Here is a 57671-nt window from a genome sequence, read left to right as displayed (position 1 = left end):
GTGAGTGAATATAAAATAGTAACCCAGTTTTTTTGTAGCGTCTTTATTCTAAGCGTTTTCTCTTCCGTTAAGGACATGCTTTGTTCGCGTAAAGACTCTGTTAAATTCTTGATGTCCATGGCATTAGGACGCTGCACAGGTTTTCTATCGAAAGGGCGAAGCTGTATCGCTTGGATGTCGAGAGACTGGTTTATTCGGCCGGAATCACCCTTGTTTATCGCGACTAACTGCAAGTAGATATCGCTGCGGTCAACCACTTTATACTGCCAACCATCAGGCCACTGTATGTGCAGATCAACAGCTTTTGTAAAGGGGCTTATCAGCAAAAATATCAGTAAAGTCCAACGAAATGACATCTTTGGGTCCACTGCTTAAATATGGAAATATTCTGTAGGGAATTTATTCAAGATCAACGAAAACATGCATCTTTGTCCAAAGTAATATTTTGGGGTTTTTCTATGCCTCTATAGAGATACGGGCATTTTTCGGTCGCGTTCGGATAGGAGGCAGCGTTTAACTTCGATCTCACAGAGTCTCCCATTACACGAATAAATAGCACATCCACTTTAATTTTTAATGGATCGTAGGGCATGCCAGATGTGGATTCTGGGTAGGGGTTATTTGAGAGGTATGCGAGCCAAAGGGGAAACAACAATCTAACTTCTGGAGCAACGAGTTTATATATTTCGTTTTTCAGCTCTGTCAGTTGAGCTTCACTCAACTGACATGTATCAGTTAAAAGAAAAAGGAAATCACTTATACGTTGTATACGGGAAACAATATTGAAATTCTTTTCATAAACTTTTAGTGTTGGAGGCCTACCTGTTACCACCTTTGGTGGCCAGTGGGCCTCATATATTTTTTCGATTATGCCGTTTTCAGGATTATATTCAAGTGGAATATATACTGCGCCCTTGTAGCTTAAGACCTTTCTTAAACTGATAATATCCTGCCGTGAAATGGGCACTCTACCGATCCCGTATCTTCCATCACTGCTGCTAACCGTATAGTTCAATAAAGTGCATTGGCCACTTAGCTTTTCCATTCCTAAAGTCCAGCGGTAGTCTCTTGAATGCCTTACAAGTATATGAGCGCCTTTTACAGGGCTGTCAGTTTTTGAGTAGAGTATATATCCGTATTTTGGTACTAAGTTAAGAGACAGGATCCACGGAAGGAAGATAATCGCAATAATAATGAACTTTACCCATAGCTTGTGACTTAAGCTATCAAATAAAGTCTTCACGGCAGTATTAGTCCTGGTTTTTCCGTAACATTACTAAGGATTTGTCCTCTATTTTGTTCGCCCAAGTTGTCATCGTAATTAGGAATAGGATCAAAGCCATTTGCATCTAACCATTCATCCAAAATAGCTTTCTTCGCCAAAATTCCTTCATCTGTACCTTCATCTATGAAGCTATTGAATTGTTGAAGAATACCAACGCTGCCCGATGCAAGCTCATAATCTGGTGCAACTCCATTCGTCCAGCAGTCATCGCACTGACCACTGTTAACCCCGATATTGGCGTTGCCGTCACCCGCTAAATCTTTCCATGAAACTTCTGAGGTTACACCAAAGTCTCTGCGTATATTCTCGAATACTTCTTTCTCCATTTGGAGAGTTCTTAACTCATTATACCTCCAAAGTTTAGACCAGGTTGGATCGGACCCCGGCTGCGTTGGGTGTGGGTTTGTAATCGTAATTTGGTTGTATGTATGGTCTGGGCTATGTCCATACATCATATGCCCTATTACTCCTTCAGCGTTGAATATCTCCAAAGGGACATTTAATGCATTCCTGTGTGCAAACGTATCTTCAAAAGCATGCAAATATTCACCATACAGCTGAGCTTTCGTGTCCTCAGGCGTCGCATCGCCGGGCATTCGACATACGTTGGAGTATCCCATCGCTGCATCTCGAAGCAAGGCTAGCTGTCCACTTTCGGGATCACTGAATCTTCTGCGCGCGTAGTCGTCTTCGCTCTCATTTATTGTTTTAAGCAATGAATCTCCCCCAGCACCATTATCATAGTCCAAGGTGAAGTGGTAACTCTGCAAAGCATTGTAGGTTTCAGCTGCTTCTTTCATTCCACCGGCAACGTTAGCAAAATTGAACCACTCTGCACCCGCTGGAATAGGATTTGTTAAAGGATTGTCATCAACGTATTGTGTTGCCGTAGTCATAATACTAGCTTGGCTCTCACTTAGCCCAGCAGTGATCGCTAAAAAATACGTCATATAATAATGTACGGCCTTATCGTATAGCCCCAAGGGATCATAGCCTTGTACTGGATTTCCGCCTACATAAATAAATGCGTTGGCGCCGCCGATTAGTCCAATCGGATCACTTTGAATATAACGCTCCAATGCCGGGTTATAATCTCTAAAATAGTTGTAGTGAAGCCCAGATTCCTGATCGTAGTATTGCCCAGGGAACTTAAGGTTGATCGTGACTTTCCTTGCTGCACTGGCGTTTGAATTTTCAATAGACATACCAAACGCATCACTTTCCCATCGCCAGCTGATTTGTTTTTCTTTACTCGTCCCCGCTCTGGGGCTATTTATGTGGTCACTGTGGAGGTAGGTGATTACCGGTTGATTCCCGCTATTTCTAACGTGCGCTACCGGGGTAGAGCCCAGCCACAGGTAGTGGACTTCTTTTCGCTCATTTACTTTCATTTTTTCGGCTTTGTCGCCCTTAGCCTGTGAAATCTCTTGTGCCAATTGGGTGGTTAGCAGGTACTGGAAGCGGGTACGTTTGGTATGCAACTGCTTTTCTATGCGCTGTCCGTTGCCGGCATAGTGATATTCAGCTATCTGTTTGCCATTTTTGAAGTAGGTAACCAAACGGTTCTTCTGGTTGTGGATACGTTCCTCCAGATCGCCTTCTTCAGTGATTTGCACACCGCTTTGGGGTTTTTGGGCTGTGCGGGTTGGCAGGCCCTGTCTCTCTTTGGTCTGATTTGACATCCCGATTAACGAGCTTTCTGCGCTTGTTGAGTATGGCGCTTTCCAGTGGACTAGGCGATTGCCTTTGGCGTATTCATAGATGGCCTTCTGGCTATTGTGGACTTTGGACAGGCGGTTGCCCACACCGTCGTAGGTGTAACTGGTGGTGTAACTGTCGGTGGTTTCTGTTGCACTGTGTTGTTCGCCGATTAGGCGGTGCAGGGCATCGTAGCCGTAATTGGTCAGGTTTCTTTTACCCTGTTCCGTTCTTTCTATTTGAGTAATGTTGTCGGTGGTGTCGTGCTCGTATTGCTGCTGCCAGACTGTTTCGTTGTCATTGGTTAGTTGGATATTGGTAATGCGTCCGTCGAGATCGCTTTCTCTTCGGTAATCGAGGCCATTGCCAGTCTGCCAGGCACTGGGGCCGGCGAAGGCCTGGTATTCGATGTCGTCGAGGATGGGGTGTTTGTTGCCGTTGCGGTCGATGTAATCGACGCTTTCGATACGGTCTTTGTTGTAGTGGTAGCGGGCCTGAGCGCCGTTGTTGTACTGGATGTAGGCCAGTGCACCATGATCGTTGTAGCCGTAGCGGAGTATCTGGGTGTCGCTCGCGGTGTTGTTTTGTTTTTTATTGTCTTTGTTGCTTGCGCTGTTGAAGCTGCGGATTTCCGCGGTGACCTGGCCGAAGCCGCTGTACTGGTAGTCGGTGCGGCTGTGGTGGTCGATCAGTGCGGTGAGTTTGCCAACACCATTGCCGTGGATATCGTCGGTCTGGTCGTACTGATAAAGGCTGTCTTCGGTTTCACCGGGGTAGTCGGCGAGGGTGAGGCGGTTGAGGTGGTCGTAGTGCCAGTGGGTTTGATTCGGGTTTTCACCGCTGTGCTGGCGCACGATGTTGCCGGCGGGGTCGCGCCAGTAGGTGCTTTCGCCGGTGGCGTCACTGCCGCGCCAGATGACTTCGCCGAAGCCGTTGTGGATGTAGCGGGTTTTGCTGCCTTCGGCGTCGGTGACCCGGGCCACGGGGCCCTGCAGGCTGTAGTCGATCTGGGTTTTGCCCTGTAAGGCGTCGATGCTGGTGACGAGGCGATCGAGGCTGTCGTAGTGGCGCTCACTGGGGTTGTCGATGCCCTGCTGAATGATGCTTTTGAGTTGACCGGTGCGGGTGTAGTCGATTTTTGTCTGCTGGCCATTGTTACCGATCAGCTGGTGGATGCGGCCGAGGCTGTCGAGGATGCGGTGGGATTTGCGTACCAGTTGTCCCTGTGCGTTGTAGACCTCCTGGGTGGCCCAGTTGCCGCTGATGTCGCCGGGGGTGATGTAGAGGGTTTCCCCCCAGTTGTAGTGAACCTCGGTGAGTTGGCGAGCGTCGTTGTATTCGTAGCGCTGCCAGCTGCCGTCGGCGAAGGTGATCTGCTTGAGCGTACCGTTGGGGTTGTGTTCGAAGTGGGTGGTGATAGAGGTATCTGCACTCTCTGCCTGTTTGCTGAGGCTGTTCAGGCGGCCCTGGGCATCGTAACTGAGCGTGAGGTGCAGGCCGTTGGCCAGCTGTGCATTGGTGGGGTTGCCCTGTTGGTCGTAGCCCTCGATGACGGTGCGGTGGCCAAGGGGGTTGGTGATGCTGTTGATCTGCCCCTCATTATTGAAGTCGTACTGGTAGATGTCGTCGCTGCCGTCTTCGCCCACGGCTCTGCGGCCGTTGAGGGTAATGGTGGCGGGGACGCCCGGGAGGTTCGGGTTGTCGGTGTAGCTATAGGTCCAGGTGCGCGTGTCGCCGTAGGTGCTGTAGGGGAAGCTCTGCTGGCTGAGGTCAGTGTCGGTGGTGCTGGTGCGCCGGCCCGCCGGGTCGTAGCGATGATCAATTTTACGGTAGCTCTGCCATTGCCCCAGGTGGTAACGGCTGTGGGTTTCTTCGGTGATCAATGGCAGGTCGGTATGCCACTGGCGCTCGATGAGGCTGCTACCTTCCACTGGTAGCCACTGCCCCTGTTGGTGGGTGAGACCGTCTTCTTCCCGCTCGATCAGGCCGCGGGCGTTGCGCTGCATGCGCAGGGCCTTGTTTTCTCCATCGACGGCGAGGGCGAGGGCGAGGGCGAGGGCGAGGGCGAGGAAGCCGTTGTCATCGTACTCGTGCTGCTCCCGCACGTTAGGACAGGTGGGGGTTGCCTGGCCTTCGACAAGCACCAAGCGTCGGTAGCTGGGGCGAGCCTGCTCCAGGTGGTAGGTGGTGTGCAGCCCCATGGCGTTGGTGGTGGTGACGGTGCCGTCTTGGTTATAGGCAATCGGTTTTTTGCCCGTGGCGGCTGAGAGTGGCGCGGCCCAGACGGCCGCAACGCTGGTATCAAGCGGTATTTTTATAGTAGCCCTTTACTCTGCTGTGTATTTAGCACGACCACCGCCCCACATTTCCCACAGGTATACCCTTCAAGTCTTCCCAAACTATTCTTACAGTTGAAGCAGCGTGCAGGTAGTAATGCGATTACCACAAACGCAGGAAATCCGCTGATTGATGAAAGAAAAACCCATAGAACTATGGATCTATTTTTTCGTTTTGCAAGTATGCCAGAACCTATAATCAATATAGCTCTAAGCCAGATTGCCAAACAATGTAGCAACGTGGAAATTTCCTCTTCACCCATCCCACACTCTCTGCCGTTGCTATATATTTACTTACACCCAGAAAAACCACACGCAATCAGTTTGAGCTACCAGGCATTAATTGATGATGCCGCGTATCGCTGACACAGAATCCTGAACAACGTCAGGCCACAACAACACTGATTTTTAGCCATCGCTTCCTAAGCAAGGTCTTTTGAAATACTCTCAGGGCAGTATAACTTCCGGTTTTTCTGATACATTGTCGAGAATTCTCTCACGATTTCCCGCTCCCCGCTCTTTTAAATAAACCGGTATTTATGGGAGTCCCTGCTCACGAAGAAATTTATTCAAAATTGCATCTTCCCGAGGGTCATAGAAATTTTCTTCACTAAGTTTAATTTCCATCGAGGCATATAGATGAAACATCTCATTTCCACTTTTATAGCCTTATGTTTCATACTCATAAAGCGAGACTGTCCATTTTCCCAAATGACTTAACTGGATTATTTTGAATCAAATCTCACGACGCCATATCTAACTACTCACTTCCCGGGGCGCGCAGAAAAAATCAATCTATGGGGCTATAAGGAAGACGCATATTTTGAGTAATTTGTCACGTTCGAAGTAAACTAAATCACGCTCAGAAATTTACGGCAGGGATGAATCACTACCATTCAGCTTGTCAAGCTCAAAAAGCGAACGCACCCTATTTATCTCTTGAAACCATTCATTAAACTCATGCCTTTCATAATCTTCCATTTCTATCGAACTGATATATTTATCGCTCGACATTATCTCAATCGCAGCACTATCTCTCCCAACTGTAGTGACAAACAAGTACGCCCTTGATGTATCCAAATCAGAATAAATAATTATCGCACCATAAAATTCAGCCCTATTCCATGGAGCAAGCGATTTAGCCCTTTCAATTTGTAATATAAGCTGGTTTTCCCAGTATCCGCCAAACAATTTCGACTTATATATTTCAACAAGCACAGATCGCAAGCCAGGCCTTACACTTTCTGAAAACCTCTGAACTTTACTCTCTATTAAAAAATAAAATAGCGCCATACCAACAGCGAAAGAAAGCAATAGAATCCAGAACAATTTTTTCATCATATTATTTAATCGTTAAGACACCATAAAAATTCGTCTCACCCTTGGGATTCCAAAAGTGCGGCCCCTGAATGAACTCTAGGGTTTCAGTCTTCGTACTGTGTATCAATGAATGAACATTATTCCAATGTTCAGCTTTATTCGCAGTATAATTATTTACTGTCACACAGCCGTGGCTAATACCACCACCATGCAATCGAATTCCGCTTCGATCCTCTCCACCATCTATTAAATAGTCATCAACTCTTTCGTCAATATAGAACAACCCAAACCAATCTTCTCTGCCCGCAATCGGATTTGGATTATCCACAATATAGTAGTTGCCTTTCGGTGCCGGCTGTTCCTTCCCTGTCCCAGGTGAAATAATCGCGCCAGTTTCAGGATCGATATGCCCCCCAGTAAACGCAGCCACTATATATTTATCCCCGGTATCATTGTCGTATACTGATAATTGGTTCAAGGAAGTATCTAGCACTGCAGTTACCATTAAACCCAATTTATCTACCAGCCTTACGGGATTTCCTTTTACGTAATTATGTAAATTTATCCCCCCTCTCAGCCCTATCGGATCGCTCTGTATATAACGCCCTAATACCGGGTCGTAATCCCTAAAGTAGTTGTAATGTAGGCCGGATTCCTGGTCATAATATTGACCCGGAAATCTCAAGTTAATTGTGACTTGGTCTTTTAAGCTGACAGTTGGATTTTCCAGCGACATACCGAATGCATTACTTTCCCAGCGCCAATTAATTTCTCCTGCCTTGCCTGTGCCCGCTTTTGGCGTATTTAGGTGGTCGGCGTGGAGGTAGACAATCACCTGCTTTCCGGTATTACTTTTGATAAGGGCTATCGGCGTTGAGCCCAGCCACAGGTAGTGGGTTTCTATTGTTTTCTGCGGCTGAGCTTTGTCTTTTTCTGTTTCCTGCGCCAACTGGGTGGTGAGTAGATATTGATAGCGGGTGCGCTTTGCTTGCAGCTGCTTTTCTATACGCTGGCCATTACCGGTGTAGCGGTATTCAGCTAGCCGTTTGCCGTTCTTGAAGTAGGCTACCAGACGATTTTTCTGGTTGTGGATGCGCCCTTCCAGGTCACCATCTCCCGTGATTTGCAGGCTTCTTTGGGGTTGCTGGGCTGTCTGAATTGGCAGCCCCCGGCTTTCTTTAGTCTGATTCAATCCTTGATTTATTGGATTATTTGGCTTTTCTGACTGCGGGATTTCCCAGCTGATTAGCCGGTTGCCTTTGGCATATTCGTAGGTAGTTTTCTGGCTGTTGTGGACTTTGGACAGGCGATTGCCCACGCCGTCGTAGGTGTAACTGGTGGTGTAGCTATCGATGCTTTCTGTTGCGCTGCGTTGCTCGCCTGTGAGGCGGTGCAGGTCATCGTAGCTGTAGCTGTAGCTGGTTTGCTGGCTTTGACCCTGCTCGATCTTTTCGATACCAGTGATGTTATTGGTGGCGTCGTGTTCGTACTGCTGCTGCCAGACGGTTTCGCCGTTGTTGGTTAGCTGGATATTGGTGATACGTCCGTCAAGGTCGCTTTCTCTGCGATAGTCGAGGCCATTGCCGGTCTGCCAGGCGCTGGGGCCGGCGAAGGCCTGGTATTCGATGTCGTCGAGGATGGGGTGTTTGATGCCTGTATTGTCGATGTAGTTGACACTTTCGATTCGGTCTTTGTTGTAGTGGTAGCGGGCCTGGGCGCCGTTGTTGTATTGGATGTAAGCCAGAGCACCATGGTCGTTGTAGCCGTAGCGGAGTATCTGGGTGTCGCTGGCGGTGGCGTTTTGTTTTTTACTGTTTTTTTTGCTTGCGCTGTTAAAGCTGCGGATTTCTGCGGTGACCTGCCCAAGGTCGCTGTACTGGTAGTCGGTGCGGCTGTGGTGGTCGATCAGCGCGGTGAGTTTGCCAATGCCATTCCCGTGGATGTCATCGGTCTGGTCGTACTGGTAGAGGCTGTCTTCGGTTTCACCGGGGTAGTCGGCTTTGGCGAGTCGGTTGAGGTGGTCGTAGTGCCACTGGGTTTGATTCGGGTTTTCGCCGCTTTGTTGGCGCACAATGTTGCCGGCGGGGTCGCGCCAGTAGGTGCTTTCGCCGTTGGCGTCGCTGCCGCGCCAGATGATTTCCCCGAAGCCGTTGTGGATGTAGCGGGTTTTACTGCCTTCGGCGTCGGTGACCTGGGCGACGGGGCCCTGCAGGCTGTAGTCGATCTGGGTTTTGCCCTGCAGTGCGTCAATGCTGGTGACAAGGCGATCGAGGCTGTCGTAGTGGCGCTGGCTGGGGTTGTCGATGCCTTGCTGGGTGATGGTCTTGAGCTGGCCGGTACGGGTGTAGTCGATTTTTGTTTGTTGGCCGTGGTTGCCGATCAGCTGATGGATGCGGCCGAGGCTGTCGAGGATGCGGTGGGATTTGCGGACCAGTTGACCCTGTGCGTTGTAGACCTCCTGGGTGGCCCAGTTGCCGCTGATGTCACCGGGGGTGATGTAGAGGATTTCTCCCCAGTTGTTGTGTACCGCAATAAGCTGGCGGGCGTCGTTGTAGGTGTAGCGCTGCCAGCTGTCGTCGGCGAAGGAGATCTGCTTGAGCGTGCCGTTGGGGTTGTGTTCGAACTGGGTGCGGATTTCTTTTTCTGCGCTCTGCCGGGTAAGGCTTTGCATCCGGCCATGCACGTCGTAGCGGAGCTTGATGCTCAGGCTATTGGCGAGCCGGGCGGCGGTGGGGTTGCCCTGGGTATCGTAGCTATCGATCTCTGTGGTGTGACCAAGGGGATTGGTGATGCGGGCGATCTGGCCCTGATCGTTGAAGGTGTAGTGGTAGGTATCATCACTGCCGTCTTCAGCCGCGGCTCTGGGGCCGTTGATGGACAGGCTCTCGAGCACGCCGGGCAGGCTCGGGTTTTCGGTGTAGCTATAGGTCCAGGTGCGGGTGTCGCCGTAGCTGCTGTAGGGGAAGCTCTGCTGGCTGAGATCGGTGTGGATGGTGCTGGTGCGCCGACCCGCCGGGTCGTAGCGATGGTCAATTTTACGGTAGCTCTGCCATTGTCCCTGGTGGTAACGGCTGTGGGTTTCTTCGGTGATCAATGGCAGGTCGGTATGCCACTGGCGCTCGATGAGGCTGCTACCTTCCACTGGTAGCCACTGCCCCTGTTGGTGGGTGAGACCGTCTTCTTCCCGCTCGATCAGGCCGCGGGCGTTGCGCTGCATGCGCAGGGCGTTGTTTTCTCCATCCACGGCGAGGGCGAGGAAGCCGTTGTCATCGTACTCGTGCTGTTCCCGCACGTTGGGACAGGTGGGGGTTGCCTGGCCTTCGACACGCACCAAGCGTCGGTAGCCGGGGCGGGCCTGCTCCAGGTGGTAGGTAGTGTGCAGGCCCATGGCGTTGGTGGTGGTGACGGTGCCGTCTTTGTTGTAGGCAATTTTAATCTGGTCGGTTTTGCCACCGTGGCGACTGAGAATTGCGCGGCCGAGCGCGTCGTAATCCCAGGTGGCGAAGCGTTTGTCATCGGCATCGGTGATACCGGTGAGGGCGTGGGGGAACTTTGTGTGTTCGTAGTGATACGTCGCATCACTGGCACTCAGGATTCGGGAGACGGATTGCCAGGCGCTGCGGTCGGTTTTCTGGTAGCCGCTCAGGTTACCGTGGGTGTCATAGTCAAAGTGCAGGGCCAGATTGCCGGGTAGGGTGACCTGCTCGAGAGTGCCGGAAGCGTTGTACTCGAATTTCAGGGCGGGGCCGCGGCTGTCTTCGACACGTTGTAGCCGTGTATCCCGGTAGGTAAGCGTGTGTGTTGTACCGCCTGTGTATTGAATGGACTGGAGGCGACCGTCTGCATCGTAGGTTTCAATCGCACCCTGCACGGTGGTGTAGCGCCAGCCGTTGTCGGTTTGGGTCAGCCGATCGACCACGCCGTCCGCGAACCAGCGCTCGTCCTCATGGTTGAAGCGGTAATAGGCGCCGTCATCCCGAAAGACATGTATCCGTTGCGCATCCGACTCCTGTTGCTCGATACGCAGGTGCCGCTGGTAGCTGTGTTGCCAGCCGTAGCCCAGTGTGCGGGACTGATCCTGCTGGAGGCTGTTGTAATAGCGGGTAAATACCAGCGGGTTATCCAGGTAGTGACGGTAATCGTGTTCGGCCTGGTGCTTGTTGCCATTGCCGAAGTTGATCGGGTTACCGGCAAAAGTATTGATGGGGGCGGCGCTGGGGGCTGCTCCTCCACTCGCCCCACCATCGGGACACATGGGGCCACCGCCAACTGGGTCCGAGGGCAGAGGGTTAAATACCGGGGGCGGGTCTTCCCCTGGATTCGGTGAATTGCCGGGATCGGTGGGGTCACCCGGTTGCGGATCGGACGGATCACCGGGATCGGTTGGCCCCCCGGTACTGGGATTGCCCGTACCACCGCCGTGCGAAGATATGTACTCGTCTTCGTCCGGATAAAACCAGCCCTTGTAATAATTGGATGCGATCTGCTCCGAGAACTCGGCAATATGCTCCCGGACAACCCCGCCATACTCCTGTACCCCGACCGTCCCCACAAGAAGACCGATGGATATTATGGGCAGGTATTCCGCGAGGGCGGCACCGCGAATTTTACGAAAAGAGAAACGGAACCCTTTTGACGACGAAGAGCGATTACGCACAAACACATCCTTGTGTTTCTAACTGGAAGGCTGGCTCAGACCAAAGCCTGTGATAAAGAGCCAGCGAACTTAGAGAACTGGATGCTGTTCAGGTGTGCGCGATGTCACATTTTTTTATTCTGATTGAACAATATCAACGAAAAGTTTCTAGTTGATACGATGGTGTAACTCTTTTTTAATCTATTAGATACTGGTGTACAAGTTAGGTGGGGGATATCCGGTTTTCATTTGGTGTTTAGCCGCCCAGTCTTCGGTGACTTCACGAACCTGGCAATACACTTCGCTCCATTGCACTTATTCGTTGAATTCAGATCAACAAATATTAAACGGAAAGGGTAATTTGTGGAACAAGCGTACTCACTCAGAAAAGTTTTTAAAATCTACCCTCTATTAGTTTTGTTTAACCGAATATCCGAATAGTATGCATGTTGGATACAGAACCGGATAAGGATTTCGAACGTGATGATAACTGCACTCGCTATTGCCTCTATCTTAACCCTTGCGTTTTTTATCGGTCTCGCGATTGCTCGCAGAGCGAAAAAACGGTGGGCGAGAGTCACTATCCGTGTAGGAGCGGTGATTTTTACTATTTTACTGTTTGGGATTATACCGGGGCTTTTTGAAGCAGACTTGATGACAATTGAACTGGCTGGACGTTACTTATTCTATTTGATGATTGGTGCTGCGTTGCTGTATAAATTTTTTCTGGTGCGGTTTATTCCACTTCCGGAAAAAGATACGGAAACCTGAAAACGCGCTCCGTTTTCCCTTCTGACAGAGAAACGTCTAACAGGCACAATTATCGGCTGTCACAGTTTGGTAGACAGCCAGATAGCCACCTCCGTGGCCCTGCGCACTACCCAGAATATGCATCGATGGGCATTCGGGCTGGTTCCATATTTTAAACCTTTGTCCCGGTGTTCCTCTTCGTCAGCCTGAATACTCTGAACCGCGTCAAATACTTCCCGGTCGTGCCGGTCGAGATACGCCAGCTGCCACTCCAGATGGTGCAGCACGGTAGATTCGATGGAGTAGGTACAGACCCAGATCGCATTGCGTCCTAACAGTGCGGTGAAACCGCCGAGCAACAGGCCACCAAGCGCCCACAACCTGAACGCATAGCAATGGCGGATGGATCTTCGCTGGAGAATTTCATCAAACCTGCGGAAGTGCTCACGCTCATGGGCGAGCATCTCATCAAACTCCGAGACGATATCCGGATACAGGCGCCGAGCAATAAAGCGCTGGGCTTTATAAATATGGATTGCGCCGTATTCTCCGGCGTGATCCACACGCAGGATGCGCTCCACTTCACGAATCACAGCTAGTTCGGCGGTGGTTTCCACGATGCAGACATTCCCTTGTCTTTATTTCTGGTGACCAGAATATAGCTTACTGAGGTTCCAGCTCCCTGACGTCAAACTCTCTGGTCTTATAGTAGGCCTCTTCACTAATCCGGTGATAAGGGATCACCTGGGATTCAAATTCCCGGAAGGCTTTGTACACGCGATTGAATTGCGGATCTTTCGCTGCGGTTTCCTGCATGATGCCCTGGTTAATTTCTTTCAGGTGGGCGATGACCTCGTCCGGCAGTTTGCGCAACTCGACGCCGTGCTCATTCACCAGCTCTTTCAGAGCGCGGTTGTTGCGCGCGGTGTACTCATCGAGCATGTCCTGGTTGGCATCGCGGGCGGCGGTGCGGACGATGGCCTGCAGGTCGTCGGGGAGTTTCTCGAAGGCCGTTTTGTTGATGATGATTTCGAGGATAGAACCGGGCTCGTGCCAGCCGGGATAATAGTAGTACTGAGCGATCTGGTGGAAACCGAAGGCGAGGTCGTTGTAGGGGCCCACCCATTCGGTGGCATCGATCACGCCGGTCTGGAGCGCGGTGTAGAGTTCGCCACCGGGGATGGTCACGGCGGTGCCGCCGGCGCGGTTCAGCACTTCGCCACCGAGGCCCGGGATACGCATCTTGAGACCTTTGAGGTCGTCGACGGAATTGATTTCTTTATTGAACCAGCCAGCCATCTGCACGCCGGTGGAGCCACCGGCCATGGGAATCAGGTCAAACGGTGCATAGAGTTCTTCCCACAACTCGAGGCCGCCGCCGTAGTGCAACCAGCCATTCATTTCCTGCGCGTTTAATCCAAATGGTACCGCGGTAAAAAACTGCGCGGCCGGCACTTTGCCTTTCCAGTAATAGGCAGCACCGTGGCCCACCTGTGCGGCACCGCTGGAGACTGCACCGAAGACGCCCATGGCGGGGACCAGTTCGCCGGCGCCGAAGACTTTGATTTTTAACCGACCGTTAGACATCGCTTCCACGTTTTTGGCGAAGCGTTCTGGAGCGCTGCCGAGGCCGGGGAAATTTTTTGGCCAGGTAGTGACGAGTTTCCACTGGAAGGTTTGCTGGCCCGAGTTTTTCAGGTGGGCATCTTCGATGGAATTTACCGTCTGCTGCTGCTCAGAGCGGGAGACAACCAGAGCGCCAAAAGTGAGCACCAGCAGGGCGAGCAGGCCCAGGATAACGGGGGGGTACCAATTTGTTTTTTTCATCTCGTTCGCATTTTTATTGTTTTTCCCGCCCGGGTTCGGGCGGGGTTCGCCTGCAGGCAGACTGCTACAGGCTCTGGACCAAATTGGATTACAGCGGCTGTAATTTGGCCATGGATACTACCAGCCATTTGCTGCCGGCGTCGTCGAAGTTCACCTGTACCCGCGCGCGCGCGCCGTTGCCTTCGAACTGCGTCACGGTGCCTTCGCCGAATTTGGCGTGGTCGACGCGTCCACCCAGCGCCAGAGGTGGCAGATCGTCGTCGAAGTCGGGGGCGGCGTCGGAGTAAGGATTGATGCCGCCGCCATATTTTCCAAAAGATTTGGGTTGAAACAGCGGCTTGGAAACCTCGGTTTTCAGGCGTACCTCGTGAATGTACTCCACCGGGATTTCACTAACAAACCGCGAAGGCTTGTTGTAAGTCTCGCTGCCAAACAGCCGGCGGCATTCAGCGTAGGTGATATACAGCTTTCGCATGGCGCGAGTGATACCCACGTAGCAGAGGCGGCGCTCCTCTTCCATGCGCCCGGGTTCCTGAGCGGACATCTTGTGCGGGAAGAGGTTTTCTTCCACACCGGCCATAAATACCAGGGGGAATTCCAGCCCCTTGGCCGAGTGCAGAGTCATCAGTTGCACCGCATCTTCGAACTCGTCCGCCTGACCTTCGCCGGCATCCAGGGCGGCGCTGTCGAGGAACTCGTTAATCAGCGGAATTTCTTCTTCGTCCACTGCTTCGCCGTCCGGGTCGACGGTGGGGAGTCCGTCGAAGCTGCGACAGGCGCTGACTAGTTCCTGCAGGTTTTCCACCCGGGTCTGGCCCTTCTCGCCTTTTTCCTTGCCGTGGAAGTCGATCAGGCCGCTCTGTTCGATGGCCAGCTCGGCAATATGATCCAGGGTTTTGTCGGTGCTCTCTTCGTCCAGCGCGTCGATCAGGCTGAGGAAGTTGCCCAGGGCATTGCCGGCGCGGGCGGCGAGCACTTTCTGCTGCAGCATTTTGGCGGCGGCGTCCCACAGGGAGCAACCGTGCTCGCGGGCAAACTGCCGCACCAGATCCACGGTGCGCGCGCCGATGCCGCGAGTCGGGGTGTTCACCACGCGCTCGAAGGAAGTATCGTCATGGCGGTTGGTGATCAGGCGCATATAAGACAATGCGTTCTTGATCTCCAGACGTTCGTAGAAGCGCTGGCCACCGTAGATGCGGTAGGGCACCTGTTCCCGCAATAGGCCTTCTTCCAGCACTCGCGACTGGGCGTTGGAGCGATACAGGATGGCGATACTGTCGCGTCGATTGCCGTCGCGCACCCAGTCCTGGATACGCTCGACAATAAAGCGCGCTTCGTCCTGCTCGTTATAAGAGGAATAGAGGGAGATGGGCTCGCCCTTTTCGCCCTCGGTCCACAGCTCTTTGCCGAGTCGACCGGCGTTGTGACCGATCACCGCGTTGGCGGCATTAAGGATGGTGCTGGTGGAGCGGTAGTTCTGCTCGAGACGCACGGTCTGTACGCCTTTCAGGTCCGCTTCAAAGTGCTGGATATTCTCGATCTTGGCGCCGCGCCAGCCGTAAATGGACTGATCGTCGTCGCCCACCGCAGTGATCGCACACTGGTCGCCGGCGAGCAGGCGCAGCCAGGCATATTGGATGGTGTTGGTATCCTGGAACTCGTCCACCAGAATGAAAGGGAAGCGGCGGCGGTAGTGGGCCAGAATGCTGTCGTTATTCAGCAGCAATTCGTGGGCGCGCAGCAGCAGCTCACCGAAGTCCACCACGCCGGCGCGCTGGCAGGCCTCTTCATAGGCACTGTAGATCCGCACCATGGTCTGCAGCCAGGGGTCGCCGGTGAGCTGGATATATTGCGGCCGAATGCCCTCATCTTTCTGAGCGCCGATCCACCACTGGGTTTCCCGCGGGGACCATTTCTTGTCATCCAGCGCCAGCTCGTTCTGCACCCGCTTGATCAGGCGCAGCTGGTCATCAGAATCGAGAATCTGGAAATTCTGCGGCAGTTTGGCCTCGGCCCAGTGAGCCCGCAGCAGGCGGTGGGCGAGACCGTGAAAGGTGCCCACCCACATGCCAAAGGTATTTACCCCCAGCAGTTCCTCGATACGCCCGCGCATCTCGCGCGCGGCTTTATTGGTAAAGGTCACCGCCATAATGGAGTAGGGCGATGCCCCCTCCACCTGCATCAGCCAGGCGATACGGTGCACCAGCACGCGGGTCTTGCCGGAGCCAGCGCCAGCCAGTACCAGTTGGTGGCCCGGCGGCGCGGCCACAGCCTCGCGTTGGGGGTCGTTGAGGGGGTCTAAGAGTTCAGATACGTCCATGGGAGCGGATTGTATCAGAGGACGAGCTTTTCACCTGTTTATATGAACAGGTTTTTCGGATTGGCAATGGTCGATGCCAGGGCCCTGATACCGGGCTCTGGCCAATGGAAGGCTCGCCAGCACCGGGCCATGCCGCTAAACTGCACAACTTGAACCAGAGAAGGTGTTGTCGTGAAGCCAGCGGAAGTCACGCAGAAAATCAGCGAACAGCTGAGTTCCATGCGCAAATCAGAGCGCAAGGTTGCGGAATATATCCTCGCCAACCCGGGCGAAATCATTCATATGCGTATCGTCGATCTCGCCACCGAAGCACAGGTGAGCGAGCCCACGGTGGTGCGCTTCTGCCGCGCGGTGGGCTGTTCCGGCTTCCAGGAGTTCAAACTGAATCTGGCGCAACAGCTGGCTTCCAGCCCCAGCTTCGGCCAGATCGCGGTTACTGAAACCGACACCATCGCCGAATACAAACGCAAGGTGTTCGACTCCACCGTCGATACTCTGCTCAATGTGCGCGACAAGATCGACGGGCGCGCGCTGGAAGCCGCCGTCGCCGCCATCGCCGCCTCAAAACGGGTGGAATTCTTCGGTTTTGGCGCCTCTGGTGCCGTAGCCGCCGACGCTCAGCACAAATTTTTCCGCCTGCAGATGGCCACCGCCGCCCACTCCGACCACCATATGCAGAGCATGTCCGCCATGAGCATGAAGCCCGGCGACGTGGTGGTCGCCATCTCCCAGAGCGGCCGCACTTCGTCCCTGCTGCGCTCCATGGAAATGGCCAAGGCACAGGGCGCCACGGTGATCGGCCTCGGCCCCAGTGGCTCGCCGATGACACGCCAATCCAGTATTCCGCTGGAGGTGGATGTGGAAGAGGACATCGAGCTGTACACCCCGCTCTCCTCCCGTATCGCCCACCTCGTCGTTATCGACGTGCTCGCCATCGGCGTGGCCCAGCGCAAGGGGCCGCAGTTGCAGGAGCATCTGCTGAAGCTGAAAAAAGGCCTCTATAATTTGCGGGAAGAAAAACACTAAATCCCGCAAAATTTCGGAAAAAATCCCGAGCAGGACGCGATATGCACGGAAGCAGCGACCAACCGGCAGAAAACCCCTCCGAACATCAGGATCTCGGCGTCTCCGAAAAACGCCTGATCCTGATTGCAGCCCTGACCCAGGGCCTCGCACTCTACGCACTCAAATTCTTTGACGCCGTCGCGGACTGGTCGCCGGTGTGGCAGTACCTCGGGTACACCGTGGTCATCGCCATTCCCCCGCTGGTCATCCTGTCCGTCGCACCGCGACTGGCGCGGGGATACTGGTGGGTGATTGGCGGTTTTACCCTGTTGCTGGCGCTGCTGGCCAGCTATCGCGGTTATCAATGTACGCCCGCCGATACCATCCACTGCGGCTGGCCCAAGGACTACGCGATTGCCATGGTGATCGCGGCCTTTATTGTCGTCTTCCTGCTGCGCGCCAGTGCCACCACCAGCACCACAAAGAGCGACCGGCTGCAGCGCCCGAGTTATCCCGCGCAGTTCCACTACTCCTGGGATGTTGCGCTCACTGCCGGTCTGACCCTCGTGTTCACGGGCATCTTCTGGATGATCCTGTTTTTGTGGCAGTCCCTGTTCAAGCTGGTGGGCGTGGATTTCTTCCGGGAGCTGTTTGAGAAGGACTGGTTTTTCTACCCGGTCACCTGGCTGGTGGCCGGCTGCGGTGCCATTCTATTCCGCTCCCAGCAGAGCTTCGTTCTCACGCTCAAGCGCCTGCTGCGCACCATGTTGGTGGCGCTGTTGCCGCTGCTGGCGGTGCTCACCGTGATGTTCCTCGCCACCCTGCCGTTTACTGGTCTGCAACCCATCTGGGATACCGGCCACGGCAGCGCCTTGCTGTTGTGGTTGCTGGCACTGCTGCTGTTCTTCACCAATGGGGTGATTCAGGACGAGTTCCCTTTTGCCCGCTACCCCAAGTGGATCAACCGTCTGCTGTTGCTGGCACTGGTTGTAGCGCCGGTTTACGCGGGGTTTGCCCTCTACGGAATCTTCCTGCGGGTGCAGCAGTACGGCTGGACGCCGGAGCGGCTGTGGGGCTTTGTGGTGGCGCTGACGCTGACGCTGCTGGCCGTCTGCTACAGCATTTCCATTTTGCGCCGCGGCGGACACTGGGCGGAGTGGTTACCGCGCATCAATACCGGGCTGGCGCTGTGGGTACTGGCGGTGTGCCTGGTGACGCAATCACCGCTCGCGAATTTCTGGAAGATCAGCGCCGGCAGCCAGCTTGCGCGGCTGCAAGAGGGGCGCATTGAGCTGGCGGATTTTGATTTCCTGCGCCACAAGTTGGGGCGGCCCGGCCTGGAGGCATTGCAACAGGCCAAATCGCTGCCAGTGGTACAGCAAAATGAAGCTGTTGCCGAATATATCGACAAAATTCTGGCCAATACCGAGCGCCATGCGCCCTTCCGCGAGAACCCTCTAAAAGAAAAGCAACGGCAGGGTACCCTGAAGGACCTGGCTGTATTGCCAGAGGGCGCAAGCCTGGGTGAATCATTCACATTCGATAGCCGCTATCACGGCTGCCTGGATACCGAGCATCGCCAGTGTTTCTGGCTGGTACAGGACATGGACGGCGATGGCAGCGATGAATATCTACTCTTCGCCCATTCGGTAGAGCGCGCGGAGCACCGCAATAATCACTATCTACTGGAAATCACCCTCTATGGCGAGGTAGACGGACTGTGGCGTGTTATCCACAGGAACAGCCGGGAGATAAAAGAAGACCCTGAATCTTTAAAGCAGGCCGTCGCCAGCGGCAAATTCAGCCTGCGCCCGCCCCGCTGGCAAGCGCTGTACCTGAACGATGAACCGCTGTTCGACCCGACCCAATAGACAGCTGACCGCTAATTCCGCAACTGTCATGGAAACCACAGGGCGCGACGGCTACCATGCCCGCGCCCGGTGCTGACTATGCTTGTCCCAGTATCCGCTCGCGCCCCAATCCAACGCTGTACCCGAGCTTCTTTTCACCTGAGTTTTTATGCCCCCGAATTTTTACGATGCCAACGGCAATCCGCCCCGCTGGCTAGCCCCATGCCTCGCCGCACTGGTGGCGCTGACCCCCTTTGCCATTGACACCTATCTGCCGGCCATTCCGGCCATGGCGGCAGCGCTGGGCGTGGAAGTGGCGCAGGTGCAGCACTCGGTATCCAGCTACCTGCTGGGCTTTGCGGTGGGGCAGATCTTTGGCGGGCCGCTGTCGGATCGCTGGGGGCGCATTCTCGTCGGCACCATCGGCCTGTGTATTTTTATCGTCAGCACCACCCTGATCCTGTTCACCAACAACGTGGAAGTGCTGGTGGCTCTGCGCTTCTTTCAGGCGGTGGGGGGCGGTTTTGCCACGGTGATCTGTGGGGCGATTGTGCGCGACCTGTACCACGGCCGCGAGGCGGCGCGGATCATGTCGATGATCGCCACCATGATGCTGATCGCACCCATGGTGGCGCCGGTGATCGGCTCCACCTTACTCACATTCGGCGACTGGCACGCGATTTTCATTTTCCTGCTGGTGTACGGCCTGCTGATGATGATTCTGGTGCGCGGCATTCTGCCGGAGACCGTGTCCCGCTTCCGCCGCGCCAAGCGTCAGCGCCTGCCGCGCCGCAGCATGATCGGGGGCTACGCGCAGATTTTCCGCTGCCGGCGGGCGCTGGGCTTTCTGTTTGGCCAGGCGTTTGTCAGCGGCTGCATGTTTATTTACATCACCACCGCGCCATTTGTGTTTATGGAGCACTTCGGGGTCAGTTCGGAGACTTTCCCCATTCTGTTCGGCAGCTGTGTGCTGGGGCTGGTACTGCTGGTGCAGTTGAATATCCGCCTGCTGAAGGTGTTCGAGCCGCGGCAGATTCTGCTGGTGGGGATCAGCCTGCAGGTGATCTCCTGCGTGCTGTTGCTGGCGAGCACTCTTTATTACGGCAATGCGCAGCCATTGCTGGCGTGGATGATTCCGCTGGTGATGGCGATGGGCTCCGTCGGCATCATCGCGCCCAACTCTGCCGCCTGCTATCTGGAGTTTTTCCCCAATATCAGTGGTACCGCCAATGCACTCTACGGTGCATCGCTGTTTATTTTTGGTGGGGTTCTGGGCGGTGCGGTCAATGCGGTGCACACCGGTACCCTGGTGCCGATCGCGGTGGGTATGCTGTGTTGCTCGGCCGCCGCGCTGTGCCTGGTACTGTTTGTGGCCCGGGCGCGGCGGCCGATAAGTGTGGAAGAGCGGGTTAAATAAGCCCCTCCGCTTTCATGGCTTTCTGCACCCCTTCGCGCTCGGACATACGCTCGGCAAAGGCCTTGAGTTTAGGCCAGCTGCCGGTGTCCACGTCCACCTTGCTGCACCAGTTGTACACGGTAAACAGGTAGGCGTCGGCGATACAGAAGTCGCTGCCCATCAGGTAATCGCCGCCCATATGGTCTTCCACATACTGGAAGCGCTTGGCGAGCTTCTCTTTGGCGGCGGCCTTTTCATCGTCGCTTCCGCCCCAGAACAATGGCCCGAAGGTTTTGTGTATTTCGGTGGAAATGAAGTTCAACCACTCCAGCACCCGGTAGTGGTCCAGGGAGCCGTACTCAGGGGCCAGTTTTTTCTCCGGTTTCTGCTCCGCCAGAAACTGCACAATGGCCGGTCCTTCCGTCAGCAATTCGCCCCCTTCCAGCTGGAGCGCCGGCACGTAGCCCTTGGGGTTCACCTCGGTGTAGTCACCGCCGCTTTCGGTTTCCTTGGTTTTCAGATTGACCTTGCACAGCGCCAGGTCGATACCCGCCTCGCAGGCCACGATATGCGGGGACAAAGAACAGGCGCCGGGGGCGTAAAACAGTTTCATGACAAGTCCTTAGTGGGTTGTTGGTTTAAACCATTGATTTGTCAGCCGCGCCCGTGGGGTGCGGCGTAATCCAGCTCCGGGCCCACCGGCACGATACCGGTGGGGTTAATGTTCTTGTGGCTGGCGTAGTAGTGGGTCTTGATGTGGTGGAAATCCACGGTCTCCGCCACGCCGGGCCACTGATACAGCTCGCGCACATAGCCCCACAGGTTGGAATAATCCGCCAGCCGTTGCTTGTTGCACTTGAAGTGGCCGTGATACACCGCATCGAACCGGATCAGTGTAGTGAATAACCGCCAGTCCGCCTCGGTAATACGGTCACCGGTGAGGTAGCGGTTGTCCTCAAGCCGTTGTTCCAGGTGCTCCAACACTTCAAACAATCGGTGGTACGCCGTCTCGTAGGCCTCTTTACTGGTAGCGAAACCCGCACGGTACACGCCGTTATTGACGTTCTGGTAAACGAGGTCGTTGGTGGCATCGATATCCCCGCGCAGATCCTGTGGATAAAAATCCTGCTCGTCGCCGGTGAGATTGTTAAACGCAGAGTTGAACATGCGGATGATTTCCGCCGACTCGTTACTGACGATCCGCTGCTGCTGTTTGTCCCACAAGATGGGCACGGTGACGCGACCGGAGTAATCACTGCGGTTGCGGGTGTAGATCTGGTGCAGAAATTCGCTGCCGTACAGGTCGTCGCCGCTACTGCCCTCGTCTTTATCGAAGGTCCAGCCATTTTCCAGCATATAGGGGCTGACCACCGACACGGTGATGTATTCCGTCAGTCCTTTCAATTTGCGGAAGATCAGTGTGCGGTGCGCCCAGGGGCAGGCGAGCGAGACGTACAGATGGTAGCGGCCTTTCTCCGCCGCAAATCCGCCCTCACCACTGGGGCCGGCACTGCCATCGGCAGTAATCCAGTTGCGCAGCTGCGCCGCCTCCCGCTCAAATGCACCGCCGCTTTTATTGGTGTCGTACCACTGGTCTTTCCACTCGCCGTTTACCAGCAATCCCATTGATGTCTCCTCAATCTCTTTTTAGCGGCTTCTTACGTTCGCCATCGCATGATCGAAACTGAATTTACCCGCACCAGCACAGGCCAGTATCAGGAAACCGCCGGCGATAGTGATGTTTTTCATAAACATGATCTGTTGCATCTGATCGCCCGGCACATTGTGAAACATCCACGCGCTGATCAGGCAGAAGGCGGCGAAGGCGAGCGCTACCCAGCGGGTAAAAAAGCCGAACAGTATCGCCAGGCCACCGCCCAGCTCCAGTAAGATCACCAGTGGCAACAGGAAACCGGGCACGCCGGCGGCCGCCATATATTCCTGGGTACCGGCGTAGGCGCCGATCTTGCTGTAACCAGCGACGATAAACATCACCGACATCAGAATACGCGCCACCAGCTTGGTGAAATCGCAAATCACACCATTGTTCATGATTCAGCCCTCATGTCTGACTTCTGAAAAAGTAAGTGTATGGCGTGACAACGCTGTTCAGTGTAATTCGGTTTTTAGAAAGGAAAATCGCAGATTTTCGGGTCTAAATATCGAATTTTTAGGTGGGAAATCGGCCCCGGCAGGGCCACGTGAAACGGGAAGGAGAGGGAGGTGGGAAAGGAGTACCCTAGCGAAAATCCGTCAGTATCTGATCCATCACCCGGGACACCTTGCCGCCCTCGGCGCCGGCAACCGGATGGCGGCTCTCGCCATTCAGGTGTTTGACCATATTCTCGATATGGAAGTACTGGATGTTTTCCGGATGGGCGATTTCCACCACTTCAGAGCCGTCCTCGCACTCGAGCACCAGTGGCCTGTCGGCAAATACGGAAAAGCGGATGCTGCCGCGGCTGCCGTGAATCACTACATCGTCAGCGTATTCGCTGGCGCCAAAATTCCAGAAGCCCGCACCGGTAGCGCCGCTATCAAACACCCAACAGGCCGATACCGCATCCTCGGCGTCGTACAGGTTCTGCTGGTTGACGGCGATGCCTTTGGCGTCACGGATATCCCCAGCCAGATGGATAAACAGGTCCAGTCCATGGCAGGCGAGATCGACAAAGTGACCGCCGCCGGAGACCGCCGAATCGGTGCGCCAGTTATATTCCGGTGACAGATCCACAGGCGAGGGCGCGCGGGAATAACTCCAGTTGATATGACGCAGAGTGCCGATTTTTCCGCCATCAATCCACGCTTTCACCCGATTGAAGCGGGGCAGGGAACGGCGGTAATAAGCAACAAACAGCTGTGCATCTTTGTCCTCGAAGGCGGTGGCAATTTCCCGGCACTGGTCAAAATCGAGCGCCATGGGCTTTTCCAGGCAGCAGTGCTTGTTAGCGCTCGCACACTTGAGCGCGTACTCGCGATGGCTACCGGGTGGTGTGGCCACATATATCGCATCGATTTCCGGGTCCTGAATCAGTTCGTCGGCGCTTGCGTAGGTTTTGGGTACGCCGTGGCGGGCGGCGTAATCCCGCAACTTCTCCCGATCCCGGCGCATCACCGCGAGCAGGTGCGAACCCGCGACCTTGTTGAACGCGGGGCCACTTTTGACTTCCGTAACATCGCCGCAGCCGATAATGCCCCAATTGATTGCGTCGCCGTGTCGGTTCATCGGGTACTTCCTGAATTTAGAGGTTGAGTGTGAATGCTCTGCGCTTATCGTCACCGCCGTCATTCCAGCGGCGGCAAACTGTCGCGCAATGCCCGCAGCAATTGGCAGGCGGCAGGGCCGGCGCGATCCTGGTCGGCGTACACCAGATACATGGTCACGTCCCGCTCCCAGGGCGCTTCGGTGCGCAGTGGCAGCAGACGGTCGGCAGACAGGGAGTCGCGAATGCGGGTCTGTGGCAGCCAGGCGAAACCCAGGCCGCGCTCGATGAGCTCAATGGACGTATGCACGTTAGTGACCGTGATACGCTGGTCGGAGCCCAGCCAGCCGGCATCCTGGCGATTTTTCAGGGCGGAATCGCGCATCACGATCTGGCGGCTTGCCTTGAGGTCTTCCCGGTTCACCGGGCGGCCCAGGTGATGCAGCGGGTGGTCCGGGTGGGCGACAGGTAGAAACTTTACCCGCGACACCGGCACACCCACAAACCCCTGGGGCACCCGCGCGGTGAGAATAAAATCCACGTCCTGCTGCAACAGCAACTCTTCAGCACCGGACAGCACCGTCTCGCGGATCTCCAGGCGGGTGTGGGGGTACTCCGCTGCGAAACGCTCCACCGCATTGAGCAGTGCCTCGTAATCAAACAGCACATCCACCGCAAGCCGTAGCTGCGCCTCGGTGCCCGCGGCGAGGCTGGCCGCGACGGACTCCAGCGCCTCGGCTTCATCCAGAAGACCGCCAGCGCGGTTCAGCATGACCCGCCCGGCGTCGGTGAGCTCCGCCTTGCGTCCGCGCACTTCCAGCAGGGCCACGCCGAGGCTCTCCTGCAGTTTGTGTACCGCGTGATTGATGGAAGACTGGCTCTTGTGCACCGCCTCCGCGGCCTGGGAAAAGCCGCCGTGTTCCACCACCGCCTGAAACATGCGCCACTGTTCCAGTGTTACCTTGGCCATGGACTGTCCTTTGTCTTTATTGGTTGTCTGTTTTGACTGAGAGAACGGTTTGAAAACCGGATCTGTCGAACTGCTCGAATATTAGTTGCGATTATTTGCCATTTTCTGGCGATTTTATCGGCCTATACTGCCGGAAATGGAGGAACAGAACCATGTCTAAAGTCACATCAAACAATGCATTCGGCGCCGGCGCGCGGGCACCAGCACGGGTCGTGGCGGGCCATCCATCCGCCGATGGCGCGGGGGTGAAGATTCACCGGGTGGCGGGCTTCCAGTCACAGGACTTCAGCCCGTTTCTGATGATCGATGAAATCCGCTCGGAAAACCGGGATGACTATATCGCTGGCTTCCCGCCGCACCCGCATCGCGGTATCGAAACCCTGACCTATATGTTGAGCGGCGAATTCGAACACCAGGATCATCTGGGCAATCGCGGCGCCATTCATCAGGGCGGTGCACAGTGGATGCGCGCCGGCCGCGGCATTATCCATTCGGAAATGCCGTCCCAGGGAAATGCGGGCATGCACGGTTTCCAGCTGTGGATCAACATGGCGGCCGCAGACAAGATGAATAAGCCGGACTGGCGCGATATTCAGCCGGAACAGGTGCGGGAATTGGCATTGGACGATCGCGGCTCTCTGATTCGGCTGATCGCGGGCCAGTGGCAGATCGCCGGTGAGCCCCAGTGCGCGCCTCTATTGGATACAGCGGCGGATGCGTCGGTGGCGGATCTGCGCCTCGCGCCGGGGGCAGAGACGATCCTGCCGCTGCCGGCAGAACACTCGGCGCTGGTGTATATCTACCGCGGTGCACTCGAAACCGATCGGGGCACTATTTCCCGCGGTAATCTGGTGTTGTTTGGCGGCGGCGAATCGCTACAATTGCGCGCGCCCAAGGATGCACCAGAACAGGGCCCGGGGGAAACACCGGGAGCTGGCATGCTGGTACTGCACGGGCAACCGCTCAATGAGCCGGTGGTGCATTACGGCCCCTTCGTCATGAACACCCGCGAGCAAATCGAACAAACCCTGCGCGACTACAATAACGGCACACTCACCGAGTAACGTTTCAGCGTGCACCGCACTTGTACGAGCCTGCCGGCAGGGCAGGCTCCTACGGTTAGAGGTAACCCCGGCACCGGAGAATTCCCGCCACATGGACGTCTATTACATCTTCTGCTTTCTCGCTGCCATCTCCGTGTTCCTCGGATTCCTCAATCAATATGTATTGCGCACCCAGACCACCATCGCCATTACCGCGGGCTCCCTGGCGCTGTCGCTGATCGTCACCGGCCTCGGCAAGCTGGAAATTGTCGAGCTGCGCGATTGGGTCTCCCAACTGCTGCCGCTGATGAACCTGCAAGACCTGCTGCTGAAAGGCATGCTCGGCTTCCTGCTGTTTGCCGGCAGCCTGCATATCGACCTGTTAATGCTGCGCAACCAGAAAGTGGAAATCACCGTGCTGGCGATTTTCGGCACCTTGATCTCCACCTTCGCCGTGGGTTATATGCTGTACGGATTCCTCAGCGTGATCGGTATGCCCGTAGACTTGGTGTACTGCCTGCTGTTCGGCGCGCTAATTTCCCCCACTGACCCCATCGCGGTGCTCGCCATCATCAAGAGCCTGAAAGCGCCGGAGCAGATTTCGATTCAAGTGGAAGGGGAATCGCTGTTCAACGACGGCTTCGGCATGGTGGTGTTTGCGGTGATCTACGCGCTGGCGTTTGAGGGCACCGAGCCCACATTGCCGGCCATCAGCCACCTGTTTATGGTGGAAGCACTCGGCGGTATTGCCCTGGGGCTCGCCATCGGCGGCCTGTTCCACTGGCTGATCTGCTCCACCAACGACCACAGCCTGGAACTGCTGCTGACCCTGGTGATTCCCACCGCGGGTTTTGCCGCCGCCAATATGCTCGGCGTATCCGGCGCCCTGGCGATGGTGGTTGCGGGGATCATCATCGGCAACTTCACGCGGGAGAAAGGGTTCTCGCGGGTGAGCCAACACGAGCTGGACAATTTCTGGACCATCACCGAAGAATTCCTCAACGGCATTCTGTTCCTGCTGGTGGGGCTGTTCCTGATCACCATCGACTTCAAACCCATCGATTACGTCTTGATCCTGGCGGCCATCGTCATCGTACTGCTGGGCCGCACCCTCGCTGTAAGTGTGCCCTTTGTTTTTCTCAAGCGCCGCCGCAAATACCATCCGTATACGGAGCGGATTCTGATATGGGGCGGGCTGCGCGGCGGCCTGGCACTGGCGCTGGCCATGTCGATACCCGGGGGCTATGCCATCAGTGGCATTGCAGACAACAGCAGTCACGACCTGCGACATCTGTGGGTGGTGATGACCTACGGCGTGGTAGTCTTCTCTATCGTGGTGCAGGGCTCCACCATCGGTCCGTTAATCCGGCGCAGCCGCGCCGCCAGCTGCCCGGAAACGTCCGAGCCCAGCCCGCAGACGGATTGAGCGCGCTGAATCACGCGCGCTCCCCTGACCAATAAGCTCGACCAGAGCACAAGAACAGAAGCACAAGACCAGGCCATGCCCCACGACAACTTTCTACTTCAGACGGTCATATTTCTCGCCGCTGCCGTTATTTCCGTCCCCCTGGCCAAGCGCCTGGGATTTGGCTCAGTACTCGGCTATCTGGTGGCGGGGGTACTGATCGGCCCCCACGCCTTCGGCCTGGTAGGAGACACCAGCGACGAACTGCACTTTGCGGAATTCGGCGTGGCGCTGATGCTGTTTCTGATCGGCCTGGAACTGCAGCCTAAAAAGCTCTGGGCTCTCCGGGGCGCCATCTTCGGCACCGGCGGCGCGCAGGTGTTGTTGACCGCCGGCGCCGTATGCGGGCTGGCAATCGCATTGTTCGACTTCAGCTGGCGCACCGCCACTGCGGTAGGCCTGATTCTCGCCCTGTCTTCCACCGCCATCGTGCTGCAGTCCCTGTCGGAAAAAAACCTGCTCAAAACCGAGGGCGGGCGCAATGCGTTCAGTGTATTGCTGTTTCAGGATATTGCGGTGATTCCGATTCTCGCGCTGCTGCCACTGCTGGCCACCGTGGAAGTCGCCACAGACCCGGACGACCTGCAGGGCTGGGCCTACGCACTGGCGGTCCTCGGTTCGATCATGGCTCTGATTCTGGCGGGGCGCTACTTGCTCACCCCGCTGCTGCGCATTGTGGTGGGCACCCGCACCCGCGAGCTGTTTACCGCGTGCTCACTGCTGATCGTGCTGAGTGCCGCGGCACTGATGAGCTGGTTGGAATTGTCGCCGGCACTGGGCACCTTTATAGCCGGTGTGGTTCTGGCAGAAAGCGAATTTCGCCACGAACTGGAAGCGGATATCGAGCCGTTTAAAGGTTTGCTGTTGGGGCTCTTTTTCCTCGCCGTCGGCGCCACACTGGACCTGGCACTGGTAATGCAAAAACCGCTGCTGTTGCTCGGTTTACTGGCGTTACTGGTGCTGGTGAAATTCGGCATTCTGTTTGCGCTGGCGCGGGTGCGCGGCATGGCAAAAGGCGAGGACTGGTTGTTTGCGTTATCGCTGGCGCAGGCGGGAGAGTTCGGCTTTGTGCTGCTGGCCTACGCCAGCCAAAATCACGTGCTGCCCGCAGAAGTATCCAGCGTGTTGATTGCCCTGATCGCGCTGTCCATGGCGTTTACGCCGCTGTTGCTGCTGGCCTACGAACAACTGATTCAACCGCGCTTTTTCAGCGGCCCGCGGCAACCGGATATTACCGACAGCGCGCCCCAGGATGACGGCTCACCGGTGATCATCATCGGCTACGGCCGCTACGGACAGATTTCCGGTCGCCTGTTGAACGCCTGCGGTTTCGAAACCACCCTGCTGGAGCACAACGCCGAACAGCTAGAGTTGGTGCGCCGCTACGGCATCAAGGCCTACTATGGCGATGCCTCCCGGGAAGACCTGCTGCACGCAGCGGGTGCAGACAACGCGAAAATCGTGATCCTGACGCTCAGCGATCAGGCCGCGTCGCTGGAGATCGTCAGCCGCATCCAGAAATACTTCCCGCACCTCACTATCCTGGCCCGTGCGCGCAACCGCATGCATCAGTATGCGTTGATGGAAGCGGGCGTAAAGTATATCTACCGGGAAACCATCGACAGCGCCCTGGAAATCGGTGCCGGCGCGCTGCAGCTACTCGGCCTGTCCTACCATCAGGCCCATCGCGCCGCACGCAAATTCAAACAGCACGACCAGCGCATGCTGGAATCCCTGTTCCCCTACTGGCGCAACGAATCCCAGCACGCGGCAAAAACCAAAATCTACCGGGAGCAGTTGCTGCAGGCCCTGCAGGAAGACCGGAGAGACCCGGACCTACACCTGGACCACCATTGGGACACCGGCGAAAAGGCGAAAGACAGCGGGGAACCGGGGGTAAAACCCGGCCTGTAATCGCCAATCCTCGAGCGGTAGCAGGCGGGAACCCTTCGGCAGAATCACGCTCTGACACAGCGTGCTGGTCTTGGGTAAAGCCCCTCAGCTTTGGTTTTTAGAGTTTGTTCCAAACTGCCTGCGCAGATATCCGAGTAGTTTCTGCAATTGCTCCTGATCCAGTTCACGGGAGAATCCCGGCATCATTTTTTCTTCGCCATCCACCGTGCGGCGCACCCCCTGGAGAATCGCCTGCCGCAGGTTGTGGTCACTTTCCGCCCCCACGGTAGAGTTATGCACCAGTGACGGGTAATAGCCGTCTTTGCTGCCGGTACCATCCACACCGTGGCAAGTGGCGCACATCCCCAGGTACAAACGTGCGCCATCGGATGCTGCGTTGAGATTCATGGGCTCCGCATCCCGCCGGATCAAGTTACCTCGTTTGATGACGACGTCCGTCGCCGGTGTACCCCGCTTTTGTCGGGGAGCCCGGTCGGGGCCTTTTACCGGCGGTATCGTGCGCAGGTAGGTGACCATTGCCGCAACATCGCTGTCTTTCATCTGTGAAAGACTGTTTTCAATGACTTCTGCCATAGGACCACCCGCTTGCGCCAACCGGTTGACGTGACCGGTGGTCAGGTATTGCGTTAACTGCTCTTCGCTCCACAGTCCAATACCGCTATCCGGGTCCGGGGTAATGTTGTAGGCCTGCCAACCGTCCAGTATTGGGCCGCCGCCAAGGAATCCTTTTTCGGTTTGGTCGTAGGCCTTGTCCTGAAAAGCCAGGCCACGGGGAGAGTGGCACTCGCCACAGTGAGCCAGGCCCTGGACCAGATAGGCACCGCGGTTCCAGGCTGCACTCTGTTCAGGATCTGCTTCGAACGGCTCGTCGGGTACGAACAGATAGTTCCAGACTTTGAGCGGCCAGCGCGCACTCAAGGCACGGCGAATTTTATTTTCGGGTGTCGCCTGATGGACTGGTGCTACGCCAAACAGAAAGTAGGCATAGAGCGCCCGGATATCTTCATCGGTGATTTTTGCGTAGGCGTCGTAGGGCATCGCCGGGTAGAGATTCCGGCCATCCTTGCCGATGCCATGGCGCAAGGCACGCTCAAATTCCTCGAGCTGCCAAGTGCCGATTCCCGTGTGGATATCTGGCGTGATGTTGCTGGTGTAAATGGTGCCGAGCTTGTGTATCGGCATCGGCCGCCCTCCGGCAAACACCGAGCCGCCTGGCGCAGTGTGGCAGGCCTTACAGTCACCCAGCACCGCGAGATAGCGCCCCTTTTCAATCAATTCAGGTTTGTTTAGCTCCCGGTTGACCTCTTCCGCAGCAGCGTGGTCCCAGACTTCCTGCGCCCAGGTGTAACCAACGAACAGCAGTAGAAATAAGGCGGGCAGGGTCCACTTCACGATCACGCTTCCTGCAGCAGGGTATCCGCCAGGCGCAGGGCCAGAGCGGCGATTGTGAGGGTAACGTTGACCGTGCCCACGGTGGGCATGACGGAACTACCGGCGATAAACAGGTTGGGGTGGTCGAAGACACGGCAGTTCTTGTCCACCACAGAGTCTTCAGACTTGTCACCCATGATGGTGGTGCCAGTGATGTGGTTATTGGGGGCAAAGTCGTCGGTAAAAGTGACCTCTGTACCACCCATCACCCTGGCGATCTCTGCATAGGTTTCACGGGTGTGCGCCGCACTTTTCACCACATAGTCGTCGATCGAGTAAGTAATTTCTGGTCGGGGAATACCACTGGCATCTTTTTCAGATGTACTCGGTTGGATACGGTTTTGCGGTTGCGGCAGTATCTCGTGGAAACTGTTGAATTCGACGTAGCGCGCAGCACGATCCCGAATACGTGCGGTGAGTTCGGGTATGTTGATGGCTTCGCGCTCGCGGAGCACAGCACGGGTATTTTTTTCCACCGCGGATATATTCGACAGGTGTAATTTTTTGCCGGCGTACCGCGCGCGGAAATCCCCATCGCGATAGCCAATCACCGAGGTCATTTCCTGGGGGCCGCGCCCCGGCCACAGGGGCTCGTCGGCGTAAAATTGTACGCCGGTGCCCGGGTGGTCCATCAGGTTGCGCCCGACCATGTCCGAACTGTTGCCCACGCCGGTAGGGTTGTGGCGGCCGCGAGACATCAACATCAGTTTCGGGGTTTCGATGCCGTTGGCGGCAAGAATGAAGGTGCCGCCAGAGACGCGGTGATTGTTGCCCGCCGGGTCTTTGTATTCTGCCGCGACGATACGATCGCCCTCACTGACCAGACGATTGACCACCGCGCTATGAATCAATTCTGCACCGCTCGATTCCGCTTTCTCCACATGCACAATACCGCTGTACATGGCTCCTATCGGGCAGATGGGCATGCAATTATTGTTGCCGCAACAGGTGGGCCGACCGTCGTACGGCCGGCTGTTGCGCGCCACCGGTTCAGTCACGACCTTCCACGCCGGGTTGTGGCGGTTCATCCGCGCTTTGACCTGCGCTTCGTTATAGGAAAGCGGCAGTGGTTGCATGGGGTAGGGTACAGTGCGCGGTGACCCCAGCTCTTCGTCTTGCGGTCCCCAGACCCCGAGCTCCTGTTCCGCGCGACCATACCAGGGCTCGAGGTCGTCGTATTCAATTGGCCAGTCGCGGCCGATCCCATACAGGCTTTTCAGCTTGAAATCGCTCGGCAGAAAACGCCAGCACGAAGCGGCCCAATGCCAGGTGGTACCACCCACAGCGCGAATATATTGGGAGTTGAATTTATGCGTGCCCTTTAAAATCAGGTAGTCATTGGCAAATTCACCGTACTCGGGATGGGGTGCCCAGGGCGCGGAGCGGTATGCCGCCATAAAATCCATCTTGTCGGCCTGATTGCGGAAACGCTCCACCGTCTGCCAGCGCGGCACCCGCGGCCCAGCCTCCAGGATGATCACCGATTTTCCCGCCCGAGCCAGCGCATTGGCCACCAGCGCCCCGGCCACACCGGAGCCAATCACGACAAATTGGGCTTCCTTGCCTGCCACCGGTTACACCCTCCCAAGGTTCGGTTTTGGCGCGCTGGCCCAGGCGCCAGGCTTGCCATCGCAATAGGATCGCGGCACCAGCACATCGGCGGTCAACCGGTACATCAGCGCGCGCTCATAGGTCACCAGTTGCTTGCCGACCACACCGAGATACCAGGCAGACACAATGAGCAACGCCACTGGCGAGTCCATTTCCCCAGGGCCTGGGTTGTCCGGGAACAGGTCCAGCTGCTGCGGGAAACTTGGATACTCGCTATTGAGAGCCGCCAACAGGCGTATCGCTACCCGTTCGTCTAACCGGGTGTTCAGGGGGAGGGGGCTCAGGAGTTTCTGGGAGACACTGAAGAACTTGCCGAGGCGCTGCTCCGCGTCCTTTACCTGCTCCGGTGTCGCGTGTAGCAGCGCCACCGGGCATACCGCCAGCCCACCTCCCAGCACCAGCTGTGTACGCAGAAACCGGCGCCGACCGCCACTGTAATTTCTCGAGCCCACGGCGCCTCCCGCCTATAAATCCATCAGCTACAGGCAGTATAGGAAACGCTGTTTGGGACGCATGGTGAGGACGCGGATAACCTCTATGGGAAATTTGTTAGGAAACTGTTCGTCGGGCGGGCCCCCGGTGAGTCTGAGTAATTGACGCCTTGCGCCAGCCCGCACCGACCATTGGGGCTCAGTTGTTCGCGGTGGTGGGATCGATCACCTGGCTCACTTCGGTAATGGTGGAAACGGGGATGCCACTCAATTCCGCGTGATCGCGGATAACCGACTCATCATCCGCCAGATAAATGCAAAAGGTTTTATCACCCGCCACATAGCTGTGCTGCCACTGGATGCGCGGGGCCAGTTGCGCCAGCGCACCGTTGGAAGCCCGCGCTGCGCCGCACAATTCGGTTAACGACATGGCACCAATGCCGGGGATTTCGCGTTCGATAATGAATTTTTTCATGTTTCACCTGTTGAACTGGTTGAGGGGTTTTGACCGTTTCAAAGTGCAGCTGCAGGTTTATTGTTGAACTCCGCCGTGCATCCCACAAGCGGTAAAATCTTTACCCCTCTAAAGATTTTCTTTATTGTTTTTCCATGACGCGACTATCTCACCTCAACAGCCTGCAAGCCCTGGAAGCGGCAATTCGCTGCGGCTCCCTGAAAAAGGCCGCGCGGGAACTGAATATCTCCGCGGCGGCGGTCGGCCAGCGCATCCGCACCCTGGAGGAATATATCGGCCGCCCGCTGCTAACTCGCGATAGCAGTGGCCTGGTTGCATCGAGTGAATTACGGGAGGCCGAGGCGCAGCTGGCACAGGGGTTTGCCTGTTTGCAGCAGGCCGCGGAGACCCTGCGCATTCCCCATTCCAACCGGGTGACCGTGGCCGGCAACGCGGATTGGCAGGACCTCTGGCTGCGGCCCCGGATACAATATTTCACACAGCAACACCCGGAAATCGAATTGTTTGTCGCCGGCAACCCGCCAAGTGACCCGAGCGGCCTCAATGAGCCTGACCTCACTGTGGAATTCTGTGAGGGTGAGGCAGATACACTGCTGTTCAGGGAATACCAGCTGCCGCTGATCTCACCGGAAAATAAGGCGCGCATTCAGCACATCGCCGAATCGGAAAAACTGGATGGCTTCCCGCTGCTGCATCTGCTGGAAGCCAGTGGAGACCCCAAGTTGCTGAATTGGCCGGGGTGGGTAAAGCAGTTTGGCGGCCGCAGCAGCGGTGCCGAGCGGGGGGTGCGCTACAGTCGGCTTACTCATGGACTGCAAGGGGTGCATTCCCACGCGGGCGTTCTGCTCGGCGGCGTCAGCTTACTGATCGACGAAATGGAATCCGGCAAGATCGAGCTGCCCTTTGCCGCGGAAAAAGGTCGCTGGAGCCATTACGGCTACCACCTTCAGCTTCGCCCGCAATCCAGCGGCAGAAAACCCGTGCAGGTTTTCGTCCAATGGCTCTGTCACCAGGCCGCATCTACCCGAGAGCAACTCGAAAGGCTTGTGACCCCCAAAACCGTTCCGGCGTGATCAATCTCTACCATTCGAACCACTTGGGCTCGGGCCACTGTTGCGCGCATCGCTACCCCCATCGAGCGCGGACTGCTCCACGAAAATCAACTGGTCGGTAGGGAAGCCCAGTTCGCTGGCACGCTTCAAAAACCGCTCCTTCACTGCCGCACTCACCGTGGGTGTACGCGACAACAGCCACAGGTAGGACCTGTCCGGGCCCGAAATCATTGAGTAGCGGTAATCGTCGTCCAGCTCGAAGATGATGTAGGAGCCGTAAAAAGGCCCGAAGAAAGATACCTTGAGGTGGCCCACATCGGGCGCGCCGACAAAATAGGCCTTACCCTCGGCGTCCTGCCACTCGGCTTTCTCCGCCTCAAAGCCCCGGTTCAATACTTTCACCCCGCCGTCCTCGCGCAGGGTGTATTCCGCCGTCACCCGGCTCAAACCACGCTCAAAGGAATGATCGAGGCGCGCGATTTCATACCATTTGCCGAGGTAACGATCGAGTTGAAAGTTGTCCACCGGATCAACACCTTCGGGTATGCCGGTGCAACCGGCGATCAGCAGCGATGCGCCGGTCACCAGATACATCCGCAGGTATTGCAAAAAATGGTTAAACACGCATCACCTCCACCACTTTCACCATCTCTTGTTTGGTATTCATACGGTCGTTTAACGGATACAGATTTATGTACTGGATAAAAAAACAAATGTTGCAAAAAACCTGAAAAAATTTCTGAAACGCGGCGCTTTTCAAACCCTGCCACATCCGATTGAACTCGATACGCGAGACTCCTGTCTTGGGAGCATAGCCAATGATTTCCGCAGTCAGGAAAACATCGGACAACGTCTCACAGGTTTTTACACAGGATGTTTCGCCGGCCCTTGTCGCCGGTAAGAAACAACAGAGGAGTACGTCATGAAGAAATCCATTTCAATCAGTGCTATCACCAGCCTGTTACTGGGCAGCGCAATCTCCGCACAAGCGGCATCAAACGACGACCGCGGGCTGTATGTCGGTGCTTCTTATGGCTACATGAAGGCGAGAGATGCAGAAGAGTTTAACGATGAAAACGACATCAGCAGACTGCTGGTCGGCGCCCAGCTGAACAAATTTGTCGGTATCGAGGGCGGCTATATCGATTTCGGAAAATATGGTGGTGATTTCGCCAGCGCCAAAACCGATGGCTATACCCTCGGCGTCAACCTGACGCTGCCCGTCACTGAAACTTTCGGTCTCTACGCCCGCGCCGGGCAGATGTGGTGGGACTCAAACTACAACGTATTGGGAGCAGGAGACGATGCCAATGGCAACGAACTCTTCTACGGCGCCGGCGCGAAAATGGCACTGACCCAGAATGTGGATCTGCGCCTGGAGTACAGCCGTTACAAGGTTCAGTTTGAAACCGATGAAATTGGCGCAGCAGCGGAAATCGACGAGCTCGACACCGACCTCGATTATGCCAACGTGACTCTTCAGTACATGTTCTGAATCGTTGCTGATCCAACCACAAAAAAGCCCGGCAGGTTTACGCCTGCCGGGCTTTTTTTGGTCTTGGGAAACCGCGTTAGAAATTCGCTTCCATACGCAGAGTGGCCAGACGCGGTTGGCCGAGGGTGGTGGAGTAACCGCCGTCGTCCGGTTGCACGATGTATTCTTCATCGAACAGGTTGGTCACCGTCAGGTAGGTGGCGAAGTTTTCCCATTCATATCCGCCGCGCAGGTTTACAACCCAACGCGCATCGCTTTTCGGATCGTAGCGGGGGTCATCTTCCGGCAGGTTTCGCACATAGGGATTCACCACCGCCTGGGCCTCACCCTGGTAATTGGCGTTGGCATTGAACACGATACCCTGGTCGCCGCGATAGGTGACGCCGAGGTTGGCGGTGGAGTCCGGGGCGCCGGCGAAGGCGCGGCCGGACAGGTCGAAGGTCTGGCCGGGCTGTACGATTTCGAACTCGGTGAATTCGGTATCACTGATACCAACACCGGCAAAGCCCTGCCACTGCGGAGTGATCTGATAGGCCAGCTCGACCTCGAAACCGCGCACGCTGGATTCGCCGCTATTCACGGTTTCACTGTCAAACTGGTTGGTGCTCAGCTGAGAGGCTACCTGCTGGTCTTGCCAATCCACCTGGTACAGGTTGGCGTTGGCCAACAGGCGGCCGTCGAGCCACAGGGAGCGGAAAGCCAGTTCGTAGTTCCAGGTGTATTCGGCGTCGTACACAAAGGTTTCGCCGCGCGCCACGTTGGTGCCGACCCCACCGGAGCGGTAACCCTTTTGCACGGTAAAGTTGGTGGACATATCCGGGGTCCAGTGCCAGGTGGCACCGACTTTCGGCAGCACTTCTTCAAACTCGCGCTCGACACGGGGTTCGACGCCGGACGCAGCAGCCGCAAAGCCGAGGATGTAATTGTTGAAGGTATCTACATAAAAACCGGTGACTGGATCAAAGTCGGCGGGGTTCGGCATAGCGTCAGTGTTGACGATGGTGAACAGGTCTTCGCCTTCGTTGGCCTGGGTCTCGCGGTCATAGCGCAGACCGGCAGTCAGGTCGAGCTGGTCGGTGACAGAATAGGTCACGTCGGCAAATATCGCCGCGCTCTCAACGTACTGATCCAGAAAGCCGTCACTGTTGACCTGGGCCGGGTTGAAGTTGCCGTACAGAGACAGGAGTCCAGCGGCGGACTCCACCGGTACACCGAACTGCGCGGCAATGATTTCCGGGGTAATCCCCAGTTCGAGGAACGACAGCAGGCGGTTGCCTTCGTAGACGTCGCGCACTTCGAGGTCCGAGTAATAACCACCAATCACACCGGTAACGCGCTCGTAGTCAAAATTGAACAGCACTTCCTGGCTCAGGGTCTGATCGACGCGATCATCGTACTGGGTCGCACCGGCGACCTCGGAGGCATCGCCATCCCATTCATAGCCGTAATTGGAATCGCTGTAGGCGGTACTGGAGGTGATGCTCCAGTGCGGGTTCAGCTCGTAGGTCAGCTTCAGGACCGCCATATCCGTATCGGTGTACTCGAAGGTCGGGTCGTTGAAGGTGGTCTGCTGGTTTTCAAACGGATCTTCCGACGGGTTGATCCATTTTACCCCCTGCTCGGTTTCGCCAGTGGTCAGGGTGAGAAGGGCGCTCAGGTCCGGCAGGGCGGCGGGCTCGTACAGCAACTTCAGGCGCAGGGTCTGATCATTTTCGTAGTTGCTGTTTTCACCGCGGGTGATGTTGGGGATATAGCCGTCGAAGCTGCGGTCTTCCGCGGCGAGTCGGAACGCCAGCTGGTCTTCAATGATCGCGCCACCGAAGGCGACCGCGGATTCCTGTCGGCCCTCTTCACCCACACCGAGGCGGCCGCGGAAGGTCCAGTCGTAGGTCGGGTCGACAGTATTCATCACCACAGCACCGGCCAGCGCGTTGCGCCCCTGCAAGGTGGACTGGGGTCCGCGCAGAACTTCCACCTGCTGTACATCCCAGGTGGAGAAACCGCCTTTCTGAATCATGCGATACGGCAGTACCGCGCCGTCGGAATACACACTGGTAAGGAAGCTGTTGCCACCGCCGGACACGTTGAACGCATCGATACCGCGAATGGTAAAGCCGCGGCCGGGGGTGCTGGTGACGTTAGGGGTACGCTCCAGAACATCGTACAAGCCGTTGATGTTCTGCTCTTTGATATCCGTTGCCGTCACCACCTTTACACTGGTGACCGTATCCTGCAGTGAGCGCTCGGTTTTCTGGCCCACCACCAAAACCTCTTCGAGACCGACGGTTTCCGGCGCGTCGCTCTGGGCGAACGAGGAAGCGGAAAAGACAACACCGGACGCGGCGCTCAACGCCACCGCGCGGCACAGCGGGTGACGAACAAATTTCCTTGCTGACATCATTAACTCCAATCGTATTTTCTTAGAACCAGAAACCAATAAACCGCAACAACAGGGGACATTATTCTTGGAGGACTGACGTTGTGTTTAACTTCGGGCTGGCTGGGTTGTGCGATTTATCGCCATTTCGCCGAAGTTAAAAGTTTTTCTGCCTAGTTGTTGGGGAGAAACCGGCACAATGGTATCATTTGATAAATCGAATGAGAATGATTCGCAAAGTTTATTTGCAGGCAGCACCATGACTGACTCCCTGATCAAACTTCTCGCCGCCACACTGATTTTTAGTGGCTGCCTGATCACCTATCTGGCCTCGGCGCGACAGCGCCTGCTGGGTAACCCGGTTCCGCGCAAACCCGCCTGGGCCCTGTTTGCCAGCAGCCAGGTACTGGCGTGTGTGCTTCTGGCGGGTGTTTACCCCGCGGTTTCCGCAGTATTGCTGGTGCTGACGCTGGTGATGTGTCTTTGGATCGGCCTGGTGCTGGCTTCTGCACATCTGGCCGGGCGACCTGTTCTGGTGGGCTCTGTGGGCCTGGTTCTTTTTTCCCTCATCATGGTGACTGGATAAATGTGGCCTAAATCACTCGCGGGATTTTTTCTCGGACTGCTCGTTTCCACCAGCCTGGTGCTGAACCTGAAATTGCTGCCAATGGCTGTGGATACGCGCCTGCTGACCGGCCTTCTACTGGCCTTTGTGTTGTGGGCCGCCGCCATGACCTACTTCTACTACGAAAGCTCGGTGAAGCGCGCCAGCCTGAACTGTCTCAAGCTGCTGGCGGTTTCCGCCGCGCTGAACGGTGTTGTGCTGTACACCGGCATCTGACCGCCCGCCGTGAGAACCCTTTTAGAGATACACAACCCATGAGTGACAAGAACGCCGGTGTCAAAAATCTGATCGAAGCCCACAGCTGGCTCGGTGTGATCATTTCCGTCGCGCTGTTTATCGTGTTCTGGGCCGGTTCGGTGGTGCTGTTCCACCACGAGATCCAGGCCTGGGCGCAGGTGCCGCACTTCGCCATCGACAAGGACGCACCGGATATTCCCATTGAAAACATCGTTGCGCAGAAGCTGGAAAAGTACGAGCTCAATAACGAAGAGCACCTCACAGTAGTTCTGGCTGACGACCATCATCCCTACCACCAGATTTATATCGACCTGAAACCCGCGGAAGGGTATACCGGGCCGGAAGAATACGCGCAGTTGCTGGTGAATCCGAAAACCGGAGAAACCCTGGCGCAACCGGGTGATTTTTATCTCGCCGATTTTCTGCTGCACCTACACTACGACCTGCGCCTGCCCGGAGGCATGTATCTGGTGGGCGTGGTCACGCTGATTTTCCTGGTGCTGATGTTTACCGGGGTCTACATTCACGCGCGCAAACTGATTGGTAACTTCTTCCTGTATCGCAACGACAGCAAGCGCAACAAAAAACTCGATATGCACAACGTGATCGGGGTAATGAGCCTACCGTTCGGATTGATGTACGCAATTACCGGGGTGATCTTCAATATTTCCCTGGTGTTCCAGATCGCGTTCGCGGTGTTCCAGTATGAGGGCGACCAGAACGCCATGCTGAAAGATGCCGGCTACACCATGGTCACCGAAAAACCATCCGGCAATCCGCTGGACATGCAACCCGCCTACGATTACGCACGCACGCTCGGCGAACGCACCGGCGCGCCGGTAATGATGATGCGCTTTTACAATTACGGCGATGAAAATGCGGTGATGCAGACTTACGCTGCGGACGAAAGCCGCTTTGCCCAGGTGGTGGAACACTACTATCAGGTACGCGATGGCAGCCTGATCGGGCAACTGGACAGCGAAAACAAAAATGCGGTGCGCAGCGGTCTGGATACCGTGGTGGCCCTGCACTTCGGCAATTTTGCCGGTGTCGATCTGCGCATTCTCTACTTGCTGCTTGGTCTCGCCGTCGCCGGCATGATCGTGGTGGGCAACCTGCTGTGGTTGGATAAACGGGCGCTACAGAAAAACGTCAGCCCCCGCAGTCTCCGCCTGGTAGCCAACCTTACCCTCGGCGGCTGCGCAGGTGTGGTGCTGGCAACAGCCGGCGGCTTCCTGCTGGAGCGCATCCTGCCGCTGGGGCTCGCCGCCCGCGGCGACTGGCTCGCATACAGCTTCGGCGCACTGCTGGCGCTGACAGTGATTGCCGCCTTCGTGGTGCCGCACAAGCGCCACTTCCTGCGGCTTACCCTGTGGGCCACCGCCGCACTGTTTGTCGCCACGGTACTTGCCGACTGGATTATGTTCGGCGATCGCATGACAGAAATGTGGCAGAACGGTTTCCATCAGGTGGTCGGCATGCAGACTGCGCTGTTGATCGGTGCCGGTGTCGCGGCATGGATTGCGCGAGTGCTGGGAGAGAACCTGAGTAAAGCCGAGCAAACCGAGAGCGAAGTGCTGCCCCTGGTAAACAGCTGACGCTAGGCCCCACCTCCCTGACAGGTCCGGTTTTTCCGGACCTTTTTATTTCCGCATTCCTTCGTGCATTCCGCACCCTGTGAAGCCACCTCCGCAAACCTGTTCCCTGCAAACTTTCCCTGCCCCCCCCTGCAAAACCATCCCCATTCATCTTAATTTCACCCAAACGTAAAAAGCGGTTCATCACCGTTGGTCATCTTGTTGGCGCGCGAATCTATCCAGTGATTCCGGCTTTTCGGTTCGGGCTGACTCCCGGACAAAGCAGTCGCGCGACAAAAATTGATAAACCACAAGGATGACTCATGCAGGCCAACAACCCACTCCTCGCCAGAAATACTCTGGCAGTCGCGATAGCCGTGCTATCCCTGTCCGCGCCATACGCTGTAGCAGCGACAGAGCCAACCAGCGCGGCAAAAAACACCGAAGACAAACTGGAAGAAGTGACCGTTGTCGGCACCGGCAGCACGTTCAACAGCAGTGAGGTCACCGAGCCCATGCGCCGCCAGCAGTCGAGCATCACCAGCGTCAACGCGGTGATCGACAATCTTCCGGGGGTTTCTATCAACGAGGGCGACACCTACGGTTTTGATGACTGGTCCACCAACATCACCGTGCGCGGCTTCACCACCAGCCTGAACGAACAGCAGGTGGGTACCACCATCGACGGCATTCCCAATGGTGGCTCCGGCTACGGCGGTGGCTCCAAGGCCAACCGGTTTATCGACCCGGGCAATATGGGCGGCGCCGAGGTGACCCAGGGCACTGCGGATATCGCCACACGCTCCCATGAGGCTCTCGGCGGCACTGTGGATTTCAGAACCTCAGACCCCATGGATAGCAGCCGCACCCGCACGGAAGTTTCCCTCGGCGAGTTCGACGCCCAGCGTTTTTACCTGCGCCACGATACCGGTACTTTCGCCGGCAACAGCAAAGCCTGGATTTCCTATTCCAGCCAGGAAGCCACGGACTGGGTTACCGAAACCGCGCAGAACGAACGCGAACATATCGCAGCCAAACTCGTGACGAATTTCGACCGGGCCGAGTTTAAAGGCTACCTCTCTTGGGACGACACACACGAAGACAACTACCAGCGCGTGTACAGCGCTGAGCAATTTGCCCAGTACCCGGAATCCGATTTCCTGAACGGTGAATGGAGCGGTATCCCGAATGTCGACCAACTCTACCGCCGCGGCTGGTCCACCCTGCGGGAAAACCTGCTGGCCTATGGGCAACTTGCCTTTGACGTGACCGAATCCCTGCAACTGAACGCCGGAGTCTACTACCACAGCAATGAGGGCCGCGGCGACTGGCTGCCCCCGTATCTGGTCGACGTTACCGACGACGGTGCCGACGGCCACTCGGAATTCAACGGCGGCACCACGGCCACTGTTGCCAACGGTAGCGGCACCATCTATTACGTGGATGCAAATGGCCAGGCGCTGACGCCGCGCGCAGATTGCGAATCCTCTGTGGTCACCATCTATGGCCAGGCCGGCCCCGAGTACGATCCGGCCTGTTACGAAGCCGGTGCCATTCCCGCCATGTCGTATCGTCACACCCACTACAAAAAAGAGCGCAACGGCTTCACCCTGGACTTTACCCACAACGGTGAATTCGCCGGTCTGCAGAACGAACTGCGCGGCGGGCTCTGGGTCGAAGACGCCACCCGCGATGAACATCGCGATTGGCACAAAATCAGCGACGCCACCACTGGCCACGCATTTGATGCGACGCCCTACTGGGTGCAATACGACCGCAGCTACCCACAGGAAACCACCAAGTGGTATCTGCAGGACGCCGTCACGGTTTCTGACGTCACCCTGAGCCTGGGTGCAAAGCAGTTTATGGTGGATATTGCGCGGGAAGACCTGTTCAACCAGTCCCCGGACACGGAGATCGATTCCGATTCCGATATCCTGCTGTCTGCCGGTCTTGTGTGGCAGACGCCGGTGCAGGGGGCCGAGGTGTTCGCCGGTTATGCAGAAAACTTCCGCGCAATCAGCGACGAGGTACTGGAGCGCCCGGAGTCCGACCTGAACAACATCGCGCCGGAAACGTCAGAAACCATCGAGCTCGGCGTGCGCTATGACGCAGACAACATCGCGGCAACCGCCACATTTTTCAGCAACGAGTTCGACAACCGCATCATCTTTATCGACAACAATACGTCCACCGGACCCAACTATCCCATCGGCACCAACGGCAGCTACTTCAATGCCGGTGGTGTGGAATCGGACGGGATTGAATTGCTAGTGAATTACAACCTGAGCGAGGCGTTCAGCCTGTTCGCCTCTTACACCCAGCTGGATGCGAATTACCTCGGCTCGGGCGACCCGGCCGTGGATCAATCCCTCGGGCTGGCACCGGGCAATCAGGTGGTAGGCGTTGCCGACCGGTTGCTGGCGGCTGGTCTCGACTGGACTTCAGACTCCCTTTACGCGGGCTTCTCGGCAAAAATGACCGGAGACCGTTATGTGGACGTCGCCAATACCTGGGTAGCGGAATCCTATTTGGTGGCCGATGCATATCTGGGTGTAAATCTGTATGACCTGAGCCCGGCACTGAGCAACATCAACCTGAACCTGGTGGTAAACAACCTGTTCGACGAAGATTATCTGGGCACCGTGGTTGCCAACGGCGCCTGGATCGGCGCACCGCGCACCGCGTCCCTGTCGGCCACCGTCGACTTCTAAACACCCACCCGTCGTATCGTCACTGCGGGCAGAGTTTTCTCTGCCCGTTCCCCGCGTCTTAAGAAATCGCGATTTCGATTCGATACCCACTGTAACCTCCAGTGCGGATACAACCGGCGCAACTGGTCAACCAGTTAATCAACCAACCCATATCCTTCAACATATCCTGTAGCCTTCCATCCTTTAACGCACACCTCACCCGAAAATTGGTCGACCAATACGATCAGAATCGCGCGATATTTGGTGCAAGAAATCGAATTTTGCGCCAATATTTCATTTTTCTGGCGGTTCTGTCAGACTGGTTCACATAAATTGGGCATCCAGTTTGTATACCAGATATAGGGTTTCGGTTAAGGTTTTTCCGCCGTGTGTGCCTGTCCCCTGCTGATCCAGATCAGTAGCGCATCCGCTCACAGCAAACCGAAACCAGTGAAGCCGCTACAGTCAATTCGGTACTCAGGTGCCAGCTTTACTGGTCATACAGCGCGAATAATAAGTCAATAATACGCAACGCTCATCGCCGGGTCGGCACAGCTACCCGGCCCGAAAACACATAAAAAAGTACAAAACTTTTACTCAGCGATGATGACCCTTGCGTGAAGTATATGCCCGCTTGTCGTTCGCTTATCGGCGCACCCCGGTGCGCCCTGGCAACGTTGATTTGAGAGAAATTACTTCATGTCCAGTAAACAGAAATTTTTGCTATCGACCATAGCAACACCATTGCTCGGCCTGACGCTTGCGTCCGGTTCCGCTGCGCTTGAACCGCTATCTGTCACCGCCAGTGACAACGATGGCAACCTCCCCGCCAACACCCTCGACAAAGACCTGAATACCCGCTGGTCTGCCCAGGGTGCCGGCCAATGGATCACCTACGACCTGGGCGCGGTCACCGCGCTTTCCGCGATCGATATTGCCTTTTACAACGGCGACTCCCGCCAGACGTATTTCAGCGTTTACCTCTCTGACGACAACGCCAACTGGGCCCTGATTGTCGATGGTGCCAGCTCCGGGCAGACCAGCGAGCTGGAAAGCTACGGCCTTGGCGACTACAACGCTCGCTATGTGAAAATCGTAGGCGGCGGCAACACCAGCAACGACTGGAATAGCCTCACGGAAGTGGAGTTTGTGGAAAGCGCCGGAAACAGCAGCGGCGGCGGCAGTGGTAGCAGCGGTGGTAGTAGCAGTAGTAGTAGCGGAGGTGGTGAGCCAAGCATAGGGATGCTCTCCATCGACGGTGTTGCCGCCAGCGACCACGACGGCAACGTGCCAGAAAATACCCTGGATGGGCATCTCTCTACGCGCTGGTCTGCCGATGGCGAAGGTGCCTGGATTCAGTACGACCTGGGCGACACCGCCACCCTGACCGAAGTCCAACTCGCTTTCTATAAAGGCGACCAGCGCGCGGCCACGTTCGACATCGAGGTCTCCACCGACCAGAACAACTGGCAGACTGTGTGGAGCGGCACCCAGCCGACCGCGACCGACGAACTACAGCCCATCGACGTAACCGACACTGACGGCCAGTTTGTTCGTGTGGTGGGCTACGGCAACAGCGCCAACAGCTGGAACAGCATTACCGAAGTGGCATTGGTGGGTATTGTTGGCGACGGTTCTGGTAGTAGCTCCGGCAGCAGTTCAGGTGGTAGTTCAAGTAGCAGCTCCAGTAGTTCTTCCAGCAGTTCTTCCGGCGGCTCCTCCAGCAGCTCTTCCAGCAGTTCCGGTGGTAGCGGCGGCCTGCCGGTGAGCGAGCTGAATTCCGTTCCGGAGATCAACTGCACCCAGTTTGTCTCCAGCCCATCAGAACTGGAATCGGCAACTGGCTGGAGCATGACCGCGGGCACCACCGTATGCCTGACCGACGGCACCTATAACGATGTGGAGCTGAACATGGGCGGTATCGGCAGCGAAAGCGCCCCGATTACCGTTGCTGCACAGAACCCCGGCAAGGTCCTATTTGGCGGTGAAGCCCAGGTGCGCATGGGTGGTGAGTATCTGGTGCTGCAGGGCATCACCTTCAAAAATGGTAATTCGTCCAGCAGTGACCTGATCCAGACCCGTGGAACGGGCAGCGCTCCCTGTCACTATTGCCGCATGACGGAACTGGCCATCATCGACTGGGATCACGCCTTCGACGGCAGCAACAAGTGGCTGAATATTTACGGCACCAACAACCGCATCGACCACAGCTGGTTCAGCGGCAAAATCAATCGCGGCCCACTGCTATTGATCAACCGCGAAGAAACCGATGCCGATCCCGACCGGGCGCAGATCGACCACAACTACTTCGGCAACCGCCCACCGCTGGATGGCAAGGAATTCCCCGATGCCAGCGACAACGAACTGGAAGCTGTGCGTATTGGTGACAGCGCCACCCACACGATCAGTTCCTACTCCCGCGTGGAGTACAACTATTTCGAAGATATCCAGGGCGAAGCGGAAATCATTTCCAATAAAGCCGGGCACAATGTGATACAGCACAACACCATTCGCCACAGCTACGGCTCCATCACCACCCGCCACGGCACCAGTGCCACCATCGCACACAACTTTATCTTCGGTGACGGCTACCCGCTCTCCGCCGGTATCCGCATCGTCGACGATGGGCATGTGGTGGTGAACAACTACATCGAAGACTGCAATTTCGCCAACACCACCCACCACGGCGGTATCGTGATGATGGGCGCGGATGGCAACGACACCAACGGCTATCAGCAGTTTGAAAACGTGATGATTGCCCACAACACCATCGTGGACTGCGTGAATAGCCTCAACATTGACGGCGGCAAAAAATCGCGCAACCCGGAATCGGTTACTCTGGTGAACAACATCATCGCCAACGCCGTGGGGCCGGTACTGGTTCAGTCCGCAGACGGTATGCCAGTGGATTCAGTAATCGCGGGCAACTACTTCCACGGTGAAGCCTATTCCGACAGCGACCTGAGCAACGTCAACGGCATCTCCTTTGTGGATGCGCAGTTGTCCAGAGACAGCGACGGCGTTTACCGCCCATCGGGCAACAGCCCGGCAGTCGATGGCGGTGTCTACAGCTTCGCCACCCAGGGCAACTTCCCCTCCATCGACGTGGATATGGACGGGCAGCCGCGGGACAGCTTGCCGGACGCGGGAGCAGATGAAGCCAGTAGTACGGCAATCACCATTCGCCCCCTGACCGGTAGCGATGTGGGGCCCATGAACTATCGCCCATAAATATCTGATGAAATGAACGCGGAAAGCGGGCTTTTTCACAAGAAGCCCGTTTTCTCTACTTAACCCACTAAAAAACGACACAGTTCGTTAGCCTTGTTAAACCGCCCATCGTTAATTGCAGGAATGATGTTATGAGAAAAATTCTACACTCTAAAAAACCACTCGCTTTTATTGCCCGGAGCACCGCTATTGCCGGTGCCTGCATGTTGTTATCTGCGTGCCAGAGTGGGGCGGAAACGCAATCAGAAGAGGTTGCAAGTGCTGATCGTGCACCCGCCATTGTGCCGGGCGCCCTCATGGACCTGAGCCATTGGAAAATTACCCTACCCACGGACAGCAACCGCGATGGGAAAATCGATGAAGTAGAACCACCGCAGGTTTCCCGCTTGTACGATCCGCGCTTTTTCTATGGCAATGAAAATGGTGAGGTGGTGTTTACTGCGCCCAACAAAGCCATCACCACCATTAGCTCGTCCAATACCCGCAGCGAGCTGCGGCAGATGATCGACCCGGAAAACTCCAAAACCCGATCCTCTGGCAACAATTTTGCGCTGGCTTCCCACCCCAAGGCGAAACGCTACGGCGCGATTGGTGGCTGGCTGTCGGCGACCCTGAGGGTCAATCACGTGGCCGTTGAGGCAGAAAATCCGGACAGAGTACCCGCGTATTCCGTAGTCATTGGCCAGATTCACGCAGGTAAAGATGAAAGTATTCTCGACAGTGGTTTTGGTTACGGCAATGAACCACTGAAGATCTACTACAAAAAGTGGCCGCATCACGAACACGGCTCAGTATTCTGGACCTACGAACGCAACCTGGAGAAAAATGATCCGAACCGCACTGATATTGCCTACCCGGTTTGGGGAAATACCTGGGAATCCATGGAAGATCCCGGTGAACAGGGTATTAAGCTGAACGAAGAATTCAGCTACACCGTCGATGTGGACGGCGACATGATGCATCTGACATTTAAATCTCCGAACAAACCCCGCGTCGAGTACTCGGTAAATCTGGCGAGTAACATCAATCCGCTCGGAGAAGTAGACCCGTTGGATAACCCCCGTGGTTACCTCGGTGATTGGTTCTACTTTAAAGCCGGTACCTACAATCAGTGCAGCACCAAAAACCAGGATGGTATGTGGTATGCCGGTTGTGGTGGCACAGGCAACTGGGAGCAGGACAAGGCGCAGGGACATTACGCTCAGGCGAGTTTTTCGTCGATTGTACTGAGATAACTACATTCGGGATGGGTGGCCCAAGCGGGCCACTCTTTACAAGCTGCAGAGTTTCTGATTGCCGATTTTTTTGAAGCTATGATAGGTTTAGAAAAACCTTTTTAGCCGTTTTGCCAAATCCTTGGCATCTTCCGCTTTTTTCATTTTTTCCTTCGCCTGATTGAGAAGCGGTTCGCTATCTTCTTGTCCACGTCCCCGCTGTTTCTCCGAAACATCGGCGTAATCTTTGCCGGAGTTGATGACTTCCGGGTTAATAGCAATTACTTCAACACGACGATTTTTTTCTCTGCCAGTTTCCGTGCTGTTATCTGCGATCGGTTGAGATTCACCCATTCCGGCCGTAATCAGGCGAGGCCGGTCTATCATGTATTGGCTTTGTAGTGCGATGGACACCGCGTCGGCCCTTGCGGCGGAGAGTTTCTGGTTACTGTATTTTTCTCCAACGCTATCAGTATGCCCAATTATCCGGATCTTTAACTCGGGATATTGACTCAGAACATCCGACAGTTGCTTCAACTCCATTTCGGAACCGCTTTTCAATTCATATTTTCCAGAGTCGAAGTAAAATCCGTATAGATCGATTCTCCCTGTTTCAGACAGTGTTTTTGCAATAGGCGATATCAGATCGTCATTCAGTGATTCCTCTTCGATGACGAATTGCCAAACGCCACCTTTGTTTACCACCAATGATAGGTAGGTGTTTCCTTTTTTTGCGGCGATATATTGATTGAACTGATAATTCAGGTAGTAATTTTGCGCATTGTTGATCAAGTCATCGAGGTGCCCATAGTTCACATCGGCACAAACGCGTTCACAATTAAAAAGGATTTCCATACCTTGTTTTTTTATGGCTTTCTGGTAGTTCCTGAATACCTGTAATGGTGTATTGCGTTTCGGAAATTCATAGTGGAGATATGAAACTTTTCCGGCCAACGGCTTGATTTTATCCGCTGTCCATTTTCTATTCTTCGTGTCTTTATAAGGTGTGCTAAGTAGTAAGTTGACCTCTTCGTACTCGGCAAATCCATGTTTATTGATGGTTGATCCGGGAAACCGATTGATCAGAGGGTGATCTTGTGCAGCGGACGCTGCAGAATTGCTATGAAGTACGGCGCCAATAGTGACGAGATAAAACGTAATACTGCGTAATAGTTGCATGACCTAACTCCCTGTTTGCGAGGTCCAATCCACGAATATCCATTTCGTTATTAGCGTAATTCGGCCAATAACCGGTAAGCTTCCAAAAAGGTGATATCAAAAGTTATTGACGGCAAGGTTTTTGGGAAAAAAATTCTAGCGTAGGAAAAACGTCGAATACAACCAAGATAATCATGCTGGCACTATCGTTTCAGTTGTTGGCGATTCCCTAAAGCTTTCCCGAGGTGGACTGAAATAATAGGCTGGAAACTAGCTTAAACAGCTCGCTGCCAACCTAGTTAGATCAGTCACCACACGTGAAACAATAAAGCCGGTGGAATTACCACCGGCTTTATTGTTTCTAATACCCTGGAATCAAATCGCCAGCCTCCTGCGCCACAGTCCGCCCAGGGCCAAGAGACAGAGCAACCAGAGACCAACGCTGCCACCGCTGGACCCGCCGGAGCTACTGTTACCAGGGTTCGTCGGGGTTTCACCGCCGGTATCAATACCGTCGTTATTGTCGCCATCGCCATCGCCATCGCCATCGCCATCGCCATCGCCATCGCCATCGCCATCGCCATCGCCATCAGAAGTATCTTCTTCAAGGGTAAAGACGAAAGTCACTTCTTCCGAAGACTGAATGGGATTGCCGTCATCAGTGACCACGATGCTGAGGCTGTATTCGCCGGGAGCCATAAACTGTGGGTCGAAGGTGAAGCTGGCCTCATCGCCCGGAGTGACCGGCAGCTCGCTGGTGTACCACTGGTAGCTATGACTATCGCCGCCATTTACATCGGTAACTTCAGTGCTCAGTGTGATGTCGCCCGCGCCGAGATCGAACACCGTAGCAACCTCGCCAGCCTGTGCGGCACTCACGCTTACCTCTGGGGCAACGTTGGTTTCCGTAATCATCAATTGATGGCGTTGATGCTCCGCATCGATGGACATCGCAAATAGTGTATCTGTACCTGCGCCAGCGGAGGCCAACTCAAGAATGAAGCGCTCGTCCGGCTCAACCAGATCGTCTGCGGCAATTGGAAGTTCCAGCGCAGCATCGTTCGCCGCCTCTGCGGAGGCAATCGTCAGGGTCAACGCACTCAGATCGACACCGGCATCGCCTTCGGTAACCACGTCTTCGGCAGTGGCGTCACTGTCGGAGGATACCCAGTTGGCCAGTACAGTAACAGGATACTCCGGCGACGGGCCCGACAGGCTGACACTAATCAATGCGACCCGATCTTCGCCGGTAATAGACTCGGCCTGGGTAAAGCGCACCCGGGGGTATACGTTGACCAGTTGTGCCATGGGCTCGGAGCGGTTGCCCGCGTCGTCTACCGCAATCCAGTGCAGGGTCAGGGCACCGCTGGGCAGTGAAACCTGTTGCTCTTCATTTATTGCCAGTACAACGCCGTCCAGCTCCACCTGGAAATCCAGTTCGTTGTCGAAGTTATCGGTTGCCTGGGCTTGACTGACATCGAGGGTAACCAGAGTGGAATCACCGGTGGCGGCAACGCTGATGGTTTGCGGTGCCTGCTCCATTTGCGGTGCGTCTTCATCTTCAGTGCGACCCGGATCGGACGGGTAGGGATCCTCATTGTTTACCACACCGTCGTTGTCGGTATCGTTCAGCGATTCATCCAGTGTCAGCCCCGACCCGGCCTGGCAATCGCTATTACAATCGTCATGCCAGGTATCCGGTAAGCCATCCGTATCAGCATCCACAGATGCAGCACTGTTGGTTACAAACGCATCCTCTTCGTTCACCACACCGTCGTTGTCGGTGTCATTCAGAGAGCTATCCAGTGTCAGGCCTGAGGCAAGCTGGCAGTCGCTATCGCAGCCGTCGAGCCAGGCATCCGGGAGGCCATCGCCATCGGCATCGACTGCCGCAGCAGCATTGTCGACAAACGCATCATTGTCGTTGTCGACACCATCGTTATCCGTATCATTCAGGAGAGTATCCAGTGTGAGACCTGAATCGGTCTGGCACTCACTGTCACACGCGGCAAGCCAAGCGTCTGGGTGGCCATCGCCATCGGCATCCGTAGAGGCGGCACGGTTGGCCGGGAAGGCATCGTCACTGTTGGCGATACCATCATTGTCATTGTCGTCATCAAGGGTCAGGCCCGACGAAGACTGGCAGGCACTGGCACAGTCGCTATTCCACTGATCGGGCAGGCCATCCAAATCGGTATCCATCGCCGCGGCGATGTTATCGGGAAACTGATCCAGAACCAGACCACTTACTATGCGGAAATAGGGAAAACCACCGATTTTCCAGGCATCCGGTGCTCCGTCCCCATCACGATCGGTACTTGCGGCATATTGTGTGGGGAACGCATCGTATTCATCCAAGGTGCCATCGCCATCACCGTCGCGGTGCAAACGTCCCTGCATACGCAATCCGGGTAACTCACTATCGGTACCGAAGTCCCAATATGGATTGCCCAGCGCATCGGTGTTGTCGGACCAGCCGTTAAAGATACTGTACTGTGCACAGGTGGTGTTGTCCGCAGCGGTAGGACATTGAAGGTCCGCCAGTGCTGACCTGGTTCCTCCGTAACTGCTGATCTTTCCCGCTGTATCCAGTGTCCAGTAACTTTCGATGACCTCCCCTGTATCAAGATCGGTTCCGTAACCCAGCAGGCCGCCGGCATCACCACTCAAAACATAGGCAGTGGACATACTGGCGATGACATCGGCACCCACTACATAACCAGCCAGCCCACCTGTGTGATTTGCTCCTGGCGAGCTCACCATTCCCGTAGCATAACTGGCGACAATCGGAGAACCAAAGTTATAGCCCACCAGACCACCAACACCCCCGCTGTTACCTTCAACTACTCCGCTAACAAAAGTTGCGATAATCTCTGTTGCCTGTGCCCAGCCTACAAGGCCGGCCACTGAATTGTTGCCCTCGATTTTCATTAAGGGTCCGGTTAAACCAAGCTCCCTGAGAACAGCATTTTCCGTATAGCCGAACAACCCCTGAAAAGCCTCTTCGGGGCGCGCCGTCATCAGGTTGAGAATAAGATGGCCATTACCATGAAATACGCCACTGAACCCAAAATCCGGACGGATGCCAATCGGCTCCCAGCCCTCTCCTTCATTCCAGTAGGTATCACTACTATTCAGCTCACCATCCCCATTTGTATCAAAATCCAGATCTGTGGTGAGTTCAAAACCAAAACAGCCATCCGCAGGACAGCCGGCGCTGCTTCCATACAGGCTTGACCCATCCAGGTTGTTGCGGATTTCATTAAGGTCGAACCAGTCGTCAATTTCGATCAGACCATCATCATCCAGATCGTAATCCGCACGGCCATCGGCCGCCCAGGAATACTGCGCTGAAACAAGCAAAATAAAAAATAGGAATAAAGCACGCGGCATAACACTCTCCATGTAAGTGACGCTTGGGTATTCGCCCCACGAACAAATTGAGGGGATCAATTAGTTTTCAATTGTGGGAACACAAAACAGGCGGCGACCTTAGCAAATCCTTTGAGTGTGCAAATGTATTACGTCACTAATTGGGGAAAGAAATAAGGAAACTTAAAGAAATTATTTGGATTAGAGGCTTGAATAATATCTGGCTAAAAATTTTTAAATACAAATAAAACGACAGTACCAAATATAAATTGGTACTGCCGTTCCCATTATGTCAGTGTGGGTGAAAGTATTAAGTTGACCTCTTCGTACTCAGAAAATCCATGTTTATTGATGGTTGATCCGGGAAACCGATTGATCGGCGGGTGATCTTGCGCAGCGGACGCTGCAAAATTGCTATGAAGTACGGCTCCAATAGTGACGAGATAAAACGTAATACTGCGTAATAGTTGCATGACCTAACTCCCTGTTTACGAGGGCCAATGCACGAATATCCATTTCGTTATTAGCGTAATTCAGCCAATAACCGGTAAGCTTCCAAAAAGGGGATATCAAAAGTTATTGACGGCAAGGTTTTGGGAGAAAAATTCCAGCGTAGGGAAAACGTCGAACACAACCACGATATTCATACTGGCACTATCGTTTCAGTTGCTAGCGACTCTCTAAAGCTTTTCCAGGGGACTGAAATAATAGGCTGGAGACTAACTTAAACAAGTCACTGCCAACCTATTTAGACAAGTCACCACACATGGAACAAAAATCCAGTGGGATTACCACCGGATTTTTTGTTTTAACAGCTTGGATTCACATCGTAAACTTTCTGCGCCAGAGGCCGCTCAAGGCCAACAGACAGAGCAACCACAGGCCAACACTACCGCCGTTGGATCCGCCGGAGCTGCTGCTCCCGGGATTTGTCGGGGTTTGACTGCCGGTATCACCACCGCCGCTGTTTCCGCCATCGGAAGTATCTTCTCCTTCGAGGACAAAAACAAAGGTCACTTCTTCCGAAGACAACACCGGGGTGCCGTTGTCAGTAACTACAACACTCAAACTGTATTCACCGGGCGCCATCGATTGTGGATCGAAGGTGAAGCTTGCCTGATCGTTCGGGGTTACCGGCAGATCGCTGGTGTACCACTGAATGCTGTGGCTATCAGCACCATTTACGTCGGTTATCTCTGCGCTCAGGGTTATGTTGCCGGCGTCAGCGCTGAAGACTGTACCTTGTTCATCCGCTTGCGTGGCAATGAGTATCACTTCCGGTGCGACATTAGTGTCGGTGATGGTGACACTGTGACGCTGGTTATCTTTATCGATCGGCATGGCAACCAGTTCGTTATCACCGGCGCCAGCAGACGCCAGTTCGAGAGTAAAACGCTCGTCTGACTCAACCAGATCATCCGCAGCAATGGGAAGCTGTAGTGCGGCATCGTTTGCTGCTTCAGCAGAAGTAATGGTCAGCATCAATGCATTCAGATCGACACCGGTGTCGCCGTCGGTAACCACATCTTCTACCGTCGCATCACTATCTGACGCAATCCAGTCGACCAGGACCGTAACTGGATATTCCGGCGAGGGACCCGACAGGTTGACACCCACCGATGCTATTCGGTCTTCACCACTTAAGGATTCGGCCTGGGTAAAGCGCACCTGCGGATAGACCTTAACCAGCTGTGCCATAGGCTCCGATCGGTTACCCACATCGTCTACCGCAATCCACTGCAACGGCAGTGCGCCACTGGGTAGAGATACCTGCTCCTCTTCATTGCGCGCCAGAACAGCGCCATCCAGCTCCACCTGGAAATCGAGCGCATTATCGAAATTATCAACTGCCTGAACTTGCGTAATATTAAGGGTTACCAGAGTGGATGCGCCGGTTGCAGAGATGCTGATGGGCTCGGGCGTCTGCAGCATTTCCGGTGGATCCTCATCAATGAATCGCGTGGAATCTGCCGGGTAAGCATCTTCGCTGTTGGCGATACCATCGTTGTCGATATCGTCATCCAGCGTCAGGCCAGAGGCGGACTGGCAGGCGCTGTCGCAACTGGCAAGCCAATTATCCGGTTGGCCGTCACTGTCGGTATCAGCCGCTGCGGCAGCATTCAACGGGAAGGCATCATCGCTGTTGGTAATGCCATCGTTGTCGTTGTCCTCGTCCAACGTCAGGCCGGTATTAGACTGGCAGGTGCTATCGCAACCCTCGAGCCAAGCATCGGGCTTGCCATCACCGTCGGTATCGACAGAGGCCGCGGCATCCACAGGAAAGGCGTCTTGCACATTGACTATACCGTCATTGTCATTGTCGTCGTCCAGTGCCAGTCCTGAAGCAGACTGACAGGCGCTGTCGCAACCGTCGTTCCACCTATCTGGCAGGCCATCCCCGTCGGTATCAACCGCGGCGGCGGCACTTTCTGGGAACTTATCGAGAACCAGACCGCTGGCCAAGCGACAGTCCGTTTCACAATTCACTCTCCAGAAATCCGGTGCGCCGTCACCATCGCTATCGACACTGGCAGCATAGTGTTCGGGAAAGGCGTCATCCTCTGCTTGAGCGCCGTCACCGTCACTATCGCGATAGACGGTTCCATTTAAAACTAGCCCTGGAAGCTCAGTTTCCGTGCCGAAATCCCAATAGGCATTACCCGCTGCATCTGTTGCATCGGCCCACGCCTCAAATAGAGTGACTTCAGCGCATGTCGTGTTGTCTGCTCCAGTCGGGCACTGCAGTTGCGCGAGGGTAGTACTCGATCCACCGCGTGAGCTGAACGTTGTACCTGACGCGTCTTCCGCCCAATAGCTCGCGCTGACAGAAGTTTCGTACCCATACCCATACCCGATCAACCCGCCTGCGGACAGACGCGCGGAGATGTGTGCGGTAGACAGGCTGTCAGTAACTTGGCTGTCCTCCGCATTGCCAACCAGGCCACCAACATCGTTATCGCCGGTTACAGAACCTGTCGCGTAGCTGTCGGTGATTTCCGTGTAATAGGTAGAACCGACTAAACCACCGATATCATCGTCCTTACCGACCACAGAACCGCTGGCGTATACCGCCGCTAATTTACTGTTGCGTGCACGACCCGAAATACCACCAACGTGAACATTCCCTTCAATCGCCATCAGGGGGCCGGTTAATCCCAGCTCTCTGACGCTCGCTTCGTTTATATATCCGAACAGTCCCTGGTAATTCGAACTGGGTCGGTTGATCATCAGATTGCGGATTATATGGCCATTACCGTGAAACACGCCGGAGAAGAATATTGAACTATTGGTACCAATGGGGTGCCAGCCTTCACCTTCATTCCAATAAGCATCATTGCTATCCAGGAGACCATCGCCGTTGGTATCAAAATCCAGGTCAGCAACAAGCTCGTACCCCAAGCAGCGCTCTTGTAACAGGCCCCTCACCAGGGTTTTAGGGCAACCTGAAGTATCCAGTTCGCCGTCTACAGATAGTTTCTTGCCGGCACCGTCAAGGCTGTAGCGAATGGCATCCAGCTCTGCCCAAGTAGCCACTTCAATCAAACCATTGGAGTTCGCATCCGCATCGACGATACCGTCATTGTTATCGTCATCGTCGATGTGGTTGGCAATACCATCGTTGTCTGTGTCGTTGGGGAAGCTGTCCAGTGTTAAACCGGAATCGGATTGACAGGCACTATCGCAACCGTTATTCCATTGATCGGGTAACCCGTCCCAGTCCGTATCAACAATAGCCGCTGCATTATCGGGGAAGTGATCCAACACCAGGCCACTGGCAGCCCGACACTCAACATCACATCCGATCGTCCAGCGGTCAATGGCGCCGTCGCCATCACTATCACGGCTTGCGGCAAATAGCGTGGGGAATTCGTCGTCAGCATCCAAGGCTCCATCGCCATCACCATCGCGATAGAGGGTTCCATTTAGAACCAACCCTGGAAGCTCTGTTTCCGTGCCGAAATCCCAATAGGCATTACCCGCAGCACCTGTTGCATTGGCCCACCCCTCAAATAGAGTGACTTCGGCGCATGTCGTGTTGTCTGCTCCGGTCGGGCACTGCAGTTGTGCCAGAGTGGTAGTCGACCCACCGCGAGAACTGTTCGTTATTCCTGATACGTCTTCCGCCCAATAGCTCGCGCTGACAGAATTTCCGAACACACCCTCGATCAACCCGCCTCCGGAAATGCTTGCTGAAACGTGTGCAGTGGACAGGCTGTCAGTAACTTGGCTGCGCGACACATAGCCAGCCAAGCCACCAACATAACCATCGCCGGTTACGGAGCCTGTCGTGTAGCTGTTGGTGATCTCTGAGTAAATCATATCGCCGACTAAACCACCGATTTTAATGCCCGTACCGACCACAGAGCCGCTGACGTATACCGCTGTAATTTCACTGCGAATCGCATAACCCGAAATGCCACCGACGAAAGAATCTCCCTCAATAGCCATCAAGGGGCCAGTTAAGCCCAGCTCTTTGATGTTCGCGTCGCTGATATATCTGAACAGTCCCTGGGAATCTGAACTAGGTCGATTGATCATCAGGTTGCGGATTATATGGCCATTGCCAGCAAATACACCGGTGTAGGGGGTTGATACATTCCCAATCGACTCCCAACCCCCACCCTCATTCCAATAAGCATCCTCCGCATCGAGCACCCCATCCCCACTGGTATCAAAATCCAGATCCGTGGTGAGCTCGAATCCAATACACCCAGCTGCAGGGCAGCCTTCGTTACTGCCGTAAAGCGATGTGCCATCCAGGTTGTTGCGAATTTCATCCAGATCGGACCAGTCATCGATCTCGATCAAACCGTCGTCGTCCAGGTCGAAATCTGCACGGCCGTCGGCCGCCCAGGAAAATTGAGCCGTGGTGAACAGAATGAGGAATAAGAACAAAGCGCGCGGCATAGCACTCTCCATGTAGATGACGCCCGGGCTCCTGGCCCGATTATTTAGGGTATTTTGGCGGTACCCAATTTCGAGTAATACAAAATAGGCGGCGACCTTAACAGAATTTTGCGCCACGCAGAAAGTTAGGCACCCACGAAAATAACCAATAACTTATTTTATTGGCGCTAATTTCGTCTGAGTGATTTTAAGCCGTAATTTATAGGGAAAAATTACAGGAGATTACATATTAAGTGGTACAGGTGTACTTACTTTCAAGGTGTTTTTTAATTATAAATTTTCATCGGGCGACAAATTCGGCCCGATGAAAAAATATTTAATATCTAAATTTATTCAACGGTCACTGACTTGGCCAGATTCCGAGGCTGGTCTACATCGGTACCTTTAAGCAATGCTACGTGATAACTCAATAGCTGCAGCGGCACGGTGTAAAGAATCGGCTGCAGGCTTTCCGGCGCATCTGGCACTTCCACTACGGTAAGCCCCTCTTCACTCATGAAACCCGCCTGTGGACTGGCAAATACAAACAGCTCGCCGCCGCGGGCGCGCACTTCCTGCAGGTTCGATTTCAGCTTTTCCAGCAGCTCATCGTTGGGAGCAACCACGATCACTGGCATATCGGCATCCACCAGTGCCAGTGGCCCGTGTTTGAGTTCACCGGCGGGGTAGGCTTCGGCGTGTATGTAGGAGATTTCTTTTAGTTTGAGTGCGCCTTCCAGTGCAATCGGATATTCCACGCCGCGGCCCAAAAAGAGTGCGTGATTTT

The 57671-nt window shown here is 55.4% G+C and carries 38 protein-coding genes (2 of these 38 cut by a window edge); 15 read left to right on the top strand and 23 right to left on the bottom strand.

Features of this window, described 5'->3' with window-relative positions; genetic code table 11:
* The 5 genes from Q1A74_RS15695 to Q1A74_RS15675 all read right to left on the bottom strand — a co-directional run.
* Positions 1 to 356: the 5' portion of a hypothetical protein gene (locus tag Q1A74_RS15695; protein WP_299598325.1), read on the bottom strand. It extends 91 nt beyond the left edge of the window; 356 of the gene's 447 nt are visible here — the first part of the coding sequence; its start codon is at positions 354 to 356; the stop codon falls past the left edge of the window.
* 53 nt (positions 357 to 409) lie between these two features.
* Positions 410 to 1243, bottom strand: a complete 834-nt coding sequence (locus Q1A74_RS15690; RefSeq protein ID WP_299598322.1) for a hypothetical protein — start codon at positions 1241 to 1243, stop codon at positions 410 to 412.
* Positions 1240 to 5127 carry an RHS repeat-associated core domain-containing protein gene (locus tag Q1A74_RS15685; protein WP_299598408.1) on the bottom strand — a complete coding sequence of 1296 codons (3888 nt, stop codon included), beginning with the start codon at positions 5125 to 5127 and terminating at the stop codon, positions 1240 to 1242. Before Q1A74_RS15685 ends, Q1A74_RS15690 begins: the two co-directional genes overlap by 4 nt.
* A 1062-nt stretch (positions 5128 to 6189) precedes the next feature.
* The gene (locus Q1A74_RS15680; protein WP_299598319.1) at positions 6190 to 6660 is read right to left on the bottom strand and encodes a hypothetical protein; all 471 of its coding nucleotides are present in this window, start codon (positions 6658 to 6660) and stop codon (positions 6190 to 6192) included.
* 1 nt (position 6661) lies between these two features.
* Positions 6662 to 11296, bottom strand: a complete 4635-nt coding sequence (locus Q1A74_RS15675) for an RHS repeat-associated core domain-containing protein (RefSeq protein ID WP_299598315.1) — start codon at positions 11294 to 11296, stop codon at positions 6662 to 6664.
* Positions 11297 to 11755: 459 nt separating this feature from the next.
* Between Q1A74_RS15675 and Q1A74_RS15670 the strand changes: the two genes are divergently transcribed.
* Positions 11756 to 12046: a hypothetical protein gene (locus Q1A74_RS15670; protein ID WP_299598312.1), complete on the top strand. Its 291-nt coding sequence runs from the start codon at positions 11756 to 11758 to the stop codon at positions 12044 to 12046.
* Between the two features lie 59 nt (positions 12047 to 12105).
* Here Q1A74_RS15670 and Q1A74_RS15665 read toward each other — a convergent pair whose 3' ends face one another.
* The 3 genes from Q1A74_RS15665 to uvrD form a co-directional block, all read right to left on the bottom strand.
* A complete protein-coding gene (locus Q1A74_RS15665) occupies positions 12106 to 12642 on the bottom strand; it encodes a demethoxyubiquinone hydroxylase family protein (protein ID WP_299598309.1) in 537 nt (178 codons plus the stop codon).
* A gap of 46 nt (positions 12643 to 12688) precedes the next feature.
* Entirely contained in the window at positions 12689 to 13852 is a 1164-nt protein-coding gene (locus Q1A74_RS15660) for a TRAP transporter substrate-binding protein (protein ID WP_299598306.1), read from the bottom strand.
* A gap of 88 nt (positions 13853 to 13940) precedes the next feature.
* Complete coding sequence (gene uvrD / locus Q1A74_RS15655; protein ID WP_299598303.1) at positions 13941 to 16172, bottom strand: DNA helicase II; 2232 nt, start codon at positions 16170 to 16172, stop codon at positions 13941 to 13943.
* Between the two features lie 171 nt (positions 16173 to 16343).
* On the opposite strand from uvrD, the gene hexR reads away from it, so the two are divergent.
* From hexR to Q1A74_RS15640, 3 genes are all read left to right on the top strand, one after another.
* Positions 16344 to 17198: a transcriptional regulator HexR gene (gene hexR, locus Q1A74_RS15650; RefSeq protein WP_299598300.1), complete on the top strand. Its 855-nt coding sequence runs from the start codon at positions 16344 to 16346 to the stop codon at positions 17196 to 17198.
* Positions 17199 to 17239: 41 nt separating this feature from the next.
* Entirely contained in the window at positions 17240 to 19048 is a 1809-nt protein-coding gene (locus Q1A74_RS15645; RefSeq protein ID WP_299598297.1) for a DUF4153 domain-containing protein, read from the top strand.
* A 148-nt stretch (positions 19049 to 19196) separates the two neighbouring features.
* On the top strand, positions 19197 to 20444 hold the full coding sequence (locus Q1A74_RS15640; protein ID WP_299598294.1) for a multidrug effflux MFS transporter: 1248 nt from the start codon (positions 19197 to 19199) through the stop codon (positions 20442 to 20444).
* On the opposite strand, the gene gstA is transcribed toward Q1A74_RS15640, so the two are convergent.
* The 5 genes from gstA to Q1A74_RS15615 all read right to left on the bottom strand — a co-directional run bounded on the left by gstA (position 20437) and on the right by Q1A74_RS15615 (position 24596).
* Positions 20437 to 21036 carry a glutathione transferase GstA gene (gene gstA / locus Q1A74_RS15635; protein WP_299598291.1) on the bottom strand — a complete coding sequence of 200 codons (600 nt, stop codon included), beginning with the start codon at positions 21034 to 21036 and terminating at the stop codon, positions 20437 to 20439. The two genes, Q1A74_RS15640 and gstA, sit on opposite strands and share 8 nt — an antisense overlap.
* 41 nt (positions 21037 to 21077) lie before the next feature.
* Positions 21078 to 22049 (bottom strand): glutathione S-transferase family protein, encoded by a 972-nt coding sequence (locus Q1A74_RS15630; protein WP_299598287.1) that lies wholly within the window; start codon positions 22047 to 22049, stop codon positions 21078 to 21080.
* 21 nt (positions 22050 to 22070) lie between these two features.
* Positions 22071 to 22475: a DoxX family protein gene (locus Q1A74_RS15625; RefSeq protein WP_299598283.1), complete on the bottom strand. Its 405-nt coding sequence runs from the start codon at positions 22473 to 22475 to the stop codon at positions 22071 to 22073.
* 187 nt (positions 22476 to 22662) lie between these two features.
* Positions 22663 to 23649, bottom strand: a complete 987-nt coding sequence (locus Q1A74_RS15620; RefSeq protein ID WP_299598279.1) for a Gfo/Idh/MocA family oxidoreductase — start codon at positions 23647 to 23649, stop codon at positions 22663 to 22665.
* 59 nt (positions 23650 to 23708) lie between these two features.
* Positions 23709 to 24596 carry a LysR family transcriptional regulator gene (locus tag Q1A74_RS15615; protein WP_299598276.1) on the bottom strand — a complete coding sequence of 296 codons (888 nt, stop codon included), beginning with the start codon at positions 24594 to 24596 and terminating at the stop codon, positions 23709 to 23711.
* 152 nt (positions 24597 to 24748) lie between these two features.
* On the opposite strand from Q1A74_RS15615, the gene Q1A74_RS15610 reads away from it, so the two are divergent.
* The 3 genes from Q1A74_RS15610 to Q1A74_RS15600 all read left to right on the top strand — a co-directional run bounded on the left by Q1A74_RS15610 (position 24749) and on the right by Q1A74_RS15600 (position 29018).
* Entirely contained in the window at positions 24749 to 25660 is a 912-nt protein-coding gene (locus tag Q1A74_RS15610) for a pirin family protein (RefSeq protein WP_299598273.1), read from the top strand.
* Positions 25661 to 25751: 91 nt separating this feature from the next.
* A complete protein-coding gene (locus tag Q1A74_RS15605; RefSeq protein WP_299598270.1) occupies positions 25752 to 27065 on the top strand; it encodes a sodium:proton antiporter in 1314 nt (437 codons plus the stop codon).
* A gap of 75 nt (positions 27066 to 27140) precedes the next feature.
* Complete coding sequence (locus tag Q1A74_RS15600; protein ID WP_299598267.1) at positions 27141 to 29018, top strand: monovalent cation:proton antiporter-2 (CPA2) family protein; 1878 nt, start codon at positions 27141 to 27143, stop codon at positions 29016 to 29018.
* Positions 29019 to 29102: 84 nt separating this feature from the next.
* Here Q1A74_RS15600 and Q1A74_RS15595 read toward each other — a convergent pair whose 3' ends face one another.
* The 4 genes from Q1A74_RS15595 to Q1A74_RS15580 all read right to left on the bottom strand — a co-directional run bounded on the left by Q1A74_RS15595 (position 29103) and on the right by Q1A74_RS15580 (position 32966).
* Positions 29103 to 30410 (bottom strand): cytochrome c, encoded by a 1308-nt coding sequence (locus tag Q1A74_RS15595; RefSeq protein WP_299598264.1) that lies wholly within the window; start codon positions 30408 to 30410, stop codon positions 29103 to 29105.
* 2 nt (positions 30411 to 30412) lie between these two features.
* On the bottom strand, positions 30413 to 32020 hold the full coding sequence (locus Q1A74_RS15590; RefSeq protein ID WP_299598261.1) for a GMC family oxidoreductase: 1608 nt from the start codon (positions 32018 to 32020) through the stop codon (positions 30413 to 30415).
* Between the two features lie 3 nt (positions 32021 to 32023).
* Positions 32024 to 32512: a sugar dehydrogenase complex small subunit gene (locus Q1A74_RS15585; protein WP_299598258.1), complete on the bottom strand. Its 489-nt coding sequence runs from the start codon at positions 32510 to 32512 to the stop codon at positions 32024 to 32026.
* A gap of 178 nt (positions 32513 to 32690) precedes the next feature.
* Positions 32691 to 32966: a DUF4242 domain-containing protein gene (locus tag Q1A74_RS15580; protein ID WP_299598255.1), complete on the bottom strand. Its 276-nt coding sequence runs from the start codon at positions 32964 to 32966 to the stop codon at positions 32691 to 32693.
* 134 nt (positions 32967 to 33100) lie between these two features.
* On the opposite strand from Q1A74_RS15580, the gene Q1A74_RS15575 reads away from it, so the two are divergent.
* Positions 33101 to 34039 (top strand): LysR family transcriptional regulator, encoded by a 939-nt coding sequence (locus Q1A74_RS15575; RefSeq protein WP_299598253.1) that lies wholly within the window; start codon positions 33101 to 33103, stop codon positions 34037 to 34039.
* Here Q1A74_RS15575 and Q1A74_RS15570 read toward each other — a convergent pair whose 3' ends face one another.
* Complete coding sequence (locus Q1A74_RS15570) at positions 34040 to 34612, bottom strand: lipocalin family protein (protein ID WP_299598405.1); 573 nt, start codon at positions 34610 to 34612, stop codon at positions 34040 to 34042.
* Positions 34613 to 34940: 328 nt separating this feature from the next.
* Here Q1A74_RS15570 and Q1A74_RS15565 point away from each other — a divergent pair, with 328 nt between their 5' ends.
* Positions 34941 to 35513 (top strand): porin family protein, encoded by a 573-nt coding sequence (locus tag Q1A74_RS15565; protein WP_299598250.1) that lies wholly within the window; start codon positions 34941 to 34943, stop codon positions 35511 to 35513.
* A 76-nt stretch (positions 35514 to 35589) separates the two neighbouring features.
* On the opposite strand, the gene Q1A74_RS15560 is transcribed toward Q1A74_RS15565, so the two are convergent.
* A complete protein-coding gene (locus Q1A74_RS15560) occupies positions 35590 to 37911 on the bottom strand; it encodes a TonB-dependent receptor (protein WP_299598247.1) in 2322 nt (773 codons plus the stop codon).
* 238 nt (positions 37912 to 38149) lie between these two features.
* On the opposite strand from Q1A74_RS15560, the gene Q1A74_RS15555 reads away from it, so the two are divergent.
* The 6 genes from Q1A74_RS15555 (at position 38150) to Q1A74_RS15530 (ending at position 47488) form a co-directional block, all read left to right on the top strand.
* Entirely contained in the window at positions 38150 to 38476 is a 327-nt protein-coding gene (locus Q1A74_RS15555) for a hypothetical protein (protein ID WP_299598244.1), read from the top strand.
* Positions 38477 to 38731, top strand: coding sequence for a hypothetical protein (locus Q1A74_RS15550; protein ID WP_299598241.1), 255 nt, complete (start codon positions 38477 to 38479; stop codon positions 38729 to 38731).
* Between the two features lie 38 nt (positions 38732 to 38769).
* The gene (locus tag Q1A74_RS15545) at positions 38770 to 40350 is read left to right on the top strand and encodes a PepSY domain-containing protein (protein ID WP_299598238.1); all 1581 of its coding nucleotides are present in this window, start codon (positions 38770 to 38772) and stop codon (positions 40348 to 40350) included.
* Positions 40351 to 40652: 302 nt separating this feature from the next.
* Entirely contained in the window at positions 40653 to 43043 is a 2391-nt protein-coding gene (locus tag Q1A74_RS15540; protein ID WP_299598235.1) for a TonB-dependent receptor, read from the top strand.
* A gap of 678 nt (positions 43044 to 43721) precedes the next feature.
* Positions 43722 to 46253, top strand: coding sequence for a chondroitinase-B domain-containing protein (locus Q1A74_RS15535; RefSeq protein ID WP_299598232.1), 2532 nt, complete (start codon positions 43722 to 43724; stop codon positions 46251 to 46253).
* A 131-nt stretch (positions 46254 to 46384) separates the two neighbouring features.
* On the top strand, positions 46385 to 47488 hold the full coding sequence (locus Q1A74_RS15530) for a polysaccharide lyase family 7 protein (RefSeq protein ID WP_299598229.1): 1104 nt from the start codon (positions 46385 to 46387) through the stop codon (positions 47486 to 47488).
* A gap of 87 nt (positions 47489 to 47575) precedes the next feature.
* Here the strand turns inward: Q1A74_RS15530 and Q1A74_RS15525 are convergent, their stop codons facing one another.
* From Q1A74_RS15525 to glmS, 4 genes are all read right to left on the bottom strand, one after another.
* Positions 47576 to 48646, bottom strand: coding sequence for an OmpA family protein (locus tag Q1A74_RS15525; protein WP_299598227.1), 1071 nt, complete (start codon positions 48644 to 48646; stop codon positions 47576 to 47578).
* Between the two features lie 354 nt (positions 48647 to 49000).
* Positions 49001 to 52018: a hypothetical protein gene (locus Q1A74_RS15520; protein WP_299598224.1), complete on the bottom strand. Its 3018-nt coding sequence runs from the start codon at positions 52016 to 52018 to the stop codon at positions 49001 to 49003.
* An 801-nt stretch (positions 52019 to 52819) separates the two neighbouring features.
* A complete protein-coding gene (locus Q1A74_RS15515) occupies positions 52820 to 56905 on the bottom strand; it encodes a GLUG motif-containing protein (RefSeq protein WP_299598221.1) in 4086 nt (1361 codons plus the stop codon).
* Positions 56906 to 57234: 329 nt separating this feature from the next.
* On the bottom strand, positions 57235 to 57671 hold the final stretch of the coding sequence (gene glmS, locus Q1A74_RS15510; RefSeq protein WP_299598218.1) for a glutamine--fructose-6-phosphate transaminase (isomerizing). It continues 1393 nt past the right edge of the window; only the last 437 of its 1830 coding nucleotides appear in the window; its start codon lies beyond the right edge, outside the window; its stop codon occupies positions 57235 to 57237.

Origin of the sequence: uncultured Microbulbifer sp., from assembly GCF_947504145.1 — a bacterium.
GTDB lineage: Bacteria > Pseudomonadota > Gammaproteobacteria > Pseudomonadales > Cellvibrionaceae > Microbulbifer.
The sequence above is the reverse complement of the archived record's forward strand: the minus strand, read 5'-3'. Positions and strand labels throughout refer to the sequence as shown.

What these genes read in the sequence shown, in the direction of transcription:
- Q1A74_RS15680 (WP_299598319.1), bottom strand. Translation starts at nt 6,660, where the DNA reads ATGATGAAAAAATTGTTCTGGATTCTATTGCTTTCTTTCGCTGTTGGT.
- Q1A74_RS15660 (WP_299598306.1), bottom strand. Translation starts at nt 13,852, where the DNA reads ATGAAAAAAACAAATTGGTACCCCCCCGTTATCCTGGGCCTGCTCGCC.
- uvrD (WP_299598303.1), bottom strand. Translation starts at nt 16,172, where the DNA reads ATGGACGTATCTGAACTCTTAGACCCCCTCAACGACCCCCAACGCGAG.
- Q1A74_RS15645 (WP_299598297.1), top strand. Translation starts at nt 17,240, where the DNA reads ATGCACGGAAGCAGCGACCAACCGGCAGAAAACCCCTCCGAACATCAG.
- Q1A74_RS15640 (WP_299598294.1), top strand. Translation starts at nt 19,197, where the DNA reads ATGCCCCCGAATTTTTACGATGCCAACGGCAATCCGCCCCGCTGGCTA.
- gstA (WP_299598291.1), bottom strand. Translation starts at nt 21,036, where the DNA reads ATGAAACTGTTTTACGCCCCCGGCGCCTGTTCTTTGTCCCCGCATATC.
- Q1A74_RS15630 (WP_299598287.1), bottom strand. Translation starts at nt 22,049, where the DNA reads ATGGGATTGCTGGTAAACGGCGAGTGGAAAGACCAGTGGTACGACACC.
- Q1A74_RS15625 (WP_299598283.1), bottom strand. Translation starts at nt 22,475, where the DNA reads ATGAACAATGGTGTGATTTGCGATTTCACCAAGCTGGTGGCGCGTATT.
- Q1A74_RS15620 (WP_299598279.1), bottom strand. Translation starts at nt 23,649, where the DNA reads ATGAACCGACACGGCGACGCAATCAATTGGGGCATTATCGGCTGCGGC.
- Q1A74_RS15615 (WP_299598276.1), bottom strand. Translation starts at nt 24,596, where the DNA reads ATGGCCAAGGTAACACTGGAACAGTGGCGCATGTTTCAGGCGGTGGTG.
- Q1A74_RS15610 (WP_299598273.1), top strand. Translation starts at nt 24,749, where the DNA reads ATGTCTAAAGTCACATCAAACAATGCATTCGGCGCCGGCGCGCGGGCA.
- Q1A74_RS15605 (WP_299598270.1), top strand. Translation starts at nt 25,752, where the DNA reads ATGGACGTCTATTACATCTTCTGCTTTCTCGCTGCCATCTCCGTGTTC.
- Q1A74_RS15600 (WP_299598267.1), top strand. Translation starts at nt 27,141, where the DNA reads ATGCCCCACGACAACTTTCTACTTCAGACGGTCATATTTCTCGCCGCT.
- Q1A74_RS15580 (WP_299598255.1), bottom strand. Translation starts at nt 32,966, where the DNA reads ATGAAAAAATTCATTATCGAACGCGAAATCCCCGGCATTGGTGCCATG.
- Q1A74_RS15575 (WP_299598253.1), top strand. Translation starts at nt 33,101, where the DNA reads ATGACGCGACTATCTCACCTCAACAGCCTGCAAGCCCTGGAAGCGGCA.
- Q1A74_RS15570 (WP_299598405.1), bottom strand. Translation starts at nt 34,612, where the DNA reads ATGTATCTGGTGACCGGCGCATCGCTGCTGATCGCCGGTTGCACCGGC.
- Q1A74_RS15565 (WP_299598250.1), top strand. Translation starts at nt 34,941, where the DNA reads ATGAAGAAATCCATTTCAATCAGTGCTATCACCAGCCTGTTACTGGGC.
- Q1A74_RS15560 (WP_299598247.1), bottom strand. Translation starts at nt 37,911, where the DNA reads ATGTCAGCAAGGAAATTTGTTCGTCACCCGCTGTGCCGCGCGGTGGCG.
- Q1A74_RS15555 (WP_299598244.1), top strand. Translation starts at nt 38,150, where the DNA reads ATGACTGACTCCCTGATCAAACTTCTCGCCGCCACACTGATTTTTAGT.
- Q1A74_RS15550 (WP_299598241.1), top strand. Translation starts at nt 38,477, where the DNA reads ATGTGGCCTAAATCACTCGCGGGATTTTTTCTCGGACTGCTCGTTTCC.
- Q1A74_RS15545 (WP_299598238.1), top strand. Translation starts at nt 38,770, where the DNA reads ATGAGTGACAAGAACGCCGGTGTCAAAAATCTGATCGAAGCCCACAGC.
- Q1A74_RS15540 (WP_299598235.1), top strand. Translation starts at nt 40,653, where the DNA reads ATGCAGGCCAACAACCCACTCCTCGCCAGAAATACTCTGGCAGTCGCG.
- Q1A74_RS15535 (WP_299598232.1), top strand. Translation starts at nt 43,722, where the DNA reads ATGTCCAGTAAACAGAAATTTTTGCTATCGACCATAGCAACACCATTG.
- Q1A74_RS15530 (WP_299598229.1), top strand. Translation starts at nt 46,385, where the DNA reads ATGAGAAAAATTCTACACTCTAAAAAACCACTCGCTTTTATTGCCCGG.
- Q1A74_RS15525 (WP_299598227.1), bottom strand. Translation starts at nt 48,646, where the DNA reads ATGCAACTATTACGCAGTATTACGTTTTATCTCGTCACTATTGGCGCC.
- Q1A74_RS15520 (WP_299598224.1), bottom strand. Translation starts at nt 52,018, where the DNA reads ATGCCGCGTGCTTTATTCCTATTTTTTATTTTGCTTGTTTCAGCGCAG.
- Q1A74_RS15515 (WP_299598221.1), bottom strand. Translation starts at nt 56,905, where the DNA reads ATGCCGCGCGCTTTGTTCTTATTCCTCATTCTGTTCACCACGGCTCAA.